Source organism: Dentiradicibacter hellwigii (genome assembly GCF_041770905.1).
GTDB lineage: Bacteria > Pseudomonadota > Gammaproteobacteria > Burkholderiales > Rhodocyclaceae > Propionivibrio > Propionivibrio hellwigii.
Genome location: NZ_JBEUWX010000002.1, coordinates 456,882 through 514,552, shown reverse-complemented (window position 1 = coordinate 514,552; position 57,671 = coordinate 456,882). Strand labels below are relative to the sequence as shown.

Sequence of the window (57,671 nt, the reverse complement as noted above, 5' to 3'; positions counted from 1 at the left end):
TCGGCCGTTATTTATTGCCGCTTGGGCGGCTTCTAAGCAAATTTATGACCCTGTAAATCCAACTAATAAAGTAGTAGAGGTGATCGGAGGCAAGGTCGCGTTAAATATTAATAGTCCGGATCCCACACGACGTTGAAAAAATACATGTGCAGTACGCCTAAGTTATATCCTAAATCAGGCAGGCATGCACATTCCCTATATATCAGGACAAACTGTATCTGGCGCAGATAAGCGCTGGTACTTTTATCGTGTCATAAACCTGATCACTTTTCTTAAGCAACGATGGGGGGATGCTGAGATTGTCAAGTACCCGCCATCTGGTGGTGGTACTCTTGCTGGAAAAAAAGGAATAATTATTTTTGAAGTGGCCGGTTGGCAGGAAGCTGAAGGCCATGCAACGTTATTCAATGGTAGTACCTGTTATGACCATTGCTACTTTAATGAACCTGGGGCAAATTATTATACTGATCAGGCGAATTTCTGGAGTCTGTCATAATGAAAAAAACTGTTCGTGTTTTGCTATCGATTGCAGCGTTGATCACATCAAACAGTTATGCAAAAAATGAAGTGGTTACTTCGCCGCAGGCAGGTTCTCGTACATATGCACAGAATTACAAGGATATGGTACTGGCTGAGTGTATTGCTACAGCCTACAAGAGTGAACCCAAGGTAGCTATGGATGCAGGAAGCAGTGCAAGTGCTCTTCAAGATTGGACATACTATGATTGGGATAAAAATCCATATGCCATAGTTAATCATTTAGTAGAAAAATATTTGGCGCGTGACTACCACAATCCATTGGTTGAATCGGAAATCAAGGGGGTTCGATTCGACTTTCTTAAATGTCTGGATATGTATCACAGCAAAGAATTAGACATGTTGGTTAAGCGCGTAGTCATTCATCCAAAGCGCACTTACCGACAAGACAATCCGAAACCGATAAAGCCAAAATAAATACAAACTTCACTAGAGATAGGCAGGCAATAGCAACATGCCTGAATAGAAGTATGCAGCAGTTTTATGCGGATGCCGATTCATCCACGACGGTTTCGACCACATCAATCAGCTTACCTGCCGCGGTGGTCAGTGACGCCGCAGCGGACTGCGCAGCCTGCGCAACGCTGTCTTTGATTACGGCGAGCGCAATGTAACCGGAAAGCCCCTGGCCGTCTGGCGCGGCCTGCACGACGGTGCCGCAGGCTTCCAGGCTATCGGTCGGGTAAATGGCTTCGCCGGCCGAAAGCGGTGTTTCGCTGTGCAGACGATAAAGGCTGCGCTTGACCTTGCCGAGATAGTGCGCGCGGGCAATGATTTCCTGCCCCGGGTAGCAGCCTTTGTTGAAGCTGACGCCGCCGATTTTGTCGAAGGCGAGCATCTGCGGCACAAAGGCATCCCGCGTCGCGGCGGTAATCCAGGCCACGCCTGTTTGCACGTCGAGACGCTGCCAGGCGGAAATGCCCGCAGGACGGGCGCTTCCGGCCAACGCATCAAACAGCGCGGGTGCGGCGGTGGTTTCGGCAGCAATGATGCAGCGTGGCCATTTCGCATCAGCGGCGTCATGGCTGCCATGAGCGCTGTTCGTGCCGTCGATGTCACCGAGGCGGATAACCGTGGCCGTTGTGCCGGCAATTGTCGTCATGGGCCGGTCGGGCAGGGCGAGGCCGGCGGCGTGCAGCGCGGCTTCTGCCTGCATGCCGGCCAGCCCTAACAGGACGTGGCTGCCGGATAGTGCATTAAGCCGGACTTTCGCGCGCAGGATGTATTTTCGCAACCCGGTCAGTGTGGCCGTGCACAGGTCGGCAGCGAGCAGGGCGCGGAAACCGGCGCCCTGACGGTAAAGAATGAAGCTGGCCAGCATGCGTCCTTGCGGCGAACACCAGGCCGAATGCTGTGCGCCGTCAGTAGGCAGGTGCGCCACATCGTTCGTCGTCAGGTTTTGCAGAAAACTTTGCACGTCCTCGCCCGTGCAGTCGAGCAGGGCAAGGTGGTTGAGTGGAACCAGCAGTGTGCCATGGCGTGCGGCCGTCAGATCTGCCAGTTCTGGTTGGCCAAAATCCGCAATCTGCGCTCCATTTTCGCGCGCGCCGCGTGTCCGCAGAAAGGCGAGCCATTCGGAATTGGGCTGTGTATCGGTTGGGGCGTTATCCGTCATGTTCATGGGAATTTTCGTAAGGCTTTCGGTGTTCATCGGTTTTCCTTCGGTATGGAGTAGTGAGGCGGAAAGAATCCTCCATTTTTTCAATTTCGACTGGAGCGCCCGCCGTCGGTTCCATGCGGCTTCGTCCGGTGCGGCGTGTCTCGCGGAGAACCTTTCGGCTATCATAGCGCCGCTGTCAATGTTTCTAACGCAGCAAAAGCGATTCGCTTTGCCATTTGTGTTTGCCACTTTTTCGCTACTGCTACTTTATCTGGCCTATCGATACCGGTTTTGATTACATGCTGAAATTTCTCAAATTCCTGTTGAAGCTGTGCCTGTCGGGCGTCATGATCGGCGTGCTTGCAGGCAGCGCGCTCTATTGGTACGTGACTTCACCCTTGTCGCTGCCGAGTGAGCGGGTCGAATTCCAGGTATCGCCCGGCAGCAGCCTTTGGCGCGCGGCGCAGGACATCCGTGCCGCCGGCGTCGGCATCGAGCCGCGTGTGTTTGCCGCACTGGGCAAATTTAGAGGCGCCGAAGCAGCCATCAAGGCGGGGAATTATGAAATCGCCCGTGGAATCAATGCCCTGGATCTGCTGGACAAACTGACGCGCGGCGATGTGTTGATGGCTGAAATTACATTCGTCGAAGGCATCACCTTCCGTCAGTTGCGCGAGAAGCTGAACGCGCACCCGGATATTCGTCACGAAACACAAGGTTTGCCGGAGGCCGAAATCATGCGCCGTGTCGGCGCCCCGGAAACATCGGCAGAGGGCGGCTTTTTTCCGGATACCTACCGATTCTCAAAGCAGAGCCGTGATATCGATATCCTGACGCGTGCCTACCATGCCATGCAGCGTCATTTGGCGCGCGAATGGGCTGAACGCGATGCGGGATTACCTTATACCAATGCGGCACAGGCGCTCGTGATGGCCTCGATCATCGAAAAAGAAACCGGGCGCGATGCGGATCGACCAATGATCGCGGCCGTTTTCGTCAACCGTCTGCGCCGGAACATGCTGCTGCAAACCGACCCCAGCGTCATTTATGGCCTGGGCGAAGCGTTTGACGGCAACCTGCGCAAGCGCGACCTGACCGCCGATACGCCATATAACACCTATACCCGTCCCGGTCTGCCGCCGACGCCGATCGCCATGCCGGGGCTGGCATCCCTGCGCGCAGCGCTGCATCCGGAGGACGATCCGGCGCTGTACTTCGTCGCACGCGGCGATGGTTCCAGCCATTTTTCGCAGACGCTCGAAGAGCACAGTCAAGCTGTCAACCGCTATCAGCGTGGACGGCGTGAAGTGCCGTCGGCACCGGCGCAGCAGGGGAGTGACGAAGGGAAGCCATGAGCCAGATGCAGCAAAAACACGGAGAACCGCAAGGCAAATTCATTACCTTTGAAGGAATCGATGGCGCCGGCAAGAGCACCTGCATCGCGCATGCCGCAGAACTGCTGCGGCAGTGCGGCAAGCGCGTTGTCATCAGCCGCGAACCGGGCGGCACATCGTTGGGTGAAAAACTGCGTGAACTGTTGCTGCATGAGACGATGCACCCAGAAACCGAGGCATTGCTGATGTTTGCCGCGCGCCGGGAGCATCTGGCGCAGGTTATCGAACCGGCGCTGGCACGCGGTGATTGGGTCGTTTGCGACCGTTTTAGCGATGCCAGCTATGCCTACCAGGGGGGCGGCCGTGGTCTCGATGCGGCAAAGCTCTTTGAACTGGAGCGATGGACGCATCCGCATCGACAACCCGATCTGACCTTTTTGTTTGATGTGTCTCCCGACGTTGCCGGGCAGCGGATTGCAGCGCAAGGCAGGGCGCTTGACCGTTTCGAGCAGGAAAAACGTGATTTCCATGCGCGCGTGCGTGCAGCGTACCTTGAACGTGCTGCCGCCCAGGCAGGGCGCATTTTTGTCATTGACAGTGGCCGTGCTAGGGAAGAATCTGAGAAAATACTTGATGAAAAGCTTTTATCATTATGTTTATAAATAGTTTTTATAAATTTTTGATTGCTGATTATTATCGTGATTTTTCAATTCTCAATCTTCCAATAATTTCTGATCCATTTTCTTTTAACTTAAAGTATTTAATTAAAAATAGTTTTTAAGCTATTGATTGATAATTATTATGGATATAACCGACCTGCATGCTGAAGTGTGGGGCACACTCGATGCCTGGCGAGAGCGTCTGCCGCATGCCTTATTGTTGGCCGGTCAGCGCGGTATCGGCAAGTTTGAGCTGGCGCGTCGTTTTGCCGAATCGCTGTTATGTGAACAGCCAACGCCGACGCATGATGCCTGTGGTCAATGCCCGGCTTGTGGCTGGCTGGCGCAGGGCAATCATCCCGATTTTCGCTTGCTGCAACCGGAAATCTTTGCCAGCGAAGCAGCGGATGCCGACAATATCTCCAGCGTGGCGGCCGACACTGCGTCCAACACTTCAAACGGTGTTAGAAAAAAGTCGCCCGGACAGCAGATCACAATCGATCAGGTACGCGCACTTGATGATTTTCTGCATATCGGTACGCATCGCCACGGTCGCCGCATTGTACTCATTCACCCTGCTGAGGCCATGAACCGGGCGACAGCCAATGCCTTGCTCAAATCGCTGGAAGAACCCGCATCGGGCACGCTGTTCATTCTGGTGAGCGACGAATCCGAACGGCTGCTGCCGACGATTCGCAGCCGCTGCCAGGTGTTGTCGGTGCCGCTGCCCGCTACCGATCGGGCGCTTGCCTGGCTGCGGCAGTCGGGCGTACAGGATGGCGAGCGCTGGCTGGCGCTGGCCGGCGGCTCTCCCTTGTTGGCAGCGCGTCTGGAATCCCGTGAAGAACGGGTGCTGCTCGACGCGCTGCTAGCCGAAATCACGCACGCATCGGCGTTTGACCCGCTTGCGGCAGCAGCAACGCTCGACAAGGTTGTTAAGGCGGATAAACGCCCCTTGCCGCTGAAGCGTTTGATCGACTGGATGCAGAAATGGCTGCTTGATCTCGCGCTGGTCGGCCTTGCGCAGACACCGCGCTATTTCGTCGCGCAAGCGGCAATGCTCGAACGCCTGGCGCGGACAACGGATGCCTTCCGGCTGTTGGCATTCCAGCGGAAAGCGCTACAATACCGCATGCAATGTGAGCAACCCGTGAATAGTCGCCTGTTTCTTGAGGCGTTTTTCCTAAATTACGCGGCGACGTTCACCCCTTCCTGAAAACATCCGAGATTATTCATGGCGACCAGTTCTGCAAATCTTTCGAGTCCGCGTTCCAAGGTTCTTTCGCTGAACATCAATTCAAAGTCCGCGCTGTATGCGGCGTATATGCCGATTCTGAAGAACGGGGGAATTTTCATTCCGACGACGCGCCAATACAATATTGGCGACGAGATCAATATGTTCCTCACGCTGATGCACTCCCCGGATCGCCTGCCAATTGCAGGCACCGTTGTCTGGGTCACGCCGCCTGATGCGCAAAACAGCAAGACGCAGGGGATTGGCGTGCATTTCAGGAACGACGAAAGCGGCTTGGAGGCCAAGCGAAAAATTGAAGGACTGCTGGGCGGCGTGATGCAATCGACGCGCCCGACGCATACCCTGTAGCGTCGTCGCGTATAGCCCCCGACAGATTTGAATTCTATACACGTATCGTCTGCGACCGCATGCTGATCGACTCGCACTGCCACCTCCATTTGCCCGATCTGGCTGGCAAACACGCAGAAATTTTTGCAGAAATGGCGAAAAATGGGGTTGGCGGAGCCATTTGCGTTGGCGTGACGATCGAAGATTTCCCCAGCATCCTGGCGTTGATCGAACGCCACCCGAACCTGCTGGCGACGGTGGGCGTACATCCTGAAAATACGGACGTTCAGGAAGCGTCCTTGCCCGCGCTGTGCGAACTGGCGCAACATCCGGATGTCGTCGCCATCGGCGAAACCGGCCTGGATTATTACTGGCACAAGGATCGCCCGGAATGGCAGCGCGAACGTTTCCGGACGCATATCCGCGCCGCGCGTGAGCTGGGTAAACCGCTGGTGATCCATAACCGCGAAGCGACGGAAGATATTCTGCATCTGCTGGTTGAGGAGCGGGCAGATGAAGCGGGGGGCGTCATGCACTGTTTTACCGAGAGCTGGGAAATGGCGCAAAAATTTCTCGATCTGGGCTTCTACCTTTCCCTCTCTGGAATCGTCACCTTCAAGAATGCGGCGCAGGTCAAAGAAGTCGCCCGCAAAGCGCCGCTCGATCGCCTGCTGGTGGAAACGGATTCGCCGTATCTGGCTCCCGTACCTTATCGTGGAAAGATCAACCAGCCCGGTTACGTCAGATACGTGGCCGAGGAAATCGCCCGTTTGCGCGACATCGCTTTTGACGAAGTAGCACGCACCACGACCCATAATTGCTTCCGGCTGTTTCCTGCGGCCAGAAAGAAAATCACGCTATGAAACAATTCCGCTACGCCGCCGCATCATCCCTCGCGCGATCCTGTCTAGCGCGCTTCTTGTTTCTATCGTGCCTGACTGCGCTGCCGCTATCGGCGCAGGCAGGCGCTTACGAAGACATGGAAACGGCGATGATTCGCCGTAATACGTCCGATGTCATCGACCTGCTTAAACGCGGCATGGATGTCAATACGGTCGATCGCCAGGGCGATACGCTGCTTATTCAGGCCGTGCGCGAAGATATGCCCGAATTATTCGATGCGTTACTGAAACGGCGCCCGCGCCTGGATTTCCGCAATCGTAGCGGCGAGACAGCGATCAGTATCGCGGCCTATCTCGGCAAGCTGGAATATGTACGGCAGCTCGCCGAGGCAGGCGCAAGAATTGACTTTCCGGGGTGGCCGCCGCTTGCTTACGCGGCATTTAACAATCACCCGCAAGTTGTTGAATATCTAATAGAAAAGGGTGCAAACGTTAATGCCAGAACGGAAACGGGCGCAACGCCGCTTTTCCTCGCTGCGCGTTATGGGCACACGGATATTGTCAAGCTGTTGCTGAAGCATCACGCTGACCCATCGATTGCCGATCAGCGCCAGGAAACGGCAATCGATGCGGCGCAAAAGGCCGAAAATAACGGGGCAACCATTGAGCTTCTCCGGGCAGCGGGCGCCCGCTCGGGCAAGGACAAGGACAAGGACGCGGGCAAGGATAACGAGCCCGAGGCGCAGCCGCAGCCGCAACCTCAACCCGCCGCTTCGCCAACCTGATCGCAGGCGCCGCCAACGAAAAGGGCAGGTAGGGCGGGTGCTCGGAAGCCCGCGCGAATAGGGCATTTCCAGCCCACCCTCCCGGAAACCCGCGTGGATAAAGGATCTCCGGGCAGGTGCCCACCAAATGCCCTATTTACAAGGGTTTCCGAGCACCTCCTTGGAGAAGCCCTGTCTATAAGGGGCTCCGGGCGCCTCTCCGGCGATGCGCTATCCAGGCCGTCAAGCTGTTCTGCGCGATGCAAACATATCCGGGAATTTCCAATTTTCTGGATGTGCGTGCGGACGGTGGCGGATGCCGCGTCCGGATCGCCCGATTCGATCGCATCGACAATTCGCTCGTGCGTTCAATCAGCAGGGGAATCGGTGTCGATCATCGAGGTTCAGGTAGCGGGTGCGATCCCTCTGCGCCTTGATGTTTTCGATAGTCCGCCAGGCGTAGGCACGCCCCGCGGACAGGGCCAGCGCACGGTGGAACTGTTCGTCGAACGCCAGAAATTCGGCATTATGGCCACGCTGGAACTGGCGCTGCTGTCGTAGGATTTTTCGCAACATGCGTATCGCTGCGGGAGCGGCCGATGCCGCCAGATCGGCAACGATGGCTACTTTAATGGCTTCCCGAACTTAATGGCTTCCCGAACAAAGCCGGCGTCAAGCACGTCCTCGACGGAAATCTTGACAACGAAGATGCCGCGCTGCGGTTAAATGACCACTAAGCGTTCTTCTGCCAGTTGAATGATGGCCTCGCGCACGGTTGTCGGCTCATTGACAATTATCGTGCGACCTTCGCTGTGGACAAGGTATGGTCAGGCAGGAGCTCGCTGCCGATCACGGCATTGCGCAGACGACGATAACGCCGGACACGGATCGAGAACGGACCATTTTGTGTGCTTTGTAGATTTTTCCATGCGCCGGTGGGAGAGAGCGTGAGTGCCATGGCTGGGAACGGTGCGTCAATATCACGGATAATGTTAAAGCCCATCAAAAAGGCTGGATATTTTGAATAGCCGTGGTAGGCTGGCAGACGTTAAGCGGATGTGGTTCCAGTGAGTTGTTATCCGGTTTGACCCGGCTTATTCGGTGTATCGATATTGGTCATTGACGAGACCATTTCGTTTTTTAGCCGGTTCATTTTTTTCATTGACACGCGCGAAAGGAAATCCAGTGAAAATTGCCAAAGCTGAAGTCATCGTTTGTTGCCCGGGGCGCAACTTCGTTACGCTGAAATTGACAACCGATGATGGCGTGACCGGATTGGGCGATGCGACGCTCAACGGACGTGAGCTTTCCGTTGCTTCCTACCTCAAGGATCATATCTGCCCACTGCTGGTCGGCCGTGATGCGCATCAGATCGAGGATACCTGGCAGTATCTCTATCGGGGGGCTTACTGGCGGCGCGGGCCAGTGACGATGTCGGCAATCGGCGCGGTCGACATGGCGCTGTGGGATATCAAGGGCAAGGTTGCCAATCTTCCTGTTTATCAACTGCTGGGCGGCGCTTCGCGCGAGCATGTGATTGCCTACAGCCATGCCACTGGACGGGATATTCCGGAAACGCTGGATGCTTTTGCAAAATATAAAGAAAAGGGCTTCAAGGCGATCCGCGTCCAATGTGGTATTCCGGGCATGAAGTCAGTCTATGGCGTTTCCAAGGGCGGCGCGTATGAGCCGGCGACCAAGGGCTGGCCGGAAGAACAGTCCTGGTCTTCGGAAAAATATCTGAATTACGTTCCCCAGCTTTTTGCTGCCGTGCGTGAAAAATTCGGCTTCGATATTCATCTGCTGCATGACGTACATCACCGTCTGACGCCGATCGAGGCGGCGCGTCTGGGTAAGGAAATCGAGGATTACCATCTGTTCTGGATGGAAGACCCGACGCCGGCAGAAAATCAGGAGGGCTTCCGCCTGATCCGCCAGCATACGACGACGCCGATCGCCGTCGGTGAAGTGCTCAATACCATCTGGGATTGCAAGCAATTGATTGAAGAGCAGTTAATTGACTATATCCGCATGACCATCACGCACGGCGGCGGGCTGACGCATATGCGCCGCGTGGCCGATTTTGCTGCGATGTACCAGGTGCGTACCGGCTGCCACGGGCCATCCGATCTGTCGCCGGTCTGCATGGGGGCGGCATTGCATTTCGACCTTTGGGCGCCAAATTTCGGCATGCAGGAATACATGGGCTATCACGAACAGACGATGGAAGTCTTTAAATGCGCCTGGTCATTCAATGATGGCTTCATGCACCCAAGCGACACGCCGGGTCTGGGTGTTGAGATCGATGAAAAACTGGCTGCCAAATACCCCTATGAGCCAGCCTATCTTCCGGTTGCACGGCTGGAAGATGGCACCCTATGGAACTGGTAGGCGTTACCCGGCATCCATCGGCACTCTCAACACCGGAGCATTCCCATGCGAATCCCTTTTGAAACGATGTGCGAAACCGTCACGCAGGCTTTTATCAGAGCGGGCATGTGTTCTGAAGATGCAAGCGTGTGTGCCCGGGTTCATACCGAGTCAAGCTGCGACGGTGTGTATTCGCATGGCCTTAATCGTGTTGCCCGCTTTGTCGATTACCTGCAACGGGGCTGGGTCGACGCTGCAGCCAAGCCCATTGAAGTTAAAAAACTCGGCGTCATCGAGATCTACGACGGGCAGCGCGGTCCGGGTATCCTCAACGCGCTTTTTGCGACCGACCGCGCGATGACAATTGCCGCTGGGCACGGTATCGGAGTCGTCACATTGCGCAATACCACGCACTGGATGCGCGGTGGGTCCTATGGCTGGAAAGCTGCGGATGAGGGGTATGTCGCTATCTGCTGGACGAATACGGAATCCTGCATGCCGGCCTGGGGCGGTAAAAATACACGGCTCGGCAACAATCCCTTCGTGATGGCCGTGCCGCGGCAGAAAGGCCATATCGTTCTCGATATGGCCATGTCGCAGTACTCTTATGGCAAGTTACAGGTGACACGTCTCAAAGGCGAACAATTGCCGTACCCCGGCGGCTTCGATGCTGATGGTCGGCTAACTTCTGAACCGGGCGCCATCGAGCAAACCATGCGCATTCTACCGACTGGTTACTGGAAAGGTTCGGCGTTCGCCATTGTGCTCGATACGCTGGCGGCTGTGCTCTCAGAAGGGCTGGCGACGAACGAGATCGACAAGATCCAGCGCGGCAGTTGCACCGGCTGTTCTCAGGTATTCATCATCATCGATCCGCGCCAGCTTGGCGGCGCCGAGTTTTCCAACCGGGTCGCCAATGGCGTTGCAGAATACGTCAACGGTTCGATTCCTGCGGAAGACGTCGGATCAGTACGCTATCCCGGCGAATCGACGCTGCAGAAACGTCTCGAACAACGGGAGAAGGGCATTCTCGTCGACGAAGGCGTTTGGGCCGAGGTACAAAAACTGGCTGGAATCGCGGCGTAACCCTCCAGGCGGCAAGCTGTATCTACAGCGATCAAGCGGCCGTAGCAGATTACGCAATTAAAAAATACGGGAGCCGACAGCTCCCGTATTTTTATATGCCCGGACATTCCTGGAAAACAGGCAAAAATATTGCCGGCAGCCCGTTGCCATGGGTATTGCCATGAGCATCTTGCAGCCATGAAGCAATGTTGTTAGAGTGCCGACAAGCTTTCAAGGCGGCTGCTTTTGTAGTTGTGGCGTATGCCTGAGCCTTCGGCTCTGTCGCCCATCATGAGGCAATAGGTAAAACACTCCGTGTGGCGACGGTGCCATTTGGTACGACGTATAACCTAAAAGGAGGATGAGAATGCCAAGCAACCAGATGACAAAGCGCACATTGATGACTGCCGTCGTTTTGGGCCTGATGACCACCCTGTCTGTCGGCACGCCTGTTTATGCCGCAGATACGGCCAAGAAAAAAATTGCACTCTCGAATAATTACGCAGGGAATTCCTGGCGTCAGGCAATGCTCAAAAGCTGGGAAAAGAATGCCAAGGATGCCGTAGCCAAAGGTATCGTCGCCGCCGCACCAAGCTTTACTACCGCCGAAAACCAGGCTACTGAACAGGCCGCACAGGTGCAGAATTTGATCCTTCAGGGATACGACGCCATCGTGATTAATTCGGCATCGCCGACCGCGTTGAATGGCGCTGTCAAGCAGGCGTGTGATGCGGGTATCGTCGTCGTTTCCTTCGATGGCATTGTGACCGAGCCATGTGCTTATCGGATTGCGGTCGATTTCAAGAAAATGGGATCCATGCAGATCGACTACTTTGCCAGCCGTGGCCTGAAAGGAAATCTGCTGGAAGTACGCGGACTAGCGGGCGTTTTTGTCGACGATGCCATCCATCAGGGCGTTGTCAGCGCGCTCAAGCAGCATCCGGAATTCAAGCTGGTCGGTAGCGTGCACGGCAACTGGACGCAGACCGTTGCCCAGAAAGAAGTCGCTGGCATTTTATCGACACTGCCAAAGATTGATGTTGTAGCAACGCAGGGCGGTGACGGCTTTGGCGTCGCCCAGGCATTTAAGGCGGCAGGGCGACCCATGCCGGTCATTTTCCTCGGCAACCGCCATGATGAACTGACGTGGTGGGCAGAGCAGCACAAGGCCAACGGTTATCAGACCATGTCGGTAGCCATTTCTCCTGGGGCTTCGACCTTTGCCTTCTGGGTTGCGCAGCAGGTGCTTGCGGGTGCCAAGGTGCCGAAAGAAATCGAGCTGCCGAGAACCATCGTAACGCAGGAAACGCTCGAAGCCTCGCTTAAGGCAACCGAGCCGGGCGGCGTCGTGAATGTCGAATATACACAGCAGGAAGTTATCGATCTCATCGGAAAAGCCGGTAAATAAGCGGCCTAAACGACGCGAGTCCAGGCGATGACAGGGCTGCTGGAAGTCCCGAATTCAGCGCCGTTGCTTTCGATCCGCCAGGCCAGCAAGTCTTTTGGTGCGGTTCAGGCCTTGCGCGACGTCAGTCTGACGGTACGCGCGGGTGAGTGCCTGGGGCTTGCCGGACACAATGGCGCCGGCAAGTCGACGCTGATGAACGTTCTTTGTGGCACGCTTACGCCAGATAGCGGCGAGCTGAGCTTCGGCACGCAAAAAATCAATCCACATGATTGGAGCGTGATTGAAGCTCGGCGGCATGGCGTGCGTCGTGTTTTCCAGGAACTTTCGCTGTGTGACAACCTGACTCTGGCGGAAAATTTGCAGATTGCACTGCCACGGCGCGGGCGAAACTGGCGCAGGCGCGCGGGGGAAGCGATTTTGCTGAAGCTCGATGAAATATTTCCTGGACATACATTCCATCCAGGCCGGGTAGTTGGCGAATTGCCGATTGGTCAGCGGCAGGCTATCGAAATTGCCCGGGCATTTACTCCGTCCGAAGCAGAAGGTGATTCTCCGGTAACTTTAATGATTCTGGACGAACCCACTTCATCGCTTGATCAGCGGGCAGCAGAACAACTTCTGGAGTACGTTCGCCGCTTTGTCGCTTCGGGCGGCGCGTGCATATTCATCACCCACAAGCTCAATGAAATTTTTGCCGTTGCCAACCGCGTGGTGGTCATGCGTGATGGGGCGATTGTCGACGACCGCGCCGCCAGCACAAGCAGCCGTGCCGCATTGGTAGCGGCGATGGGGCAGGAGGAAGCGCACCCGGTTGAGGGGGATTCGAGTCATGACAACGTACGCCGTGAAAATAAATCGGCCGCCGAAATTCATGGCGACACGATAACGCCGCCTGCCGTCGTTGAAGTGTCTTCCTGGCACGGTGGGGCAGGCCTGGTCGTACACCGTGGCGAAGTGCTCGGATTAGCCGGACTGGCCGGGCATGGGCAGACTGAACTGCTGGTCGCCCTAAAGCGCGCGGCCGATAAACCACAAAGCGCTCGCGGCACGATCCGGATCGATGGCAACGCCGCACTGGTTGCCGGCGATCGCCAGGCTGACGGAATTTTTCCGCGTTGGTCAATCAAGCGCAATATGAGTATTTCCTGGCTCAAGCTTTTGGGGCGTATCGGCTTTATCAACCCCGACGCGGAACATCAGCATGCCGAACGCTGGCGGGAAATACTCGAACTCAAAACGCCGCGTGTGGAGATGGATATTCTTTCCCTTTCCGGCGGCAATCAGCAAAAAGTACTCTTTGCCCGTGCCTTTGGCTCGAAAGCGCAGATCGTCCTCATGGACGATCCTATGCGCGGCGTCGATATCGGCACCAAGCACGATGTCTATCGTTTCATCGCTTCCGAAGCCGCAGCCGGGCGCAGTTTCCTGTGGTACACAACGGAATTTAGCGAGCTTTTTCAGTGTGACCGGGTGCTCGTGTTTAATAGCGGCCGTATCGTCGGCGAGCTTGCCCAACATGAACTGAGCGAAGCCAAGGTCATTGCCATGTCTTTCAATGAATCCTTGGGTGAGGCGAGGGGATGATTTCCGCCCGCATCGCTGCGCGCTTGCGCACATTGCTGCCGGCAGTTGCACTGGCCGGATTGCTGATTGCCGTCATCTCACAGCAACCGCGGGCAGCCAGCTATTTTGGTCTTAATTTGCTGCTCAATCTGGCCATCCCGATCATTTTTGCTACCCTGGCACAAGTCGTGATTTTGGCGGTCAGTGACATTGATCTTTCAATCGGCGCCTTTGTTTCCTTGACAGCAACCATAGGCGCAACATTGTTGCCGAACAGCCCGGGCATCGCTGTCACGGCCTATGTACTGTGTATTGCCGCCTACGCTGCGGTTGGAGCATTGGTCGAGTGGCGCGGTTTGCCAGCCATCGTTGTCACCCTGGGCATGTCGTTTGTCTGGCTTGGATGCGCCATACTATTACTACCAACGCCCGGCGGCACAGCGCCTGGCTGGTTGGGCAGTGCTTTACGTCTGCAACCGCCGTTTGTGCCTTTGCCAATCTGGGTTGCATTAGCGGCTTCTGTATTCGGCCATCTACTGATTTCACGTAGTGCTTTCGGCACGCGCATGCGCGGCCTCGGCGGTCAGCCGGCGGCTCTGGCGCGTGCCGGCGAATCGCTGGTCAGATTGCGCGCGCAGGTCTATGCCTGTGCGGGGTTGTTTGGCGTCATCGCCGGTTTGATGCTGGTCGGGCAAACCACCTCGGCTGACGCGAATATTGCTTCTCGCTATACGCTGGTTTCCATCGCGGCGGCAATTCTCGGCGGTTGTGAATTCATTGGCGGGCGCGTTGCGCCCGCAGGCGCTGTCATCGGTGCATTGACGATGACATTGGCTGCCTCATTCCTGACGTTCGTCAATGTCTCACCGGACTGGCAGGTAGGCATGCAGGGCGCAATTCTGATTGCCGTGCTGGCGCTGCGTGCCGCCATTGATCGCCTGGAGGACAAGCGATGATGTCGCGTTATCCCTGGTTGGGCGCTTGGGTTGCCGCGGTGGCGGCTTTCGCATTGACGCTGATCGGCGGGCAGGCCACGTCAGGCAGCGGGTTGCTTGGCGCCGCACTGAGTTTTTCGGCCTTGACCGTACTGGCGGCGCTGGGCCAGATGCTAGTAATTTCAGCGGGTCCAGGCAATGCGGATTTATCCATTCCTTCATCGATTGCATTGTCCAGCGCCGTTGCAATGCTGGTGATGGACGGGCAAAATTCCCTGATTTTTCCGGGATTGCTTGCTGCCTGTCTAGCCGGAGCAGCTGTTGGATTGGCGAATGCCTGCCTGATTCATATTCTACGCATTCCACCGATTATCGCTACGCTGGCGGCTTCACTCATTGTCATGTCCTGCGCCATCAGCATCGGGCGTGGCCTCAAGATCAAACCGCCGCCGCTATTTGCCGAAATGACTACGATGCGTATTTCGGGTATTCCTTTATTGGCCATTTTGGCGGTGTCAGTCAGCATTGCCGTATGGTTTGCCGTTGAACGAACGGCCTATGGACGGGCACTCTGCGCCATCGGCCAAAATCCGCGCGCCGCCGAACTGGCGGGAATCCACGTCAAACGTACGCATTTATTGACATATGTTTTATGTGCAGCGATGGCGGGGCTGACCGGCGCGCTGATCGCCGGTTTTGCCGGCGGAAACTCCCTCAACCAGGGCGAAGAGTATTTGATGGGTACGATTGCGGTTGTTGTCATCGGTGGCACCTCTGTCATTGGCGGACGCCCCTGTGTTCCTGGTATTTGGGGGGCCGCGCTATTCATGTTTCTGGTAGTGGCAATGCTTAATGCCGCCGGTGCCGGCTCGGGAGTACGTCTAGTACTGACAGGCTTGATCATTATTACCGTCATTGCGTTAAGCAGTACACGGCCTGGAGACCATTGAAACTAACGGCTCAGTGGAGTAGGGCAGATAAACAGCTTGGCTATTTTTCCGGAGAAAATCATGAATACCGATAAACAGGAAAAGTTGGGATTCGAGGCGATAGAACCTGAATTCAATGCATGTTTCTTTCCCCACGAGCAAGTTGAGCGGCTATGGAGCGGCGGACGCTGGTGCGAAGGTCCGGCATGGTTTCCTGCACACCGCTTGCTGGTATGGTCGGATATCCCGAATAATCGAATGCTAAGTTTCGATGAACGCAACAACGTTACGGGCATCTACCGAGCGCCATCCAACCACGCCAACGGCAATACGGTCGATTCGCAGGGGCGTTTGATTAGTTGCGAACACCTTGGACGGCGTGTCATTCGTCAGGAACATGATGGTCACCTGACTGTAATTGCTGATCGCTGGCAAGGAAAACGTCTGAATTCACCCAATGATGTCGTTGTCGCCACAGATGGCGCTATATGGTTTACCGATCCTGACTACGGAATTCTCTCGGATTATGAGGGCGACAAGGCCGATAGTGAAATCGGCTGCTGTCAGGTCTATCGGGTCGACCCAATTTCCGGTCAGGTTGATTGCGTTGCTGACGATTTTGTCAAGCCCAATGGGCTAGCCTTCTCGCGCGACGGCAAAAAGCTCTATATTGCCGATACCGGTGCAAGCCATGATCCCGACGGGCCTAAACATATCCGCATTTTTGACGTTATTGATGGCGGAAAGCGGCTAGGGAAGTCGCGTATTTTTGCTGAATGTACTGTTGGATTATTCGACGGTTTCCGCGTCGATCGTAATGATCGCTTGTGGATCAGTGCTGGAGATGGCATACATGTCTATAACCACAATGGCGCTTTGATCGGAAAATTACGGTTACCCGAAACGGTGGCGAATCTACAGTTTGGAGGAATTAAAGGGAATATTCTCTATATCTGCGCCACGCGCTCCCTATATTGCTGCCGCCTGGCGATATGCGGATAAATATCCCTCTGGTTTAAAGCCGATACTTCTTGGAAGTTACGGATCTTTTGACGAGTACGTAATGTGACAAAAAAGCTGTTTCTACTGAGCTGCATTTTTGTGGTAAGTGCAGCTTCCGCGCAAAGTGCCTTTTACTACTGCAATAAAGATGGAAGGAAGCTCGTATCTGACCGACCTTGTGAGGAACAAGGGGCAGAACTGACAAAAAAAGTTAGTCCGGAAGAGTTATATCCAATCAGTTCGGGAGGTGGCCTATCTGAAAATGACCGCAAGCGCGTCAAGCAAATAAATGATCGACTCCGTAATGAAGAGTCTCAGCATCAGAAACGTATGCAAAAATCTGTAGAAAATCATGTCCGTCAGGAGCATGATAAAGAACGTATATGCGGAAAATTGAACAAACAAAAGGAAAAAATAATTTCTCAGCAACGAATCCGCAGTACGCCCCAACTCAACAATAGGCATAAGGCAATCGATAATAAGTTATATGAGTATGGATGCTGAGCTCACGCTTTTAGGTGTAATGGACAAAATAGGTGTTAAAAATCGCTGTATTCCTTACGCTGCAAGGCTTTATAAGAGGTCAAAACCTTTGAACACAAAAAATGCTTTTTTTTGCGGCTCCAAACAGGTCAGGAAAGATGGCACCCAAAGTGGCAAACAACGCTACAGATGCGTGTCCTGTCACAAGCGTTTCAGCGGCGGGAAAAAGCTAAACCCCAACACCCTTTGGCAGCGCTACAGCGAAGGCAAGCAAAGTGCCGCACAGCTTGCCGCGCAGTACGGATACAGCCTCAAAACCATCCGTCGTCACCTCGCCAAAGCCCCTACACAGGCCGATTGCGTGCTGCCACAGGCACCCGTGAACCTCATCATGGACACCACCTATTTCGGCCGAAAATGGGGCGTCATGGTTCTCTACGACGCTCGCAGCAAGCGCGCCTTGGGTCGTGGCAGTCGAGCGGGAAACCAACGCGCTCTACACACAGGAAGTCGCTGCGTTGCAAGAAAAAGGGGTTTTGATACAAAGCATTATCTGCGATGGCAAAAGCGGCTTGCTAGGCTCCTTCCCGGATATACCCGTGCAAATGTGCCAGTTTCACCAAATCAAAATCGTCGTGCGCCACCTGACCAGAAAGCCTAAAAGCCCGGCAGCACAGGCGCTGCGTGCCCTGTCACTGACCCTGACGGAGAACACTCAGGCGGCGTTCGAGGAGGCCCTCAAGGGCTGGTACGAGCAGTACGCCGCCTTCCTGAACGAACGCAGCGTGAACGAGAAAACAGGCCGCTCTCACTACACGCATAAGCGTCTGCGCGCCGCGTACAACAGCCTGAAACGGCATCTGCCATGGTTGTTTACCTATGAGCGTTTTCCCAGGCTAGGCATCCCGAATACGACCAATTTGCTGGAAGGGAAATTCAGCGATATGAAGCGGCTTTTGCGGTGTCATCGGGGTTTGAAAAAGGAGAATAAGTTGCGCTTTATAAAACATTATTTCGCAAAGGATCCGTCCTAAAAACACCTATTTTGTCTATTAGAGCGTTATGTCTCGAAAAAAACACCTATTTTGTCCATTACGCCGGTTTTTATGCTACGGTCAAGCTACGGTCAAAAATAATTTTACATAATACAAATTATGCGAAATCGCATATATTTCCATTTATAAATTTTCGGTAAAATAACAATGTAATAAACACCCGGAAAAAACGCATTGGTGTTTTTTTAATTAAGGGTATTTCAGTTTTCTCTTTTCACAAAAATTTTACTCATGAATCGTTCTACCACTTTTGCTGGCGTTGTGCTGGCAGTCATTTTGGCGTATCCGGCCACTTCCTGGTTTCTGGGCAAACAGGTTGAAGATACCTGTAACGCGCAGTTGCACGAACAATTATCCGCAGTGCCATACATCAAACTTGTACGGAATGAATATAACCGCCGTATCTTTGATGCAACGCAAACAGTGACGCTCGAACTTCCTGCGGCACTGTTCACGATGCAGCTGCCGGCCGGCTCTGGTCAAACGACCACCGACCCAAACAACGCACCAAAAGACTCTGAACCTGCGGGTGAGTCACAGGAAAACACAGGAGCAGGATCTGAAAAATTCATCCAGCTTACGATTAACACGGATATCAAACACGGCCCTTTCCCCGGTTTTAAGGCATTGGGCGCTGCATCAGCGGAAAGCCGTATCAGTTTTGATCCGCAAACGCAGAAAATGGTCGATGCCGCTTTTACTGGCAAATCACCGTTGATGGCGAGCACGTTTTTTGGCTTTACCGGCGGGGGTTACAGCGTCGCACACATTGCTGCCTTCCATTACAGCGCGCCGAAGGAAAATGGCCATGGCGAGTACGTGTTTTCTGGGGATGAAATAGCGTGGCGGGTCGATTTCTCGCGCGGCCTCAAGCATTACTCAATGACGGGCAAAGCGCCGAAAATTGAGCTGATCGACGATGCCAAACTGGTTATCAATGGAATGACGTTCTCTAGTGACCAAAAGCGTGTATTCGACGACGATCCGCTGCTTTACTCGGGCAAACAGCGCTTTACGATGGAGCACATTGAGGCCGGTATGCCGGAGGAAAAGGCCCTGCCGATACAGATAAAAAATTTTGTTGCCGAGGGCGAAATTTCTGCACCAGGCAATTCCGCGCCGAACCAGTTTCTCGACATGATTGCCAAGATGGGTATCGAAGAATTTAAATTTGGGGAACAGAATTATGGGCCGGCGCACTACGACTTTTCTGCCCGTCACCTCAATCCGCGTAAGCTCTCTGCCCTTTACCGCAATACGCTGGAAGTCTACAAGTATCTGCCGCCGAATGGTGATACACCCTCTTTTAATGCGCTTAATGTTTTCCAGCCCATACTGGCCTCACTGCAAGACTTAACGCTTGATAACGCTGAATTTGCTGTCGACCGACTGAGTTTTAATACGCCGTACGGAGAAACCCGACTCAGCGCCAAAATCAAGTTAAACGACGCCGTCAAAGAGGATTGGTATAACCCCTTAATGTTGATTGGCAAGCTGGATCTGATGGCCGACCTGAATGTTCCGGAGCTTTTGTTGAACGAATTGCTGGCAAGCAAGTTGCCGAGTGGCGACAAAAGTAGTGCGCATCAGGAGGACAAAGCTCAGCGTGCCCTCGCCCGCCAGCAAGCTATCCAGAAACAAGTGGCGCGTTTTATCGAACAAGGCTATATCAAACGTGCAGACGGCATGCTCAAGAGCAGAATCGAATTTCATTCCGGCAAGTTGCTGTGCAATGACAAGCTGTTCAATCCGTTTCAGGGCCTAGCGAGATAAATTCAGCGAAATTCGGGTACAGGGTAAAGCCAAGCTCATGATGGAGCGATGTGCGCCAGCCCTCTGCTGATTCGCCTGATTGCCGTTCAGGTGCTCATCCACGCCAGCATGACGGGGATGCGTATGGCGGCTCCCCTGCTGGTGTTGCGTCAGGGACATAGCGCTATCGCTGCCGGTGCGTTGATTTCACTTTTTGCCCTGGCGCCTGTTTTTCTTTCTGTTCCTGCGGGGCGTTTCGCCGATCGCAATACGCTTCAACGTCCTGTTGCGATCAGCATTATTTGCGCCGTAACCAGTGCAGCCCTCGCGGCGGCTTTCCCAATTTTTCCTGTTCTCTGTTTCTCTGCCCTGATGATCGGTGGCGCAGCGAGCAGCGCATTGATTGCTTTGCAGCGCCACACCGGACGCATGGCGACAAACCAGACGGAACTTCGGCAGGTTTTTAGCTGGCTTGCATTGAGCACGGCCATTTCCAGTGTTATCGGACCTTTTTTGTCTGGTCTGGTCATCGACCACGCCAATTTCCGTGTCGCTTTTGCCCTGATGGCCACCCTACCGATCACTTCCTGGTTTCTCGTACGCCACGTGCCTGTATCTAAAGCGCCCAAAGCCAAGACGGAAACGGCGAAAAAGCAACATTTTTGGGATCTGCTTAGGGAAGCGCCGCTACGCCGCTTACTGGCGCTCAACTGGCTGATTGCCTCAAGCTGGGATGTACACACCTTTGTTGTGCCGCTGCTGGGGCATGAACGCGATTTTAGCGCTTCGGTTATTGGTACGATTCTCGGCGTATTTGCTGTCGCCGCTGCCATTATCCGCCTAGTTCTGCCGCTCATTGCCGCACGTTTGCAGGAATGGGCGGTCATTTTTTCAGCAATGCTGATGACTGCCACGTTATATAGCATCTACCCGCTGCTTGAATCGCCCTTGGCGATGGGGATCTGCTCGCTACTGCTCGGCGCAACGCTGGGTTCGGTTCAGCCGATGATCATGAGTTCCCTGCACCAGATCACCCCCGAACACCGGCAGGGAGAGGCGCTCGGACTGCGGATGATGTCAGTCACTGCCGCCGGTGCGCTGATGCCCATAGTTTTTGGCGGAGCCGGTCAAGCCATTGGTCTGCTGGGTGTATTTTGGGGCGTCGGTATCATGGTGGCCGCCGGGTCGCGCCTGGCCTGGCGCATGCAAAAACGCGGCTAAGCGCAGCGCACTGCTGCTTAATTGCATAGATGCCTTGCATTCATCGGAAGGTTGGCCGCAGCCGGCGTATTCGGGTGACGTGTAACCGATATAATGCGATTTTTGTCATTTTTGCCCAAGGCAGAATTTATGGAAGCCGAAAATATTAATCTCATTACCGGTCGCCTCGACGATCTTGGCCAGCGTGCCAGTCAATTGCGGAGGTATCTTTGACTACGATCGCAAAGCCGATCAGCTCAATGCGGTCAATCGGGAATTAGAAGATCCCTCAGTCTGGAATAACGCCGAGCGTGCGCAAGATCTGGCCAAGGAAAAAAAATCTCTGGAAGCCGTCGTACTGACGCTCGATGCGGTATCCGCCGCACTCAAGGACGCAAGCGAACTCTTTGAAATCGCGCACGAGGAAAATGACGATGAAACATTGAATGCCGTATCCAGCGATCTTGACGAAATCGAGAAAAATGTCGGCGGGCTGGAGTTTCGCCGTATGTTCAATAATCCGGCCGACCCGCTCAACTGCTTTCTGGACATCCAGGCCGGCGCGGGCGGCACCGAGGCGCAGGACTGGGCATCGATGCTATTGCGCATGTATGTGAAATACGGTGAGCGAAAAGGCTATACGGTCGATGTGCTGGATGAATCCGAAGGTGACGTTGCCGGCATCAAAACGGCGACGATCAAACTCTCCGGCGACTACTGCTTTGGCATGCTGCGTTCGGAAACCGGTATCCACCGTTTGGTGCGCAAATCACCGTTTGACTCGAATGCCCGCCGGCATACGAGCTTTGCTTCGGTGTTCGTTTACCCGGAAGTCGACGACTCGTTTGAAATCGAGGTCAATCCTGCCGATCTGCGCATCGACACTTACCGCGCGTCCGGCGCGGGCGGCCAGCACATCAACAAAACCGATTCGGCGGTACGGATCACTCACCTGCCCTCCGGCATCGTCGTCCAATGCCAGAACGACCGTTCGCAGCACCGTAACCGCGCCGAAGCAATGGCAATGCTCAAATCGCGCCTCTACGAGGCTGAGTTGCGCAAGCGCCAGGCCGAGCAGCAAAAGCTGGAAGACGCCAAGACCGACATCGGCTGGGGACACCAGATCCGCTCTTACGTTCTCGACCAGTCGCGCATCAAGGATCTGCGCACTAACGTCGAAATTGGCGACACACAGCGCGTACTCGATGGTGATCTTGATACTTTCATCGAAGCCAGCCTCAAGCAGGGCGTTTAACGTTGCGACGGAGTCCGGCCATGCGCCGCTCCCCTGCTCCGCCCCCAAGCATATTCCCTTAAACCCCGCGAATATCCGCACTCTACCTTAGCGAAAGACGAATTTATATGTCCGAGAAAGCCGAAAACAGCGTTGAAAACTGCGCCAGTACACCTGTTCAGGATGAAAACCACATCATCGCGGAACGCCGTGCCAAGCTTACCGAATGGCGTACCAGCGGTAAAGCCTATCCTAACGATTTTGCGCGCGAGGATATTTCGAGCAAGCTCATCGAACAGTATGGCGACAAGAGCAACGAAGCGCTGGAAGCACAGCCGGTTGAAGTCAAAATAGCCGGCCGTATCATGCTCAAGCGCGTCATGGGCAAAGCTTCGTTTGTCACCATCGCCGACATGGGCGGCCGCATCCAGCTCTATATCGCGCGCGACAAAGTGGGCGAAGCGGTGTACGCCGAGTTCAAGCGTTGGGACATCGGCGACATTATCGGTGCGGTGGGTGTGCTATTCCGCACCCGGACGGGCGAGCTGACTGTGCAATGCACGCAAATCCGTCTGCTATCAAAATCGCTGCGGCCATTGCCGGAAAAATTCCACGGACTGACCGATCAGGAACAAAAATACCGTATGCGCCATCTCGATCTGATCATGAACGAGTCGTCGCGTTTCACCTTCATGGCGCGCAGCCGCATCATTCAGTCGATCCGCAATTACATGACGAATCACGGATTTCTCGAAGTGGAAACCCCCATGATGCATCCGATTCCGGGGGGAGCGTCGGCGCGTCCGTTCGTCACCCATCATAATACGCTCGACATGGCGCTGTATCTACGCATTGCTCCTGAGCTATACCTCAAGAAACTGGTCGTTGGCGGTTTCGAGAAGGTCTTCGAGCTGAACCGCAATTTCCGTAATGAAGGAATGAGTCCGCGCCATAATCCCGAATTCACCATGATGGAGTTTTACGAAGCCTATTCGGAATACCATCGGCTCATGGACTTTACCGAAGGGCTGCTGCGTTATGCCGCGCGCGATGCACTGGGCGCGGAAGTATTCGAATACCAAGGCCGCACGCTCGATCTTTCACGCCCGTTTGACCGCCTGACGATGGTTGAGGCGATTCTCAAGTACCGCCCGCAATATACGCGTGAACAGCTTACCGACGCCGGCTGGCTGCGCGACAAGCTCACCGGCATGAAAGTCGAACTGAAGGCGGATATGGGACTGGGCGCCTTGCAATTACTGATGTTCGAGGAAACCGTCGAGGCCGACTTGTGGAATCCGACCTTCATCGTTGATTATCCGGCCGAAGTCAGCCCGCTGGCACGCAAGAGCGACAGCAATCCGGAAATTACCGAGCGCTTCGAACTGTTCATCGTCGGCCGAGAGATCGCCAACGGCTTTTCTGAACTCAACGATCCGGAGGATCAGGCAGAGCGTTTCCTTGCACAGGCCAAGGCCAAAGAAGCCGGTGACGAAGAAGCCATGTACTACGACGCCGATTACATTCGTGCATTGGAATATGGCTTGCCGCCGACTGGCGGCTGCGGCATTGGCATCGACCGCCTGGTGATGCTGCTGACCGATTCGGCAAACATCCGTGATGTGATTCTCTTCCCGCAGATGCGTCCGGAATAAGAAGGTGCCATGCAAACCTTCAGCGTCAGACAAATTCTCGATGGCAAGGCGCCTGCCAACCAACCTGTTGTCGCCAAAGGCTGGGTGCGCACTCGGCGCGCTTCCAAAGCGGGCATTTCTTTCATCGCGCTTTCGGACGGCTCCTGTTTTCGCCCGATACAGATCGTTGCGCCGGAAAGCCTGGAAAATTATGCGGATGAAGAAAGTCGTTGCTATGCATTTCGTACGCAAAGAATACAAAAATAAACCACTCCGCCGTTCACACCGCCGTGTCATGCAGCAGTACTTTCATACCAATATAAGGAAGCCGTCCATGCAAAAAACTCTTATCGTCTTAGCACTTATCGCCATGCAGGCGAATGCGGCGCCGCTGTTCCACGATAACATCGCTGCCGGCAAACGGCCGCTAACCTATATCGGTAAAAACACTAAAGCGGCAACTACACTAGCGCTAACCCAAAAAACCGATGGCGGTGATACTGTGGCACGTGTCGCAGCAGGAAGCCCTGTCACCGTGCTGCTAGTGGACAACAAAGGTCACGCCCTTGTTAAAAATATCTTTGGCCTAACTGGCTGGGCACAAGCAGACACGAGTGGCGCACCCGTCGATAAGCTAGACGGCCTGCAAAAAGCAGAAATGGCTAAAAATACTTTCTTTTTTTACTTCGACCCAGCTAACAGCAAATTTTTGAACGAAACGCTGCCGATAAAAGGCGACAGGCCAGAAATCTATCGCGCGTTGCGCGGTAAATTTGCGGGTGACGATAAAGAATACCTGTTGCAATGCGATGAAGGTATGAGCGCCGACCCAAACTGCACCATCCTTCCTGCGGGCGACAACATACCGGACGGGCCCTATTACGGGGACAATACCTTAAACGGTGAAACCTACTATATTCCCGGTAATGGTTATATTTACACTGACACCCGCGCCAACCTCTTCTATCAAACACGCAGTAAATATGTATTGCAAGACGGTAAATTGAGCAAAATCAAACAACCCTATCAATACATCGGAGTAAACAGCAAAGCACAAAACAGTTTCAAACTGGATGGATTAGACGGCAAGAAACACGCAGTAAAAAAAGGTGAAAAAGTGCACATCATCCTTGATGATCCATACGCTATTCCCTGCAAGGAAGATAGCCTTTGCAACATAAAACTACTGCTGAAGAACTCACATGGCAATATTGGTTGGGTTGTGCCTGACCTAGTCAATAGTGAATACGAAAACCCAGGACCAAAGATCGAATACATCCGTTTTTACGGAGACTGATCCCGCCTTTTCGCACGAAATGCCAGTACGACGGCTGTCGAGTTTTTATTGTGTACGAGGCAGTTGTGCCCCCCATCAAGCATGATAGTTCTGACGATATCTTTCATGCTGCAACCGTCCAGAAGCTGGTATGTGCTGACTCAGACAACTGTTTCAACGCCCTTCCTAAACTCTCTAGATGCATCTACCCGTTAGGAGCAGTCGAGGTAAATGCCTGGCAACGTGCCCTTAGGGCTTTCGGACCTTTTGTTATTTAGGGCTTCTCCGAGGAGGGTGCCCTGAAGCCCTTGTAAATAAGGCATCTCCGGGCACACTACCCGGAGACCCTTTATCCATGCGGGTTTCAGCGGTGCCTACCCGGAAACGCCCTGTTTACGCGGGCTCCAGCAGTGGCTAGTTGGTGGGCGGCAAGGAATATGGAGCACTGGCTGAGCGCTGCTTTAGGCTTGATGGGCAGCAGGCTTCCAAAACCCACTGCCCGGAAGCCCGCGTATTTAGGGCTTCTCCGAGGGGGATGTTCTGAAACCCTTGTAAATAAGGCATCTCCGGGCACCCTACCCGGAGATCCTTTATCCGCGTGGATTTCAGCGGTGCCTACCCGGAAACGCCCTGTTTATGCGGGCTCCAGCGGTAGCTGCTTGGCGGGCGGCAGGAATATGGGGGCACTGGCCAAGCGCCGCTTTAGGCTTGATGCGCAGCAGGCTTCCAAAACCCACTACCCGGAAGCCCACGTATTTAGGGCTTCTCCAAGGAGGATGCCCTGAAGCCCTTGTAAATAATGCATCTCCGGGCACCCTACCCGGAGACCCTTTATCCATGCGGGTTTCAGCGGTGCCTACCCGGAAACGCCCTGTTTATGCGGGCTCCAGCGGTGGCTGGTTGGTAGGCGGCAGGAATATGGGGGCACTGACCGTGCGCCGCGTTAGGCTTGATGGACAGCAGGCTGCGGCGCGGTGTTGGGAGTTGTCCCTGCCTTCAGCGTGTCATCCACTGGAGCGGCAGCATAACGATGCCAGGAAAGAAAACAAGCAGGAACATGACGGCAAACTGGGCGATCATGAAAGGAATGACGCCTGAAATAGCGCTGCTCATCGACACGCGCGCCACGCCACAAACGACGTTGAGCACAGTCCCCACCGGCGGGGTCACCAGTCCGATAGCGTTGTTGATCATGAACAATACGCCAAAATAGACCGGATCGATTCCAGCCTGCCTGAGCACGGGCATGAGCACCGGCGTCATGATCAGGATTGTCGGCGTCATGTCCAGTGCGGTGCCGACGAGCATGACCAGCACCATCAGGATGAAGGTCAGCAGCATCTTGTTACCCATGAACGGCTCGACCATCTGGGCGAGTTGCCCCGGAATATCCGCCGCCGTGATCAGCCAGGCCGATACGCCGGCCGCGGAGACGAGGAACATGATGACCGCCGTCGTTTCCGAGGCTTTGAGGAACAACCCGAATAATTGGGAGAGCTTGATCTCGCGGTAGATGAACAGGCCGACAACCAATGAATAAAATGCCGCGATGACCGCAGCCTCGGTCGGCGTGAATACGCCGATTTTCAGGCCGCCCACGACAACAACGGGGAGCACCAATGCCCAGGCGGCCCTGCGCGTTTCCTGCAAGCGCAGGCGCATGCTCATTTTGGGTTCGATCCGCATCGGGTCATTTTTCGTGCACCAGTACCAGGCGAGCATGATCGAAGCACCCATCAGGACGCCGGGAACGATACCCGCGATGAACAGCTTGGTAATCGATACGTTGCCCGTAACGCCGTACAGGATGAAGCCGATCGAGGGCGGAATGATCGGCGCGATCAGGCCGCCGCAGGAAATCAGGCCGCAAGAGCGGCTGATGTTATAGCCGGCATTGCGCATCAGCGGCACCAGCACCGCTGCCAGCGCCGCCGTATCGGCGACAGCCGAACCGGAAAGCGCTGCCATGGCGACCGCAGCCATGACGGCGACGTAGCCTAACCCACCGCGGATATGGCCAACCCAGGCCATGGCCATAGCAATGATGCGTCGCGTCATGCCGCCTGCGTTCATGAACTCGCCGGCCAGCATAAAGAAAGGAACAGCCAGTAGCGGGAAGCTGTTAGCGCCGTCCCACATGTTCTGGATGACGATCTGCGGATCGGTCATCCCCATGTAATACATCATGCACAGGCCGCAGCCGACCAGCGCGAAGGCAATCGGCATGCCGAGCGCCATGAGTCCAAGCAGCGAGACGATGAAGATGAAGACGATCATGGCTGTCCCTCTTCACGATGCATCTGCTCTTTAATTTCCCTCTGCGCTTCATGCGCATCCTCCATGCCCTCTTCCTGCACATCGACCAGCTCACTTTCGTCGACTTGCCCAAGGAAAAGGCGAACGAGGTTGGAAAGGCAGATTATGGTGATGGCGGTGCCGGTCAGGTAACTCACGCCGTACACCCAGAGCATGCTCATCTGCATGACGGCCGAGGCATTGGAAGCGATGATTTCATGCTGCAACCAGGTGCCATATAACATGTAGAGGCTGCAAACGGTCATGATGACCTGGCTGATGCCCCAGCAGATCTTGCGCCCCAGCACAGGCAAGGCCGCCACCAGCATATCTACGCCGAGATGGGTATGTTTGTGCATGCCGATGATTGCGCCAATGAAGGTCATCCAGATAAAGGCAAAGCGCGGCAGCTCTTCGGCAAAATCGATACCAGTGTTGAAAATCATCCGCAACATAACGTTGATGAAAACCAGCACAAACATCACGATCATGGTGATGACCATAATAATTTCCAGCAGACGGTAAAAACCGGCTTTAACTCGCTCCAGATTTTCCATCCTTCCGACTCCTTACCTCTCTTGGTGCATCACACGGCCGGCCTTGGCAAGATACCGTACGTAAAATCAATGAAAAATACGGTCGTATCGTTCAACCGCAAAGACATGTGCCACATGTGCCATTTGCGCCTTGCATAACGACACGCCCTACCGCCCTTTTCCCCTGCCGCTGTTTTCTTGTCCTACTTGTTCCAAACCGTATCACTTTCTCATTGATTTTACGGCGGTCGGTGCACTCGGCAACGTTACTGCCCCGCATGAGCGGGCGGCGCCGAAAATTTCGAGAGGAGTTCCTCACGCTATTTCGGCCGCCGCTTTTACGACATCAATTCACTGCTTATTTTGCGACAGCGGCGATTTCCGCCTGAAATTCCTTCAGGAATTCTTCGCCGATTTGCGGCGTGAACTTGGTAATGACCGGCTTGACTTTTTCCTGAATCTTGGCCAGCTCTGCCGCAGAAACTTCATCCACCTGGACACCCACCTTGCGGAATTTTTCGATCACATCCTTGTCGCCCTGATCGAGCAATTGACGCTGGAGGATCTTGGCCTCTTCGGCTGCCTTCTGCACCCCTTCCTTGTCAGCAGCGCTCAGTTTGTCCCAGAACTTCTTGGAAGCGATCAGCGCAACCGGCGTGTAGACGTGATTGGTTAAGGAAATATATTTCTGCACTTCCTGCATCTTGTTGGTATACATATGCACGAGCGGGTTTTCCTGACCGTCAATCGCCTTGATTTCCAGCGCTGTAAAGACTTCGGCAAAGGCCATTGGAACCGCGTTAGCGCCCAGTGTCTTCCAGGTTTCCATCGCGACAGGATTCGCCATGACACGCAGCTTCAGACCGGCAATGTCCTCAAGTTTGGTAACAGGATGCTTACTGTTGGAAAGGTTGCGAAAGCCCATTCCCGTCCACATCAGACCATGCACGCCGATCGGTTCGAGCTTGGTGAAAATCTTCTTGGATGCCGCACCATCAAGCACGGTATACACCTGCTTGGTATTGGCAAACAGGAACGGTAAATCCCACACCTGCACTTCCTTGACCTTGGCCGAGAAAGGCGCCAGCGTACCGATATAGAATTCCTGTGTGCCCGCCTGAACCGCCTGCAGCATCTTTTCGTCACTGCCCAGAACGGAGCTATGAAAAACTTTCAATTTCACGTTGTTATTGGTGTATTTTGCCGCCAGTTCGGCAAACTTGTTCATCGCAACGGCTTGTGGATGCTCCTCCGGCATGGCGTGTCCGACTTTTCCGGTCACAGCAGCCAGCGCGCTGCTGCTCGCAAAAACGCCCAATACGGCGGTTAGTGCAAATTTTCTGAAAAACGTTTTATTCATGCTTCCTCCTCGAAGTATAAGAACAGCTTGCGCCGCTCTGCCAAAAAATCTGTTCCGCACGAAACCAGAGAACTGCAACGATACCCGATATTCAGCGTAAACAGAAAATCGGAAATCCACAGCGGCTGCATGACCGGCATGCGGCCGCCGCAGAGTGCAAAATCAGGGCGTCACGATGACTTTTTTCAAGCCGGGTTCGCCCTTGTACAAGCGCTCGAACCATATCGCCGCATCAGCCAGCGGGACAACCGCGGAAATCATTTCATCCACCCTGACACGGCCATTGGCGATCATATCGAGGCAGGCCGGATATTCACCGGCGGAAGCGCATGAACCGTAGAGCGTAATCTGCCGCGTGACCACCGCCTGCAAAGGCAGTTCGACCTTGGGCGACAGGTTGCCGACCAGGGCGACTTTGCCTCCCTTGCGCACCGCCTTGATCGCCAAATCAATGGTTGGCGTAATGCCGACGGCCTCGACTGCGGCATCCGCACCGCGCCCGTGCGTCAGTGCATGAATCTGATCGACGACATCGGGCGCATCCGCCTTGATCGCATGATCAGCGCCAAATTCGAGCGCCGTATCGAGCCGCGATGCATCCAGATCGACGGCGATAATTTTTCCGTAGCCCTTGATGCGCAGCGCCTGCACAACGAATAAGCCGATCATGCCGCAGCCGACGACGATCGCGCTATCGTTGAGCTCATTCGTCATCAGGTTGACCGCGTGGAAAGCAACCGAAACCGGCTCGGTCATGGCTGCGCGTTCAAAGCTGAGCGAATCCGGCAAGCGGTAGAGAATCGACTGCGGCACTGCGACGAACTCGGCAAAAGCGCCATGTTGGCGATATTCGCTGCAAGAGACGCCGAGCACCTTGCGATAGTCGCTCAGGTTGAACAGTCCCTTCTGCGAATAAAAGTCCGGCCGCATCACGATGGTCGAATCGAACGTGACCCGGTCGCCCACGCGCCATTCGCTGACGCTGCCACCAACCTGCTCGATTACACCCGAAGCCTCATGCCCCATGATAATCGGCGGAATCCGGCGGCCCGTGCTGCCATCCATCCCATGGACATCACTGCCACAAATGCCGCACGCCTTAACGCGGATCAGTACATCTTCCGCACCGATCTCAGGTTCAGGCACGTCCTCGTAAGAAAACTGCTTGTACGCCTTCAACACCAATGCTTTCACAACTGTTTTCCTTCCCTCTGATATTTTGCGCTGTTCATATTCTTTTCGTATCTATTTCGCCCTCGCCCGCCTCAGTGCAGCGGCATCGATGCGTAGGTTTCATAATCCAGATCGGAAGCATCCGGCGCCAACGGAAATTTGATCGGTTTGCCGCTCTTCTGCGAACGATAAATCGCCGTGAAAATTTCTACCGTTTTGCGGCCGTCTTCCCCCGTAACCAAGGGCTCGCGCCCTTCCGCCACCGCGCCCAGAAAATCGGCAATTTGCTGGCGGAAGTAATACTCCATCGAATCCTCGTGGCTGTTGAACAGATCGCTGTCCTCCTTTTGCCACTGTGCAAGCATTGCCGCCTCACCGGGCACCGTCCACAAATCATTGATGGGCGGTTCGGTTACGGAGGACATGCCAGCGATGAACATCGCACCGCCGTCGGTCTGCACACCTACTGAAGCGCCGTTATCGCCATGGACATGCACTTTGCCGTAAATGCCCGGTTTCTGCGCGTTGCTGACGACAATATTGCCGAGTGCGCCACTGCGGAAACGGATAACAGCCACCGCCGTATCTTCTACCTCAATATACGGATGGTTGATGTTTGACCAGACGCCGAACAACTCATCAATCGGCCCCATGAACCATTGCAGCAGATCGAGTTGATGCGGCGCCTGGTTGACCAGTACGCCGCCGCCCTCCGAACGCCACTTGCCGCGCCAGGCATCGCTTTCATAATACTTGCGGTCGCGCCAGCCGAGCATCAACACTGTACCCAGTGCCGGACGCCCAATTTTGCCGCTGTCGATGGCACGCCGCATTCGCTGCGACGGCGCGTAAAAGCGTCTCTGGCAGACTGTCCCGACTTTGACGCCCGCCTGTTTTGCCGCATTCAGAATATCGTCGCAGTCTTTCAGCGTAGCTGCCAACGGTTTTTCGACCAGCACATGCGCACCCGCTTCGATCGCGGCGACGGCGGCATCACGGTGCGCCGGATGCGGCGTACATACGATTGCTGCTTCGACACCCACCGTGGCGACCATTTTTCCGATATCGCAAAAGCCCTCGACGCCGTATTTCTCGCCGTACTGCTTTGCCTTTTCCGCGCTACGGCTATAGATGGCGACGAATTCCGCTTCGGGTAAATGTTTGAGTGCCGCAGCATGCAGGTCGCTGACCTTGCCACAACCGATGATGGCTGTTCTGATTTTCCGCATCGTAATACTCCGCAACAACCAAGGCAAAAAACTAAAAACCGCTAAAAATCTCAGCGCTGCACACGCGCCGACCCGCCTTTGGCAAAGGCGCGCACTTCGTCGAGCGAGGCCATCGAAATATCTCCGGGGAAAGTCGTCAGCAATGCACCGTGCGCCCAACCGAGCCGCAGCGCATCTTCAGGGGATTCACCCGTCAGCAGGCCGTAAAAGAAACCGGAAGCAAAACCGTCACCGCCGCCGATCCGGTCATAGACATCAAGTTCGGCCGTTGGCGCAGTATAGGTCTTGCCATCGACCCAGGCGACGGCGCTCCAGCGATGGCGGTTGGTCGAGAGAACCTCGCGCAAAGTCGTTGCCACCACCTTAATCTGCGGATGCTTGGCGAGTACCTTGTCGATCATGCTGAAGAAGGCTGCCGGATCAAGGCTCGATTTGGCCGCGACCTCCGGCCCCGGAATACCCAGGCTTTTCTGCAAATCTTCTTCATTGCCGACCAGCACGTCGACATGCCGGAGAATTTTATCGAGCACTGCGACGGCGTGCCGTTCGCCACCGGCGATATTCCACAATTTGGCACGGTAATTCAGATCGAAGGACACTACCGCGCCCGCCTGTTTGGCGGCCTGCATGCCTTCGACAATAACTTCCGGAGTCGTTTCCGACAATGCGGAAAAAATACCGCCGCTATGGAACCAACGCACGCCCCCGGAAAAAATCTCTTTCCAATCAAAATCGCCAGCCTTGAGCATGCCACCCGCCTCGTTGGCGCGGTTATAGAACACGATCGGCGGACGCACGCCTTGCCCGCGGTCACTATAGACCGTCGCCATATTCGGGCCGTTGACGCCATTGTGCTTAAAACGCTTGTAAAACGGTTTGACACCCAGCGTGCGCACGGCGTTATCAATCAGCTCGCCGACGGGATAATCGACCATCGCCGTCACGATGCCGGTCTTAAGACCAAAGCAGGTTGACAGATTGGCGGCACAGTTAAATTCGCCACCGCTGACATGAATCTCGCAATGGCTGGCGCGCCGGAAGGGCACAATACCCGTGTCGAGCCGGTGAATCAGGGCGCCAAGTGAAACGAAGTCAAGAGAACCCTGACTGGAAATGGTTAAACCGTTGCTCATATATTCCTCGTGTTTGTCTTCAGTGTCAGCGGGCCGGAACCAGCACTCCGCGAATAAGGGAATATTGCTATGATTGCCTCGCGCCATCCCCAGCGCGGCGCGCACAAGTCTGCACTTGAGCGCAGTATGCTGTCAATAGCGCGCCATCACTGGAGAGGCAATATTCGGCGCTTTCATGGAGGCGCATCACAAACCGCTCTGGAGGATACGCAGGAAACCGCGCTACCTTCGGTTTGTCAGATAAAAACATGGAGAAAAACATCATGGCCGCACCGCTCGATACTTCATTATTCAATTTATCCGGCCGCACCGCCCTGATTACCGGCTCGGTGCGCGGCATCGGTCAGGCGCTGGCCGACGGGCTGGCTGCCGCCGGCGCGCGCATCGTCGTCAACGGACGTCGGGAAGCGGCCGTCGCGGCGGCGGTCGACCGGCTCTCGGCGCAGGGATGCGCGGCGCTTGGCTCGGTCTTCGACGTGAGCGACGAAGCCTCGGTGATTCAGGCATTTGAAGCACTCGACGCACAGGGCATCGAAGTCGACATCCTGATCAACAATGCAGGCGTCCAGTTCCGCAAACCGATGGTTGAACTCGCCGTCGAAGACTGGCGGCGCGTCGTCGACACCAATCTGACCGGCGCCTTCATCGTCGCGCGACAAGCCGCACGACGCATGATCGCGCGCGGGCGCGGCGGCAAAATCATCAACATTGGCTCTCTGACCAGTGAAGCCGCACGCGCCACGGTCGCCCCTTACACCGCGGCCAAAGGCGGCATCAAACTGCTCACCCGCGCCATGGCCGCCGAATGGGCGCAATTCGACATTCAAGCCAATGCCATTGGCCCCGGTTATATCCTGACCGAAATGAATACGGCGCTGATCGAAAATCCGGAATTCGATGCCTGGGTCAAAAGCAGTAATCCGGCGGGCCGCTGGGGCAGACCGGACGAACTGGCCGGCACCGCCGTTTATCTGGCTTCCGCTGCTTCAAACTACGTCAATGGCCAGATTATTTACGTCGATGGCGGCTGGCTTTCGGTATTATGAGGCGCAGGTAATCTTTTAAAGATTTCAGGTTATTGATTTCCGATTAACGTTTCTTCCACCCTATTTACCACTTTCCCTATGGCCACCTCCATCGAAGTCAGTGAAAAAGCAGGCGTGTGTTACCTGCATTTCAGCGCCGAATGGATTCAAGGCGCGATGCGCGTCCGCAAACCGGATGCACTTGAGCTTGCCTACACCCGCGACATGATGGCCTGTCTGTTACTGCGTGAACCACCGTGGCCGCGCGAAGTGCTGATCGTTGGCCTGGGCGCCGGCTCGCTGGCTAAATTTATCTATCGCCAGTTGCCGGAGACGCGCATTACGGTTGTCGAGATCGATCCGCAGATAGAAATCATTGCCAAACTACATTTCAAATTGCCCGACGATCCTCAGCGTCTGCGCATCGTCATCGGTGATGGCGCGGATTACATGCGGCAGCGCGGTCCCGCGTTCGACGCTATTTTCGTTGATGGCTTCGATAAACACGGCCGCGCGGGCATCCTGGATACCCTGCCCTTCTACCAAAGCTGCCGTGCACGACTGACGGCACAGGGATTAATGTCGGTCAATTTGCTGGGGCGCAGCCGGGGGTTTGCTGCCAGTACGCAGCGCATTGCGGAAGCTTTTGACGGACACGCCCTTGTTTTCCCATCCTGTGACAGCGGCAACACCATCGCCTTCGGTACAGGCGCAGAAGGTGTCGATGTCCATTTGACTGAAATGGCAGAACGCGCCCGGCAGCTAAAAACCGACGCGGGCATCGATCTATTCCCTCTCCTGCCGCGCCTGCAAGCCGCCGGTAAACTGTTTCAGGATCGGCTGATCATCGGATAATCCAAGGATCGGCCGTATCCGTTGTGGTTTCCGAGTTTCAGCGCATCAGACGCATCGATAAGCGGGGTCAGTTCGCCCGTTCCGCTATAAATTTGGAGCAGCTAATTTGGCGATTTCTGCTTCTGTAAAAAGCCGAGCTATCGTCCTGGTTACTACCGCATTTAGATCCGCAATCACTAATTGCGCTAAGGCGGGCATTAAAGTTTACCGACGATATAGTCACAATCTGACCCACAATCAGGCGCTATTCGGGAACCGAGCCGGAATTAATATCCAGCAGCGTTTTACCGTTCCGTCCGCCGGCGCCTTTTTCTGCCAGTTTTTCGTCCCGTACCTGCTCGAGGGTATCCAGGTATTCGGGCGTCACGTCGCCGGTCACGTACTCACCATTGAAGCAGGAGGCGTCAAAGTTAATGAGTGCCGGATTCAGTTCACGCACAGAAGCCTTGAGTGCTTCCAGATCCTGATAGACCAGCGCATCCGCACCAATTGTGCGGCAAATTTCTTCCCTGCTGCGCCCGGTGGCGATCAGTTCGCTGCGCGTCGGCATATCGATGCCGTAAACGTTGGGAAACCGCACAGGGGGGGCTGCCGAGGCAAAATAGACTTTGAGCGCACCAGCCAGACGTGCCATTTCAACGATTTCGCCGCTGGTCGTCCCGCGCACGATGGAATCATCGACAAGCAGCACGCGTTTGTTCTTGAATTCCTGGGCGACGGTATTGAGTTTTTGGCGCACCGATTTTTTACGTACTGATTGGCCGGGCATGATGAAAGTACGGCCGATGTAGCGGTTTTTGACAAAGCCTTCCCGATAGGGCAGCCCAAGTTTTTGCGCCAGTTGCATCGCTGATGGCCGGCTTGAATCGGGAATGGGAATAACGACATCGATTTCTTCGACCGGGATTTCGGCGGCAACGCGTTCAGCCAGATGCTCGCCCATATGCAGGCGCGTTTCGTATACCGAGACACCGTCGATCACAGAATCGGGACGCGCCAGATAAACATATTCAAAAATGCAGGGCGAAAGTACGGGGTTGTCTGCACATTGGCGCGTATAGAGCCGGTGCGCCATGTCGATGAAAATCGCTTCGCCCGGCGCTACGTCACGCATAACACGGAAACCCAGTGTGTCGAGCGCAACCGACTCCGAAGCCACGAGATACTCCTTGCCTTCCGGTGCATCATTTTCACCAATAACCAGTGGGCGAATGCCGAAAGGATCGCGGAAAGCCAGCAAACCGTAACCGGCGATCATAACAACGACGGCATATGCTCCCCTGCAACGGCGATGAACACCGGCTACCGCACTAAAGATGGTTTCCGGATCAAGTTGGTAGCCAGTAGCGGCTGCCTGCAGTTCGTGCGCCAGTACGTTCAGTAGCACTTCCGAATCGGAATTGGTATTGATGTGACGCAAATCCTGAAGGAACATTTCCTTCTGCAATTGTTGCGTATTGGTCAGGTTGCCGTTATGCGCCAGCACCAGGCCGAAAGGCGAATTCACGTAAAAAGGCTGGGATTCGGCTGAATCCAGCGCCGAACCGGCTGTCGGATAGCGGCAATGAGCGATGCCCATCCGGCCCGGTAGGGCACGCATATTGCGCGTGCGAAACACATCACGCACCAGTCCGGGCGCCTTATGCATATAAAAGGCGCCGCCATCGGCCGTGGTAATACCCGCCGCATCCTGTCCGCGATGTTGCAAAACCATCAGGCCATCATAAAGAAGCTGATTGACCGGCGTCGTTGCCATGACGCCAAGAATGCCGCACATATAAAACCCCTACCTAAAACGAATCCGTCCGGCGACATCCGGTGGCAACCAGGGCCGTCCAGTGAGTACCACTGTTTCCAGTGGCGGCGCAAACTGCGCCTCGCGCCACCATTGCTCTTGCGGCAGCGGTGTCATGCCGCCTGCCGCCACCAGAATCAGAAGAATCAGAACGCCGCGCGCCAGGCCGAAAAACAGGCCGAGCAGTCGGTCGGTAATGGTCATTCCCAGTGCCTTGAGCAGGCTGCGCAACAGCAGGCGCAACAGCGCCATCAGGGCAAGCACGGCAATAAAGATTAGCGTCCAGGCAACAAGCAGACGCACCGTCGGATCAGTAATACGCGCCAGGAACATGGTTGCCGCTTCTTCACCCCATTCACGCGCCGCGATGAAAGCCAACACCCAGGCGGTCAGCGCGATAATCTCTCCGATCATGCCGCGCCACAGCCCAAGCAGCAACGAGATGACGAGGACGGCAATAACAAAATAATCGAAATAAGTCATGGTTTTCCGGTGATTACCCCATTGACGCCGATCTGTTTCATTTTTTGCGCAGCTTTTTCGGCAGCATCACGGCTGGTGAAGGGGCCGGCGCGTACCCGTGTTTTCTTGCCGGATTCGATCGGTTCAGTAAAAACCCGGATGCCCTGTCCCCCAAGTTTTTCCTGCAACTGCTTGACGTTGTCCGTATTAGAGAAGGTACCGATCAGAATGACGTAACGTTCGCTGCTTTTGGCGGGTTTTTCAGCCTCGGCGCTGGTTTTCCCCTTTGCTTCTTTCGCTTTCCCTGCGGTATCTACATCTTTGCCGGCAAGCGCGGCGGCGGCACGACGGGCTTCTTCGGCGCGCGTGCGTTTTGCCGTGTGTTCCGCATCGGTGTTCTGTGCTTTGGCGCCATTTTTTTCAGCAGTGCTTTCAGCAGGCTTCTCGGCCGTTTTTTCCGGCGTCTTTTCCGGTTTTTTCTCAGCTGTTTTTGCAGATTTATCTGGTGTTTTATCTGATGCTTTATCCGGTGTTTTATTCAGCTTTTCCCGTTTTTCTGGCTTATCAATCTTTTGCTCGACAATTTTTTCCGTTTTTGGCGTTTTTTGAGTAGTCGCGTGATTTGCCGCCTTCTCCGTAACCTTTGCGGCTGCGTTATTCACGTTATCCGCCGTGTGTTCCGAAGGTATTTCCGCCGGCTGCACGATGTCCTTACCAGCGCTTTCTTCTGTCGGTCCTTCGCCCGATTTCTTCGGTGGCTGCCCCTTGATCTGGCGCTCGATCCGTGGCGTAAAAGTCGTCTGGTCCTGCCCGGGAATACGAATCTGGATGTCCTGCACCTGCTGTTTTGGTTCTTTGTCCATCACCATCGGTAACACGACAGCGGCGAAACCCGCGAAAGCTGCTGCGCCAAGCAAACGGCGGCGTGCCCTTCTTTTTAAAAGCAGATCATCATCTGAGGATTGGGTGTTTGGCATTATCAGTGCAAAAAGTTGAGGGAATTACTAAGCGTGAAGCAGGCATTCCGCACGGCCGGCAGAACTGTCCAAGGCGCGTATCGCTGCCGCCACCGTATAGAACGACCCACAGACAATAATTCTATCATTTTCCCCTGCCAGGCCGGCCGCACGGTCAAATGCCGCCGCCGGCGCAGGAAACAGTTCAATCTGCCCCCCCAGCCCGATGACGGCGTCGCGTATCGTACTGGCAGGTGCGCCGCGCGGCGTTTCCGGCAGGCTTGTCAGCAGCCAGACGTCGATCTTTCCGTCCAACGCCGCAAGTGCGCCAGCAATATCCTTGTCCGCCAGCATACCAACAACGGCCAACGTTTTTCCCGCGACAGGCATCTCGTCAAGATTGCGCGCCAATTCGCCGATAGCCTGGGGATTGTGCGCCACGTCGAGAATAATCGCTGGCTTCTCCTGCACACGCTCAAAACGCCCGCGTACACGCGCATTGCAAATCCCTTGCGCAAGGGCTGCAAGCGTCGTCGGCAGACGTTTCTGCAAGCAGTGCACCGCCGCCAGCGCCGCCGCCGCGTTGCGCAACTGAAAATCACCGCGCAGGACAGGAAAAGGCAGAGGCTCGAATACACCTTCACTGGAGACGAAAGACCAGTCTGCATTGCCGCGGCGGAAGGAAAAATCCCGGCCAATCAGCCGTAAGTCGGCGCCCAGCGTGGCTGCATGATTGCGCAGGGATTGCGGGGGTTCGGCGTCGGCGCAGATTGCCGGCCGCCCAGCGCGGAAAATTCCCGCCTTCTCGAAACCAATCGCCTCACGCGTTGCGCCCAGCCAATCGGTATGATCCAGCGCAATACCGGTCACGATAGCGCAATCCGGCGTGTAGATATTGACGGCATCGAGACGCCCACCCAGCCCTACTTCAAGAATCGCCGCTTCGACCCGCCGGGCAGAAAAAATCTCCCACGCAGCCAGCGTGCCAAATTCAAAATAGGTCAGCATTACGTTGCTGGCCCGTTGCCGCGCCGCCTCAACACGCACAAACGCGGCGCATAAATCCGCATCCGCTACAGGTACGCCATCAATGCGCACGCGCTCGTTGTATGCCAGCAGATGCGGCGAGGTGTAACAGCCTGTCCGGTAGCCCGAGGCACGATAAATCGATTCCAGATACGCACAGGTCGAACCCTTGCCATTTGTGCCCCCCACGATAATCAGCGGGCAATGCTGCACCTGCGCCAATGCCACCTTGACGCGCATAATGCGCGTCAATCCCAGCTCGATGCCGGCTTGCCCTTTCGGATGCAGGCTTTCAAGATATGCCAGCCAATCCGGCAAAGAATCGGGTTTTATGGATGGAAGCATGGATAATTGACTTTTCTATTTTTATCTTTATCTTTTCAAAAGATGGCCAAAACTAGTAAATATGAAATACGGGACAAATGAAATAATTAACCAGACCCATTGAGTACTATAAATCACCCAAGCCCAACATCCCCAAGCCCAACATATACATAATATTTTTATCAAGTTATACATAAAATATTACCTTTAAGGAATTTTAATAGGACTTAGTCCCCATCTAACATATACCAAGTATGGAACAATCCGAACTGTTCCTCTTGGCGTTGGCAAATAAATAGGAATTTTTGCGGCGCTTTGAATAAAAAGATTCACAGGCCTTCCTGTTTTTGCCATATAGACTCCTGGACCAAAAAGTCCTATCCGGGTTGCATTGACGCTCGATGCTGTGGCAATACCTCGTGCTCCCTGTATTGTTGTAAAGTGAACTAAATGTTTGGGTAGACCGAAAAAACCGAAACCACTTGTTCCTAGTGTTATTGCTGTACTCGGTGCTGTATTAGGTGTCCAAAGTGCTGCAAATACTCCGGGAATATGCGCTAACGGGGCCAATGGATGCTCTGAAGAAGTTGCGATATCTGCCCAATACTGGGCCGCACTGTCTCCAGCAAGTATTGATAGCCGAAACAGGTTTGTAAGCCTACTAAACAAATATTCAATTGAATTTTTATTATATATATTAATTACCGAATTACAGCCAGAATTAGTACAACTTATAGATTCAATGCTCAATTAATTAACTCCTGTTATCTGTAAATTTTTATATAAATAAACAAAAATATTATACAAGCTCATTATTTTTATTAGGGTTATCTACACCCCGCCGCAATTCACTCACCAGAGTACTGATGCGGGCAATGACGGTATCCGGCGTTGAGCGTTCAATTTCTTCGATGATGCGGCTGCCTACAATGACGGCATCGGCTACCTGAGCTATTGCGCCTGCCGTTTGCGCATCACGGATGCCAAAACCGACCCCCACCGGCACTCCGGTAACAGCGCGGATTTCCGGAATGCGCGCCGCGACGGCGTGTACGTCGAGCGCGGTCGAGCCGGTAACCCCCGTGAGTGAAACATAATAGATGTAGCCGCGCGCCAGGTGGGCAACCTGCGCGATGCGCTCTGGTGTCGATGTTGGTGCAAGCAAAAAGATCGGATCAATCGCATTGGCCTGCATCGTCTGGACAAATTCGCTTGCCTCTTCCGGCGGATAATCGACAACGATGACGCCATCGACATCCGCCGCACGCGCCGCTAGAGCGAATGCTTCGACGCCTATCGTTTCGAACGGATTGGCATAGCCCATCAGGACCACCGGGGTTTCCCGGTTGCGCTGGCGGAATTGGGCGACCATGTCAAGCACGCCGCGTAAGCTGACACCCTTGGCCAGCGCACGCTCGGAGGCGCGCTGAATGGTTGGGCCGTCGGCCATCGGGTCGGAAAACGGCACGCCCAGTTCGATGATGTCGGCGCCGGATTCGACCAGCGTATGCATCAGCGGTACGGTCAGCGCCGGATCGGGATCTCCGGCAGTAATGAAAGGAATCAACGCCTTGCGGCCTTGTGCCTGCAGGCGATCGAACGTTGCAGATAGTTTGGACATAGCGCGCCTCCTTACAACACAATGCCGGATTTTTCGGCCACAGTATGCATGTCCTTATCACCGCGGCCAGAAAGATTGACAAGCAGAATCGCATCCTTGCCTAGCGTTGGCGCGAGCTTGATGGCTTGCGCAACGGCATGGCTTGATTCAAGCGCCGGGATAATGCCTTCCAGCCGGCAAAGTGCATGAAAAGCCGCCAGCGCCTCATCATCCGTGACTGCCACATATTCTGCGCGCCCGCTGTCCTTGAGCCATGCATGTTCCGGCCCGACGCCGGGATAATCGAGTCCCGCAGAAATTGAATGCGTTTCAATAATCTGGCCGTTCTCATCCTGCATCAGACAAGTTCGGTTGCCGTGCAGCACGCCGACCCTGGCGTTTGCGGTCAGCGGTGCGGCATGTCGTCCGGTAGCGATGCCCTCGCCCGCCGCTTCGACGCCGATTAGGCGCACGCTGCGCCGTTCGATGTAGTCATGAAAAATGCCCATTGCGTTGGATCCACCGCCAACGCAGGCAATAACGGCATCAGGCTGACGGCCGCATTGTTCCTGCATCTGGGCCACGGCTTCACGGCCGATAACCGATTGAAAATTACGCACCAGCATTGGGTAAGGATGCGGCCCGGCCACGGTACCGATCACATAGAAAGTCGTCGATACATTTTTCGCCCAGTCGCGCATCGCTTCGTTCATCGCGTCTTTGAGTGTTTTTGAGCCGGATTCCACCGGTACGACACTCGCACCCAGCAGCTTCATGCGATACACGTTGGCTGCTTGCCGCCGAATATCTTCTGCCCCCATATAGATGACACATTCCATGCCATAGCGGGCCGCGACCGTCGCCGTTGCGACGCCGTGCTGTCCGGCGCCCGTTTCGGCAATGACGCGCCGTTTTCCCATGCGCCGCGCCAGTAGCGCCTGACCGACGCAGTTATTCACTTTGTGTGCGCCGGTATGGTTAAGGTCCTCCCGTTTGAGATAAATCTGGGCACCACCGAGCTCGTCGGACAGACGTTTTGCGTGGTAGATCGGACTGGGACGGCCGACATAATGCTTGAGATCATGCTCGAATTCGGCAATAAATACCGGATCGCGTTGCGCCGCAAAATAGGCGGTTTTTAATTCTTCCAGCGCCGGAATCAGTGTCTCGGCAACAAAAATGCCACCGTAGCGGCCAAAATGGCCGCTGGCATCCGGTAAATCGTAAGATGAGTTCATGAGTTCTCCTGAAGACAGGGACGTAATACACGTCGCACAAAAGGCGCAAACCCGTAGAAAAGGGGAACTAAAATTGAGAATGGGCTGCGCCGTCAATGACAGGCTTGCAATGGCGCGTTCAACACGCGCTTAACGTGCTTTCAGCGCCAAGTATGGTCAGCGTAGGATCGCCGCCACCAGTCACGGGTACGTCCGCCAGGAGTTTTTCGCATCGTTTGGGTCAGGACGAGATAATGATGAAAATATAATCAGGCAACCGGGATGTATCAAACACCAAGAATATTCAAAAGAAACGCCGGAAAGAGGCGCTTTGAATTTCAAGGAGGTGTGTGCATTCTATCACTGCATATCGGCGCGGTGTACAGCTATCACAAAGGCGCGCATTTTTTCCGCATCTTTGATGCCCTTACCCGATTCCACGCCCGAAGAGACATCCACGGCGGCCGGATGCACACGCCGAATGGCATCGCCGACATTGTTTGCATCAAGCCCACCAGAAAGAACGATTGGCTTAGGCAGTTCACGCGGAACCAGCGTCCAATCAAAGGCTTGGCCGCTACCACCATAACCTTCAACGAAGGCATCGAGAAGGATCGCCTGGGCGGAAGGAAATGCTGCCATCTGACCTGGCAAATCGATATCCGGGCAAACACGCACTGCCTTAAGGAATGGGCGACCGAACTGGCGGCAATAGGCGTCATCTTCATCGCCATGAAATTGCAGTAAATGAACCGGAATAGCGGCCAGCACTGCGCGCACCTGCGTCGGCGCAGCGTTAACAAATAGGCCGACGATATCGACGAATGGCGGTACGTGCCGGATAAGTTCTATTGCCCGCGCCAGATCGATATAGCGCGGGCTGGCTGGATAAAACACCAGCCCAATGGCATCAGCGCCCGCGGCCACAGCAGCATCAACATCCTGAGGGCGTGTCAGTCCGCATATTTTGATGCGCGTCATTAACCTCATGCTCCTATCCATGCGGGCATCATTTCTGCCATTGACCCTTTCATTCCAGGAATTCCCCAACATGCGTCATAGCGCACGCCAACAAGATAGAGGCCGTCTGCTGCAAACGTCGGGGCAGCCAAGCGACGATTTTTTGTTGCTAATAATTCGAGCATCCAGTCGATCGACTGTTTGCCCTGACCAATAAAAACCAGACTCCCAACCAGATTACGCACCATGTGCTGTAAAAACGCATTGGCCTCGAAGTCGAAAATGAAGAGTTCACCATATCGTCTGACCTGGGCCGCATATATCGTCCTGATAGGCGTCTTGGCCTGACACTCTGCGGCACGAAAAGCAGAAAAATCGTGTTCGCCAACAATCTGCGTAGCCGCCTGTTGCATCCGTTCGATATCGAGCGGATGATGATACCAACCTATACGTCCATGTTCGATGCCGGGCCGTTGCGGGCGATTAAGCAGCAGGTAACGGTAGTGCCGTGCAGTAGCGGAAAAGCGCGCGTGAAAATCATCGCTGACCGGTTGTGCCCAGTGCACAGCAACCGCAGGCGGCAAAAAAGTATTAGCGCCACGCACCCAAGCGGTCAGCGGCCGTGCAACCGGGGCATCAAAATGCACGACCTGCCCTATTGCATGAACCCCGGCATCGGTACGACCGGCGCACACGACGCCAATCGGCATACCAGCAATCTGCGTTAACGCAGTTTCTAACGAATCCTGCACGGTGCCACCACCAGGCTGCGTCTGCCAGCCCCGAAACTCGGAGCCATTATATTCAATGCCAAGCGCAATCCGCATACCGATTTCAGCTCCGATACGCCGTCAGCCCCGAAAAAGCAAATCGGCAAAACACCAATCCGCAGGCAGTACAACCAGTATGCAGTAGTTTGAGCAAGACAAGGCAAATCCTCCGGGCTTGACTATTTTTATGGGTACAAGACACCCACTCCGCTAATGCCGCAATGCCGCGACAGGCAATATGTACATCACACCCGCGCAGAAATTGTGAACGGAGAGTCTCGACTATTTCTTGTATCGGCAGCATGTGTTTGTCCCTGCCGTAGTTCTTATACTGTCTTTGGATCGCTGTCTTATATGAAAAATTAACTTCACTGGCTATAACAGTGTCTAGGTTCGTCTAGTATTCGACCTATTTATCTTCAGCGCTTCCCAAAGAAAAAAGCCGCAATCCAAACGGATTGCGGCTGTATTTTACCTCTCGCCGGAGGTATTAATTGCCGAGTCGAGCCAAAAGTTCATTGGCTTTCTCGCGCTGCTCGGAATTGCCCTCCTTGGCCACTTCTCGCAGTAATTCACGTGCACCATCCACATCACCCATCTCTTCGTAGGCTTTGGCTAAGTCAAGCTTGGTCGATACATCTTCATTCGTCCCAACGCCTGACTCTGGATTGACGACTGCAGCCGATTGTGTTGCCCCATCACCCATGACTCGTGCAACGGGCTGTGTCGCTTCAAGATTAAGGTCTATCGAACTCATGTCGATCGGCGATGTCTTGGGTGACGCAGCTCGGGAAGCAACGTCAGAATCCGGTCGTGGCATTTGGTTGCCCAAGAAAGTTGATGCCGTTAGATCAACATCAAACTCAAGGTCGTTAGCCAGAGGTGCCGTCGCATCGGCTTTAGGTGCAGGTGTCTGATCCGTTCCTGACTCAGGCAAACTAAAGTCAAGCATAGAAGATGTCGATAATGGTTCCTTCGCTGCAGGCTGGGACTGAACTTGCGATGCAGGTGCAGGCGACGTATCCAGGCTAAAATCCAAAGCTTGCGTCCTCGTCGCAGAGGCTGCTGCTTGCCCGGCCGCATCCGTCTTCCCTGCACCAAGATCGAAGTCCAGACTGCTCATATCAAGCGTCGTTTCGAATAGTGACGATGCCTCGGATTTTGTATTCGCACTACCACTTGCTACCGAAGAGGCAGCTGCTGCCGTAGCCTGTTGTAATGGTGCTCTCCCTGCTGGCGGGGTGCTTGGCGTAGCGGTAACGGGATCTCTTGATGCCATCGACGCGGCGGGATTTGATGTTACCCCGCCAAATAACGGATTCTCCGGTGCAAAGCGCTGACCGATCGTTACCGCCTTCTCCCAGTCCGCCCCCCTGCCGCCGGTAGCGGCATATAATTCCTTCGCCACCGCATCGACCTGTTTTGCATCTTTACGATTGGCATAAATCTCCAGCAACTTCAAATTGATGGCCGTTGGAAAGGGTTCTTTGCGCTTGGCTTCAAGAAGGATTTCCTCTGCCTGCGCATCACGCCCATAAGCCATGTAAACATCGGCTTCCTCTACCGGATCAACCTCTTCGGTGTCGATACTGCCAGGGCTGGCTTGGCTAAAATCAGTTTGCGAAGTATGCGAGGTATCGACACTTTGCCCACCGGTATTACGAAATACAGAATTAGCCGTTAGGTTGCTGCCGCTGACAGATGGCGTCGACAGACTCAAAGGGTCCAACGATGACTGCCCAGCGTTATTCGATTTCCGGTGGCGTAGAAACAACCACCCCCCTAATAGCAATGCCAGAATCCCGCCACCACCGGCCAGAAGCATTGGGTCTTCTAGCAAAGATTCAAAAAAACTCGGTTCCGGTGCCGTTGGTTGAGATGGCGCTACCGGGCGCTTGGGCGCGGGTGGCTCCTCTGCTGCAGGCTGAGCCTCTGCTGATGGGACGGATGTTTGTGCCTGTGTTTCTGGCTGACTAGCCGGAACTGTTGGAGTTGTCGGCGACTGTGCAGCATCAATCGGTGGTTCCGCCGAGCCAGCGGCTAGCAAAGTAGGGGCTGCGGAAGATTCAAGGGCAGGTTTAGGTGGCTCAACAACTGCTGGGCGTGTCGGTTCAGAAGCAGGCGCCGCACTCTTTCCTTGGGTTGTATCGGCTTGTTTCTGCAACTCGGCAAGTGTTTGATCTTTCAGTTCAAGCAATTGCTGCAATTTAGCAACATTCTGCTCCAGCATTGCTACACGTTCATTCGCCTCTTTGAGTGCTTTATCCCGTGCAATGGCATCCTCTCTCCCGGCACTCTGCCCTCGACCAGACTTCCCGGCCCCAGACCCGGATACCTTGACCTGATCCCCGGATTCTCCCGGTTCTGGGAATCTATCTTCGACTTTTGCCGTAATCTTGCCGGCGACGCCCTGACGCGCCTCGCTATCCGCAGCAGGTGATTTTGCCGCAATAGACGCCAGCCTGCTGCGATAGGCATGCCATTCAGCCGTCTGTGTAGCGACGATTCTTCTTGCTTCTCTAGGTGAAATCGATTCAACAGTACCCTTGTCAGGAATCGTCAAAGTTTTTCCTGTCTTCAGACGATTCATGTTGCCACCGCCAAACGCCTGCTGGTTGGCATGCAACAGACCAATCAACATTTGCTCCAATGTCACGCCATCTGGGCGAGTCTCTCCAGCAATCTTGTGGAGGGTATCGCCCTGTTTGACGACATAGGTATCGCCGCCAGCACCGCCAGTATTGGCTGCAGGAGCGCTTGCTGTCCTTGTTTTGACGGACATTGCTGGCGCCGACGCCTGACTGCCGCTGGCAATGCGCGCATATCCTTGCCCTTGCACTGCAGCTATGGCACGCGCACGAGTCTCTTCCGAAATCGAGGAAGATGAAGAAGAAGTCACCGTGGACTGCCTTGGCGAGGATGTTGCAGATACGACTGGCACAGTCGCAACCCGTGTATTTTTAAGTGCAACCTCAGGCGGATCGAGCAAGAACGTATATTCACGCACTAAGCGACCTGTCGGCCAATTCAGTTCAACCAACACATCAACCAATGGTTCGCTAATCGGTGTATCCGAAGCAACCCGGATCACTGGTTTTTTACCGGCTCGTCTGTCGAGCGTAAATGTGATCCCGCGCAACGATGTCGTGTAGTCGAGCCCCGCCTGTTTAAACGCCTCTTGCGAAGCCAGCTGCGCGCGCATGCCGGACAACTCTGCCGCCGTTGCATTGACTTCAATTTCCGCACGCAGAGGCTGTCCTAGCGCTGAAAAGACGACTACTTTTCCCAGTCCTGCAGCAGAAACTTGTCCCGGAATTGCCAAAAACGCCAAGCTGGACGCGACAGCGGCAACCGACACACGCAAGCCTAAGGGCTTAGTAAATCCACAAGAATTATTTTTCACGGCACACCCTGAACTTCTTTTATTGGAAATATTAAATTAACATCATGGAGTTAGGCATGCAAGCTAAACATGCTTCTAAACTTAAGAACGTTGTAAAAAAATCAGGGCATAAGCCCCGATTTTGTCATATCGACAACACAACGGCATTGAATCGGGCAGATTTCAGTCGAGCAAGATACGCAGCATTCGGCGTAAAGGTTCGGACGCCCCCCAGAGCAATTGGTCACCCACCGTAAAAGCCCCAAGGTATTGCGGCCCCATCGCCAGCTTGTGCAGACGGCCGACTGGCACGGTCAGCGTGCCCGTCACGGCGGCAGGCGTCAGTTCGCGTTCGCTCAGTTCGCGTTCGTTGGGGACAACCTTGGCCCATTGATTGCTTTTGGCAATGATGTCAGCAATTTCATCGACCGGCACATCTTTTTTGAGTTTGATCGTCAGCCCCTGTGAATGGCAACGCATTGCGCCAATACGCACGCATAGCCCATCCACCGGAATACTGCCAGGCGAACGGAACGGCGGCAGGCCAAGAATCTTGTTGCATTCGGCACCACCCTTCCACTCTTCCTTCGATTGTCCATGTTCGTAAGCCACGTCGATCCAGGGAATCAGGCTGCCAGCCAATGCCGTATTGCGGAAATTTTTGGTTGGAAAAGCGGGGGAGCGCATCGTTTCAGCCACCTTGCGATCAATATCAAGAATCGCCGAAGCAGGATTGGACAACTCCGTTTTGACTGCCTCATGCAGCGCCCCCATCTGTTCGAGCAGCTCGCGCATGTTTTGCGCGCCCGCGCCGGAGGCTGCCTGATAGGTCATTGCCGACACCCATTCGATAAGGCCTTGGCGGAACAATCCGCCCAAGCCCATCAGCATCAGCGAAACCGTACAATTACCACCAATCCAGTTTTTCCCCCCTTTAGCCAGCGCATCTTTGATGACGTGTAAATTGGCTGGGTCAAGGACAATCACTGCCTCCTTGTCCATACGCAGTGTCGATGCCGCATCGATCCAGTGACCATTCCAGCCCGCTGCCCTGAGCTTTGGAAAGATCTCCTTGGTGTAATCGCCGCCTTGGCAGGTAACGATAATGTCCATTTGTTTGAGCGTTTCAACGGACATTGCATCGTGCAACACACCGCCCTCCTTGCCGCCCAGCGATGGGGCCTTGCTGCCCGCTGAAGAAGTTGAAAAATACACAGGGTCAATATGGGCAAAATCGCCCTCTTCCACCATGCGCTGCATCAGCACCGATCCCACCATGCCGCGCCACCCAACCAGACCGACTTTTTTCATTGTCATTCCTTAACCTAAAAATCGTAGAAATCGTAAAAACAAAAAATCAAAACACAAGCAAATCCGGATTACTTCATCGCGTTTCTTACAGATTTTTCAACACGGCCTCACCCATTTCCCTTGTGCCCAACTTTTGGGTTCCCGGTTCATAGATATCGCTTGTACGATAGCCTTGCGCCAACACCTTTTTGACTGCCGTTTCGACACGTTGTGCAGCCTCCTCCAGAGCGAAGGTATAACGCAACATCATCGCTGCCGACAGAATCGTCGCCAGTGGATTGGCAAGGTCTTTGCCCGCAATATCCGGCGCCGAGCCGTGACTCGGTTCGTACAAGCCTTTATTGTTCGCATCCAGTGAAGCCGAAGGCAACATACCGATGGAACCCGTCAACATCGACGCCTCATCCGAAAGAATGTCACCGAACATATTGCCGGTGACGATCACATCAAACTGCTTCGGCGCACGCACCAGTTGCATGGCGCAATTGTCGACCAGCATGTGCGTCAGCGCCACCTCCGGATACTCGGGCGCCAGTTCATTCATCACGTCACGCCACAATTGCGTCGTCTCCAGCACGTTCATTTTATCGACTGAACACAGTCGCTTGCCGCGCTTGCGCGCCGCTTCGAAAGCCACGCGGCCAATACGACGGATTTCTCCTTCGTCGTAATGCATGGTGTTATAGCCATAGCGCTGCTGTACGCCATCAATCGAGCGCAATTCAATACCGCGCGGCTGACCGAAATAGATATCGCCCGTCAATTCGCGCACGATCAGAATATCTAACCCCGATACGACTTCCGGCTTGAGTGTCGAAGCATTCGATAGCTCGGGATACAACACCGCCGGGCGCAGGTTAGCGAATAGGCCGAGTTGCTTGCGGATGCCGAGCAATCCGCGTTCCGGCCGCTGTTCACGCGGCAACCCGTCCCATTTCGGCCCGCCAACAGCGCCAAGCAACACAGCATCGGCGGCTTGCGCCAGCTTTTGTGTCGCTTCCGGATAAGGATCTCCCGTCGCATCTACCGCACAGCCCCCCAGCAGCGCATGTTCTATTTCAAAGCTCAAGCCAAGCGCTTCGAGCACACGCACGGCCTGCGCCGTAATCTCAACACCAATGCCATCACCCGGTAGAACACAGATTTTCACTCGCGTTTCCTTTTATTTTGCGTCTTTTCTTTGACCATCATGCAAACAGCCATGGCTGACTGGCGCGCCGACGTTCCTCAAACGCGCGGATTTTGTCGGCATGGCGCAAGGTCAGGCCAATATCGTCCCAGCCGTTGAGCAGGCACTCCTTGCGGAACGGATCAATGTCGAAACGGAGCACATGTCCATCCGGGCATGCCACTGTCTGGGACGGTAGATCGACCGTTAGCCGGAAACCGGGCGTAGCTTCCACATCCCGGAACAGTGACTCAATTTCTTCAGCCGGCTGCGTAATCGGCAAAATGCCGTTCTTAAAACAGTTGTTGAAAAAAATGTCGGCAAAACTCTCGGCCAGAATGACGCGAAAACCGTAGTCAAGCAAAGCCCAGGGCGCATGCTCACGCGAACTGCCACAACCGAAATTTTTGCGCGTGAGCAGAATCGTCGCGCCCTGGTAGCGCGGCTGGTTGAGCACAAAACCAGGGTTCCGGGGACGTTGGGAGCAGTCCTCTCCCGGCTGACCGACATCCATATAGCGCCATTCATCAAACAGATTTGGGCCAAACCCTGAGCGTTTGATTGACTTCAAGAACTGCTTGGGGATGATGGCGTCGGTATCGACGTTGACGCGGTCGAGCGGCGCCACCAAGCCTTCCAGGCGATCGAATTTCTCCATGACCGGGTTTTGCGCTTATCGCGCCGCACGTTCGATAGCCTGACCACCGCGTTCGATATCCCGTCCAACGCCCTGCACCGTATTACAGGCGGAAAGCGCCATCAGGGATGCCATGATAGCGAGCACGCTTACGATTTTTTTCATATCAGCCTCCTTGCAATAAATTACGAACATCGACGAAATGACCGGCGATCGCCGCCGCCGCCGCCATTGCCGGACTCACTAGATGCGTACGGCTGCCCGCGCCCTGACGGCCCTCGAAATTTCGGTTCGAGGTCGAGGCACAGCGCTCGCCCGGGAATAGCCGATCAGCGTTCATCGCCAGGCACATCGAGCAGCCCGGCTGGCGCCACTCGAAACCCGCTTCGATAAACACTCGATCCAACCCCTCTCGCTCGGCCTGCTCACGCACCAGCCCGGAACCGGGCACTGCCAGCGCCTGTTTGATGTTGGCGGCAATTTTTCGCCCTTTCAACACCTGCGCTGCCGCACGCAAATCCTCAATGCGCGAATTGGTGCAGGAGCCGATGAAAATCTTGTCTACTGGAATCGCATCAACCGGCATGTTGGGGTTCAGCCCCATGTACTGCAAGGCGCGTTCAATAGCCTCGCGCCGAATCGGGTCGCTTTCCCGCGCCGGATCGGGCACCTTACCGCCCACCGGGACAACCATTTCCGGCGAAGTTCCCCACGTCACCTGCGGCTGGATGTCTTCACCGCACAGTTCGACGATTCGGTCAAAATGCGCGCCTTCATCGCTATGCAAGGTCCGCCAGTAAGCAACGGCAGCGTCCCACAGACCGTCTTTCGGCGCGAAATCGCGCCCCTTCAGGTAGTCGATCGTCACCTCATCGACGCCGACGAAGCCCATGCGCGCGCCGGCCTCGATCGCCATATTGCACAGGGTCATGCGCCCCTCCATCGACAAGCTGCGCACGGCGCTGCCAGCAAACTCAATGGCGTAGCCCGTTCCCCCCGCCGTGCCGATGCCGCCAATCACCGCCAGTGCAATATCCTTGGCCGTCACTCCCGTGCCCAACCGGCCATTGACACGGATCAACAGCGTCTTTGATTTTTTTTGCAGCAAACACTGCGTCGCCAGCACATGCTCGACCTCCGAAGTGCCGATACCCAGCGCCATGCAGGCGAATGCGCCGTGCGTGCTGGTATGCGAATCACCGCACACGACCGTCATCCCCGGCAGGATGGCGCCGTTTTCCGGGCCGATCACATGAATCACGCCTTGCCGCCGGTCCTTGAAAGGGAAATAAGCCAGCGCGCCCGTTTCGCGGATATTCGCATCGAGCGTTTCGACCTGCAAACGCGACACGGGATCTTCGATACCGCATTCCCAACGATCCGTCGGCGTATTGTGATCAGCGGTCGCCACGATCGAAGAAACACGCCATGGGCTGCGTCCGGCCAGCTTAAGCCCCTCGAAGGCCTGCGGACTCGTCACCTCATGCACCAGATGACGGTCAATATAAATCAGCGCCGTGCCGTCTTGCTCTTCATGGACGACATGGCTTTCCCACAATTTTTCGTACAAACTTTTCGGCATCGATCAACTACCCGCAAGCCTACAAAATGACGAAGCCAAGCCACCGCCGGACCTCGCCGCGAGGAGCGATGATTATCGCATGGACACCTATGACTGTCAGCAAATCCGGGGGGAATTGCCGCCCAGCAACGTGCAATACCACAACGGATCTTTCCGGATCGTTTGCCCTGTTGCCCTATGCGCTCGATGCTTTCCGTTTCCGCAAACCCGGCAGGATCCCGTATGCGTATGGTTTTATGCCGGGGGCTCCGAATGCGCCGGCGCTGCGCCGCCGATTTTTGGCGTTTGGCAAACCACATCGGCACATTGTCCGCGATGCCGCAACGCATGATCGATGAGTACGAGCGCGAGCATAGCCTCGGCTACGGGTACGGCGCGGATGCCAACACACGGGTCGTGGCGACCCTGCGTGTCGACCATCACTGGCTGCCCGGCCAGATTGATCGAACGGCGTGACAGGCGGATGCTTGACGTAGGCTTGATGGCCAGATTGACACGAATGTCCTGCCCGGTCGAAATACCGCCCAATACGCCGCCCGCGTGATTGGAGAGGAAACCGGCGGGCGTCATTTCATCGCCGTGTTCCGAACCTTTCTGCGTCACGGCGGCAAATCCCGCGCCGATCTCGACGCCTTTGACGGCATTGATGCCCATCATCGCGTAAGCAATATCGGCATCGAGCCGATCGAACACCGGCGCGCCCCAGCCTGGCGGCACCCCGTGGGCTGTCACGCAGATTTTTGCGCCCGCCGAATCGCCCGATTGGCGCAGCGCATCCATATACGCCTCCAGTTGCGGGACGCACGATGCATTCGGCGCAAAGAACGGGTTATTACCAATTTCCAGCGCATCGACAAAAGGGATCGCGATTTCACCCAGCTGGCTCAGCCATCCCCGGATACACACGCCGTAGCGCGCCTTCAGCCACTTGCGCGCAACAGCCCCCGCGGCTACGCGCACCGCCGTCTCGCGCGCCGAGGCCCGGCCGCCGCCGCGATAGTCACGGAAGCCGTATTTCTGCGTATAGGTGTAGTCGGCATGCCCCGGCCGGAAAGTCTCGGCAAGATTGGCGTAATCCTTGCTGCGCTGATCCTGGTTGCGGATCAGCAGAGCAATCGGCGTGCCGGTCGTCAGCCCGTCAAAGACGCCGGAAAGAATTTCCACTGTATCCGGCTCACGCCGCTGCGTTACATGGCGCGAAGTCCCCGGTCTGCGGCGATCCAGTTCGGTCTGGATATCGGCCCTATCCAGCGCCAGTCCGGGCGGACAACCGTCGATGATGCACCCGATCGCCGGGCCATGCGATTCACCAAAAGAAGTAACGGTAAACAGGGTTCCGAACGTATTGCCAGCCATTGGATTTTCTCGCGCGTGATAAAAAGCAAAGACGGGCGGAGTCTAGCATTCCCCGGCATACCGCAGGCGCTTTTTCCCTGGCCGCTGCCGGCCATACGGCAACAGGCCGGGCAAGTCTGCCCGGCCTGTATCGCACCCCATTGGCGCTGCACCTGAAAATGCGTTCAGGCACCATGAAAAGCCCGGATTTCAGCTCATTTCAGATCGACCGGAACAAAGAGCCGCACGCTTTCACGCTGAACAAGCAGCGCCACGCGCTTGCCCGCCTTGGCAATGATGCCGCGCAGCTGATCAGGCGTCGATACTGCCTCGCCGTTGACCGAGAGGATGACATCGCCGCGGCGGATGCCTGCCCGCGCCGCCGCCCCCTGGGCATTTTCAACCAACAGGCCACCGCGCAGTTCGAGCTGCCGGCGCTCTTCGCCGCTCAGCGCGCGCACCGATACGCCCAGACGGCTAGCCGCTTCGGAAGAATCCTTACTGCCAGCGCCGGCCGATTTCTCATTTTGCTGGCCGCCGACCTTGACCGACATTTCGCGCGATCCGCCCTTACGCCAGACTTGCAGCTTGACCGTATCTCCCGGACGGGCGGCAGCGACCAAAGGCGGCAATTCGTTCGATGAAACGATTTCCTTGCCGTTGATCGACAAAATCACGTCGCCTGCTTCCAACCCAGCCTTGGCCGCCGGACTCCCGTTTTCGACCGAAGCAATGAGAGCGCCGGCCGGTTTGTTCAGGCCGAAGGATTCGGCGAGCGACTGGTTGACGTCCTGAATCGTGACGCCCAGCTTTCCGCGCTGCACTTTACCGTGTTTGACGATCTGTTCCTGGATACTCATCGCCACATCGATCGGAATGGCGAACGATAGCCCCTGATAACCGCCGGACCGGCTGTAAATCTGCGAATTGATGCCGATCACCTCTCCAGCCATATTGAACAGCGGGCCGCCGGAGTTACCCGGATTCACGGCCACGTCGGTCTGGATGAAAGGAACGTAGCTGTCGTCCGGCAGCGAGCGCGACTTGGCCGAGATAATGCCCGCCGTCGCACTGTTCTCGAAGCCAAACGGCGAGCCGATCGCCAGCACCCATTCGCCAACGCGCGTATTTGCCGAACTACCGATCTTGACCGTCGGCAAATTGCGTCCTTCGATACGCAGTACGGCCACATCGGTCGTTTTGTCCGCGCCAAGGACTTTTGCCTTGAATTCGCGCTTGTCGGTCAGCTTGACGACCACTTCGTCGGCGCCGTCGATCACGTGCGCGTTGGTCAGGACAAGGCCGTCTTCCCGAATGATGAAACCCGATCCCTGACCGCGGATGCGCTGCTCGCCACGTTGCTCCGGAATGCGGAAATGGCGGAAAAATTCAAAAAACGGGTCGTCCGGATCAAGGCCGGGGAAGCCCGGAAACCCCGATTGGGTTTTCGTCGTGCCGGAAACGCTGATATTGACCACCGCACCGCCGTGACGCTCGACGATGGCGCTCATATCGGGCAGCGCCGAAGCCGCCGGCGCGGCCGCTTCAACCGGCCAGAGCGGGCGTTCCTGCCATGCCGAAACCGCCATGATCGAGAAAGCGGCGACGGTGGCGACGGCGGTGGCCGTCAGGCTGCGTTTAAAGGTTCTGGAATTCTTCAGCGTCATGATCGACATTCTCCTTGCAAAACAAAACACAAAAGAAATAGGGAAGATGGAATACGGGCAGTTGCAGACCACTGACCATTTCTACGGGAGCCATCCTAACAGCGAAAACTTAACTCAGACTTAAGAAAAATTAAGAAAAATAATTTCGGGTAAAACTTAGACTTAACGCAACTGTAGGCATGCCATCCGCAGCGCGCCAAATTGGTCGCCTCCGAGGGGTTTGTTAAAATTTCGCCCTCGCTTGAGTGCATCCTTTGTTCGTCCAGATTTACGCACAGTATTCGGAAGCGTTCAGTGATTGTTCCTTTCAACATCGCATCCACAATAAAAATCTTCCATGAAAACTTCCGCGTCCACATCCGCATCTACCTCCTGGTCTTCCCGAATCGGGTTCATTCTGTCCGCCGCCGGCTCGGCCATCGGCCTGGGCGCGATCTGGAAATTTCCCTACACGGCCGGCACCAATGGCGGCGCCGTCTTTTTTATGCTCTTCCTGTTATTTACGGTGCTGATCGGCCTGCCCGTGTTGCTGGCTGAGTTTTATATCGGTCGCAAAAGCGGCAAAAACGCCGTAGATGCATTCAGAACGCTGGCGCCCGGCAGCCAGTGGCCGTGGGTCGGGCGCATGGGCGTTGCGGCCTGCTTTGTGCTGCTGTCGTTTTACAGCGTGGTCGGCGGCTGGGTGCTTAATTATGTGGTGCATGCCTTTAGCGGCGCAGTACATCCAGGTGCGGATTTCGGAGCGCTGTTCGGCGCAACCATTGCCAGCCCGGCCAACGCCCTCGCTTACCAGGCGATCTTCATGCTGCTGACGGTGGCCGTTGTTCAAGGCGGCATTGCCGAAGGCATCGAAAAAGCCAACCGCTATCTGATGCCGGCGTTGTTTATCCTTTTTCTCGTGCTGGCCGTACGCTCGCTGACGTTGCCGGGCGCGATGAAAGGCGTCGAATTCCTGCTCAAGCCCGACTGGCGCTACCTGAACCCGCAAACCATGCTGATCGCGCTCGGCCAAGCGTTCTTTGCACTGAGCATCGGCGTCTCGGCGATGATCACTTACGCGGCGTATCTGGGTCGGGACCAGGACGTTTTCCGCGCCGGCAACAGCGTCATGTGGCTCAATTTGCTGATTTCGCTGCTCGCCGGCCTGGTTATTTTTCCTGCGGTTTTTGCCCTTGGTTTTGAGCCGGGTCAGGGGCCGGGGCTGATTTTCGTGGTGCTGCCCGCCGTCTTCATGCAAATTCCTTTTGGCCGGCTGCTGTTCGGCGTTTTCATGGTGCTGGTTTCGTTTGCGACCCTGACCTCCGCGTTCGCCATGCTAGAAACGGTGATCGCCTCTTCGATCCGCGACAACCAGGGCAAACGTCGCAGTCACACCTGGCTGATCGGCACGGCAATCTTTATCGTTGGCATTCCTTCCGCGCTGTCATTCGGCGCGTGGAAAGAGCTGACTTTCTTCGGCAAGACCGTCTTTGATTTGTGGGACTACCTGATCACGGCGTGGATCATGCCCGTCGGCGCCCTGTGCATCGCCCTCTTTACCGGCTGGTGCCAACAAAAGACCGACGTACTCCAGCACATGCGCGAAGGCAGCAGCGCCGCATCCGCCCTGCCTGCCTTGTGGCTGGCCGCATTGCGCTACCTTGCGCCGTTGGCGATCCTGCTCGTCTTCGCCAATACCCTGGGCTGGATCTAAATTCCGGACGCCGCAGAAAGGCTGCCCGCAAGCCCGTGTATTTAGGGCATTTCAGAGGGGATACCCGCAAACCCGCGTAAACAGGGCATCTCCGAGCGCCCTGCCCACCAGCCCTTTATCCATAAGGGTTACAGAAGTGCCTACCTGGAAACGCCCTATCCACGCGGGGTTCGGAGCACCCGAAAAGCCCCTCCCCTTTGGGAGATAAATTTGGGGATAGGGTAAAAAAGACAAAAAGAGCGCAGGAGCAATACCAAATTCCATCTGAAACAACAGAAACCGAAGCCTTTGACGTGTTGCTCTCTCTGCCCCTTCGGGGCATCTCCCCCACAGGGAGAGAATCAAAAACCCATCGACCACTGCGCGACGGCTCCGTGACGCCTTCCCTAAAAGGTGGTTGCCCGCCAGCCCGTGTATTTAGAGCTTCTCCGAAAGGTATGCCCTGAACCCCGCGTAAACAGGGTATCTCCAGATCCACTGCTCGGAGTGCTTTATCCATGCGGGTTTTGGAAGTGCATGCCAGCAAACGCCCTATTTATAAGGGCTCCAGGGGCGCCTGCCTGCAAACGGCCAATCCACGCGGGGTTCAGAAGTGTGCTCCGAAAGCCTCATAGCGGCTCGACTTTGCAAAAAGACAAGGCGGCGAGCCGCTGACAGTACGAGTAGTACGGCAAGGCGAAGCCAACGCCGTATTTTGGCAAAGGAAGCCGCTATTTCAGAAATGCGCGGGGCGGCTTGGCGGAAGCAAGAGCTTGATTGTCTGAGCGCAGCGAGTTATCAAGCCCGCCGCCAAGCCGCCCGCGGCAAGGAGTTTTCTGCGCCTCGGGGTCGCCTTTCTTTGCTGACTTTCTTTGGCGAGGCAAAGAAAGTCAGCGGGGCGCGCTGCCGCTCAGCGCAACGGCATCAAGAGGAGTTCCGTGGGTGAAAGTCAGCGCGCAGGTCTTGGCAATTCCTAT

The 57,671-nt window shown here is 55.2% G+C and carries 52 protein-coding genes and 2 pseudogenes; 27 read left to right on the top strand and 27 right to left on the bottom strand.

Annotated elements, in window-relative coordinates:
- Positions 1-148: 148 nt before the first annotated feature.
- Together ABCS64_RS04665 and ABCS64_RS04660 are read left to right on the top strand one after the other, a co-directional pair.
- Positions 149-496: pseudogene (locus tag ABCS64_RS04665) on the top strand (type VI secretion system amidase effector protein Tae4); the annotation flags it as partial.
- Positions 496-954 (top strand): type VI secretion system amidase immunity protein Tai4, encoded by a 459-nt coding sequence (locus ABCS64_RS04660; protein WP_418890738.1) that lies wholly within the window; start codon positions 496-498, stop codon positions 952-954. The pseudogene ABCS64_RS04665 and the gene ABCS64_RS04660, both read left to right, overlap by 1 nt.
- Before the next feature lie 64 nt (positions 955-1,018).
- Here ABCS64_RS04660 and ygfZ read toward each other — a convergent pair whose 3' ends face one another.
- Positions 1,019-2,188 (bottom strand): CAF17-like 4Fe-4S cluster assembly/insertion protein YgfZ, encoded by a 1,170-nt coding sequence (gene ygfZ, locus ABCS64_RS04655; RefSeq protein WP_418890737.1) that lies wholly within the window; start codon positions 2,186-2,188, stop codon positions 1,019-1,021.
- A gap of 248 nt (positions 2,189-2,436) precedes the next feature.
- Between ygfZ and mltG the strand changes: the two genes are divergently transcribed.
- The 6 genes from mltG (at position 2,437) to ABCS64_RS04625 (ending at position 7,339) form a co-directional block, all read left to right on the top strand.
- Positions 2,437-3,492: an endolytic transglycosylase MltG gene (gene mltG, locus ABCS64_RS04650; RefSeq protein ID WP_418890736.1), complete on the top strand. Its 1,056-nt coding sequence runs from the start codon at positions 2,437-2,439 to the stop codon at positions 3,490-3,492.
- Positions 3,489-4,133 carry a dTMP kinase gene (tmk, locus tag ABCS64_RS04645; RefSeq protein ID WP_418890735.1) on the top strand — a complete coding sequence of 215 codons (645 nt, stop codon included), beginning with the start codon at positions 3,489-3,491 and terminating at the stop codon, positions 4,131-4,133. Before mltG ends, tmk begins: the two co-directional genes overlap by 4 nt.
- A gap of 139 nt (positions 4,134-4,272) precedes the next feature.
- Positions 4,273-5,346 carry a DNA polymerase III subunit delta' gene (gene holB, locus ABCS64_RS04640; RefSeq protein ID WP_418890734.1) on the top strand — a complete coding sequence of 358 codons (1,074 nt, stop codon included), beginning with the start codon at positions 4,273-4,275 and terminating at the stop codon, positions 5,344-5,346.
- Between the two features lie 18 nt (positions 5,347-5,364).
- Positions 5,365-5,733, top strand: a complete 369-nt coding sequence (locus ABCS64_RS04635; RefSeq protein ID WP_418890733.1) for a PilZ domain-containing protein — start codon at positions 5,365-5,367, stop codon at positions 5,731-5,733.
- 59 nt (positions 5,734-5,792) lie between these two features.
- Complete coding sequence (locus tag ABCS64_RS04630; RefSeq protein ID WP_418890732.1) at positions 5,793-6,575, top strand: TatD family hydrolase; 783 nt, start codon at positions 5,793-5,795, stop codon at positions 6,573-6,575.
- On the top strand, positions 6,572-7,339 hold the full coding sequence (locus ABCS64_RS04625; RefSeq protein ID WP_418890731.1) for an ankyrin repeat domain-containing protein: 768 nt from the start codon (positions 6,572-6,574) through the stop codon (positions 7,337-7,339). The genes ABCS64_RS04630 and ABCS64_RS04625 overlap by 4 nt, the downstream gene beginning before the upstream one ends.
- On the opposite strand, the gene ABCS64_RS04620 is transcribed toward ABCS64_RS04625, so the two are convergent.
- From ABCS64_RS04620 to ABCS64_RS04610, 3 genes are all read right to left on the bottom strand, one after another.
- Complete coding sequence (locus ABCS64_RS04620) at positions 7,315-7,662, bottom strand: hypothetical protein (RefSeq protein WP_418891883.1); 348 nt, start codon at positions 7,660-7,662, stop codon at positions 7,315-7,317. The genes ABCS64_RS04625 and ABCS64_RS04620 overlap by 25 nt on opposite strands.
- A 28-nt stretch (positions 7,663-7,690) precedes the next feature.
- Positions 7,691-7,927 carry an FCD domain-containing protein gene (locus ABCS64_RS04615; RefSeq protein ID WP_418891882.1) on the bottom strand — a complete coding sequence of 79 codons (237 nt, stop codon included), beginning with the start codon at positions 7,925-7,927 and terminating at the stop codon, positions 7,691-7,693.
- A 184-nt stretch (positions 7,928-8,111) separates the two neighbouring features.
- Positions 8,112-8,321 carry a hypothetical protein gene (locus ABCS64_RS04610; RefSeq protein WP_418890730.1) on the bottom strand — a complete coding sequence of 70 codons (210 nt, stop codon included), beginning with the start codon at positions 8,319-8,321 and terminating at the stop codon, positions 8,112-8,114.
- 182 nt (positions 8,322-8,503) lie between these two features.
- Between ABCS64_RS04610 and manD the strand changes: the two genes are divergently transcribed.
- From manD to ABCS64_RS04530, 16 genes and pseudogenes are all read left to right on the top strand, one after another.
- The gene (gene manD / locus ABCS64_RS04605; protein WP_418890729.1) at positions 8,504-9,709 is read left to right on the top strand and encodes a D-mannonate dehydratase ManD; all 1,206 of its coding nucleotides are present in this window, start codon (positions 8,504-8,506) and stop codon (positions 9,707-9,709) included.
- Between the two features lie 45 nt (positions 9,710-9,754).
- A complete protein-coding gene (yiaK, locus tag ABCS64_RS04600) occupies positions 9,755-10,774 on the top strand; it encodes a 3-dehydro-L-gulonate 2-dehydrogenase (protein WP_418890728.1) in 1,020 nt (339 codons plus the stop codon).
- A gap of 346 nt (positions 10,775-11,120) precedes the next feature.
- Positions 11,121-12,161, top strand: coding sequence for an ABC transporter substrate-binding protein (locus ABCS64_RS04595; protein ID WP_418890727.1), 1,041 nt, complete (start codon positions 11,121-11,123; stop codon positions 12,159-12,161).
- Positions 12,162-12,188: 27 nt separating this feature from the next.
- Entirely contained in the window at positions 12,189-13,745 is a 1,557-nt protein-coding gene (locus ABCS64_RS04590; protein WP_418890726.1) for a sugar ABC transporter ATP-binding protein, read from the top strand.
- Positions 13,742-14,680, top strand: a complete 939-nt coding sequence (locus ABCS64_RS04585) for an ABC transporter permease (RefSeq protein ID WP_418890725.1) — start codon at positions 13,742-13,744, stop codon at positions 14,678-14,680. The genes ABCS64_RS04590 and ABCS64_RS04585 overlap by 4 nt, the downstream gene beginning before the upstream one ends.
- Positions 14,677-15,609 carry an ABC transporter permease gene (locus ABCS64_RS04580; protein ID WP_418890724.1) on the top strand — a complete coding sequence of 311 codons (933 nt, stop codon included), beginning with the start codon at positions 14,677-14,679 and terminating at the stop codon, positions 15,607-15,609. Before ABCS64_RS04585 ends, ABCS64_RS04580 begins: the two co-directional genes overlap by 4 nt.
- Before the next feature lie 60 nt (positions 15,610-15,669).
- A complete protein-coding gene (locus tag ABCS64_RS04575; protein WP_418890723.1) occupies positions 15,670-16,590 on the top strand; it encodes an SMP-30/gluconolactonase/LRE family protein in 921 nt (306 codons plus the stop codon).
- Positions 16,591-16,653: 63 nt separating this feature from the next.
- Entirely contained in the window at positions 16,654-17,094 is a 441-nt protein-coding gene (locus ABCS64_RS04570) for a hypothetical protein (RefSeq protein ID WP_418890722.1), read from the top strand.
- Positions 17,078-17,251, top strand: a pseudogene (locus ABCS64_RS04565) (hypothetical protein); the annotation flags it as partial. The gene ABCS64_RS04570 and the pseudogene ABCS64_RS04565, both read left to right, overlap by 17 nt.
- Before the next feature lie 289 nt (positions 17,252-17,540).
- Positions 17,541-18,107 carry an IS256 family transposase, variant Zn-binding type gene (locus ABCS64_RS04560; RefSeq protein ID WP_418889991.1) on the top strand — a complete coding sequence of 189 codons (567 nt, stop codon included), beginning with the start codon at positions 17,541-17,543 and terminating at the stop codon, positions 18,105-18,107.
- Between the two features lie 252 nt (positions 18,108-18,359).
- The gene (locus ABCS64_RS04555) at positions 18,360-19,901 is read left to right on the top strand and encodes a YdgA family protein (protein WP_418890721.1); all 1,542 of its coding nucleotides are present in this window, start codon (positions 18,360-18,362) and stop codon (positions 19,899-19,901) included.
- 48 nt (positions 19,902-19,949) lie between these two features.
- Positions 19,950-21,101 (top strand): MFS transporter, encoded by a 1,152-nt coding sequence (locus tag ABCS64_RS04550; protein WP_418890720.1) that lies wholly within the window; start codon positions 19,950-19,952, stop codon positions 21,099-21,101.
- A gap of 129 nt (positions 21,102-21,230) precedes the next feature.
- Positions 21,231-22,335 (top strand): peptide chain release factor 2 gene (gene prfB / locus ABCS64_RS04545; RefSeq protein WP_418890719.1). Its coding sequence is split into 2 segments (ribosomal slippage): positions 21,231-21,311 and positions 21,313-22,335, totalling 1,104 coding nucleotides; the frame shifts between segments, so codons are not numbered across the junction.
- 107 nt (positions 22,336-22,442) lie between these two features.
- A complete protein-coding gene (gene lysS / locus ABCS64_RS04540) occupies positions 22,443-23,969 on the top strand; it encodes a lysine--tRNA ligase (protein ID WP_418890718.1) in 1,527 nt (508 codons plus the stop codon).
- 9 nt (positions 23,970-23,978) lie between these two features.
- Positions 23,979-24,215 carry a hypothetical protein gene (locus ABCS64_RS04535; protein ID WP_418890717.1) on the top strand — a complete coding sequence of 79 codons (237 nt, stop codon included), beginning with the start codon at positions 23,979-23,981 and terminating at the stop codon, positions 24,213-24,215.
- A gap of 67 nt (positions 24,216-24,282) precedes the next feature.
- Positions 24,283-25,245 carry a hypothetical protein gene (locus ABCS64_RS04530; RefSeq protein WP_418890716.1) on the top strand — a complete coding sequence of 321 codons (963 nt, stop codon included), beginning with the start codon at positions 24,283-24,285 and terminating at the stop codon, positions 25,243-25,245.
- A 975-nt stretch (positions 25,246-26,220) separates the two neighbouring features.
- Here ABCS64_RS04530 and ABCS64_RS04525 read toward each other — a convergent pair.
- The 6 genes from ABCS64_RS04525 to ABCS64_RS04500 all read right to left on the bottom strand — a co-directional run bounded on the left by ABCS64_RS04525 (position 26,221) and on the right by ABCS64_RS04500 (position 32,950).
- Positions 26,221-27,501 (bottom strand): TRAP transporter large permease, encoded by a 1,281-nt coding sequence (locus ABCS64_RS04525; RefSeq protein ID WP_418890715.1) that lies wholly within the window; start codon positions 27,499-27,501, stop codon positions 26,221-26,223.
- The gene (locus tag ABCS64_RS04520; protein ID WP_418890714.1) at positions 27,498-28,076 is read right to left on the bottom strand and encodes a TRAP transporter small permease; all 579 of its coding nucleotides are present in this window, start codon (positions 28,074-28,076) and stop codon (positions 27,498-27,500) included. Before ABCS64_RS04520 ends, ABCS64_RS04525 begins: the two co-directional genes overlap by 4 nt.
- Positions 28,077-28,413: 337 nt before the next feature.
- Positions 28,414-29,535 (bottom strand): TRAP transporter substrate-binding protein, encoded by a 1,122-nt coding sequence (locus ABCS64_RS04515; RefSeq protein ID WP_418890713.1) that lies wholly within the window; start codon positions 29,533-29,535, stop codon positions 28,414-28,416.
- A 42-nt stretch (positions 29,536-29,577) separates the two neighbouring features.
- Positions 29,578-30,609: a galactitol-1-phosphate 5-dehydrogenase gene (locus ABCS64_RS04510; protein WP_418890712.1), complete on the bottom strand. Its 1,032-nt coding sequence runs from the start codon at positions 30,607-30,609 to the stop codon at positions 29,578-29,580.
- A 71-nt stretch (positions 30,610-30,680) separates the two neighbouring features.
- Complete coding sequence (locus ABCS64_RS04505) at positions 30,681-31,817, bottom strand: Gfo/Idh/MocA family protein (RefSeq protein WP_418890711.1); 1,137 nt, start codon at positions 31,815-31,817, stop codon at positions 30,681-30,683.
- 50 nt (positions 31,818-31,867) lie between these two features.
- Positions 31,868-32,950 carry a PfkB family carbohydrate kinase gene (locus ABCS64_RS04500; protein ID WP_418890710.1) on the bottom strand — a complete coding sequence of 361 codons (1,083 nt, stop codon included), beginning with the start codon at positions 32,948-32,950 and terminating at the stop codon, positions 31,868-31,870.
- A gap of 248 nt (positions 32,951-33,198) precedes the next feature.
- Between ABCS64_RS04500 and ABCS64_RS04495 the strand changes: the two genes are divergently transcribed.
- On the top strand, positions 33,199-33,996 hold the full coding sequence (locus ABCS64_RS04495) for an SDR family oxidoreductase (protein WP_418890709.1): 798 nt from the start codon (positions 33,199-33,201) through the stop codon (positions 33,994-33,996).
- 78 nt (positions 33,997-34,074) lie between these two features.
- On the top strand, positions 34,075-34,830 hold the full coding sequence (locus ABCS64_RS04490) for a fused MFS/spermidine synthase (RefSeq protein WP_418890708.1): 756 nt from the start codon (positions 34,075-34,077) through the stop codon (positions 34,828-34,830).
- A 244-nt stretch (positions 34,831-35,074) separates the two neighbouring features.
- Here ABCS64_RS04490 and purF read toward each other — a convergent pair whose 3' ends face one another.
- The 17 genes from purF to ABCS64_RS04405 all read right to left on the bottom strand — a co-directional run bounded on the left by purF (position 35,075) and on the right by ABCS64_RS04405 (position 55,022).
- On the bottom strand, positions 35,075-36,607 hold the full coding sequence (gene purF, locus ABCS64_RS04485; protein ID WP_418890707.1) for an amidophosphoribosyltransferase: 1,533 nt from the start codon (positions 36,605-36,607) through the stop codon (positions 35,075-35,077).
- A 9-nt stretch (positions 36,608-36,616) separates the two neighbouring features.
- Complete coding sequence (locus ABCS64_RS04480; RefSeq protein ID WP_418890706.1) at positions 36,617-37,108, bottom strand: CvpA family protein; 492 nt, start codon at positions 37,106-37,108, stop codon at positions 36,617-36,619.
- Positions 37,105-38,064: an SPOR domain-containing protein gene (locus tag ABCS64_RS04475; RefSeq protein ID WP_418890705.1), complete on the bottom strand. Its 960-nt coding sequence runs from the start codon at positions 38,062-38,064 to the stop codon at positions 37,105-37,107. The genes ABCS64_RS04480 and ABCS64_RS04475 overlap by 4 nt, the downstream gene beginning before the upstream one ends.
- Positions 38,065-38,091: 27 nt before the next feature.
- Positions 38,092-39,414 carry a bifunctional tetrahydrofolate synthase/dihydrofolate synthase gene (gene folC / locus ABCS64_RS04470; RefSeq protein ID WP_418890704.1) on the bottom strand — a complete coding sequence of 441 codons (1,323 nt, stop codon included), beginning with the start codon at positions 39,412-39,414 and terminating at the stop codon, positions 38,092-38,094.
- Between the two features lie 186 nt (positions 39,415-39,600).
- Entirely contained in the window at positions 39,601-40,143 is a 543-nt protein-coding gene (locus tag ABCS64_RS04465) for a hypothetical protein (protein WP_418890703.1), read from the bottom strand.
- Positions 40,144-40,192: 49 nt separating this feature from the next.
- Entirely contained in the window at positions 40,193-41,014 is an 822-nt protein-coding gene (gene trpA, locus ABCS64_RS04460; protein ID WP_418890702.1) for a tryptophan synthase subunit alpha, read from the bottom strand.
- Positions 41,015-41,025: 11 nt separating this feature from the next.
- Positions 41,026-42,231 (bottom strand): tryptophan synthase subunit beta, encoded by a 1,206-nt coding sequence (gene trpB, locus ABCS64_RS04455; protein ID WP_418890701.1) that lies wholly within the window; start codon positions 42,229-42,231, stop codon positions 41,026-41,028.
- Between the two features lie 339 nt (positions 42,232-42,570).
- Positions 42,571-43,200 carry a phosphoribosylanthranilate isomerase gene (locus ABCS64_RS04450; RefSeq protein WP_418890700.1) on the bottom strand — a complete coding sequence of 210 codons (630 nt, stop codon included), beginning with the start codon at positions 43,198-43,200 and terminating at the stop codon, positions 42,571-42,573.
- Positions 43,197-43,997, bottom strand: coding sequence for a tRNA pseudouridine(38-40) synthase TruA (truA, locus tag ABCS64_RS04445; RefSeq protein ID WP_418890699.1), 801 nt, complete (start codon positions 43,995-43,997; stop codon positions 43,197-43,199). The genes ABCS64_RS04450 and truA overlap by 4 nt, the downstream gene beginning before the upstream one ends.
- Before the next feature lie 433 nt (positions 43,998-44,430).
- Entirely contained in the window at positions 44,431-47,343 is a 2,913-nt protein-coding gene (locus ABCS64_RS04440) for a motility hub landmark protein FimV (RefSeq protein ID WP_418890698.1), read from the bottom strand.
- Between the two features lie 162 nt (positions 47,344-47,505).
- The gene (gene asd / locus ABCS64_RS04435) at positions 47,506-48,633 is read right to left on the bottom strand and encodes an aspartate-semialdehyde dehydrogenase (RefSeq protein ID WP_418890697.1); all 1,128 of its coding nucleotides are present in this window, start codon (positions 48,631-48,633) and stop codon (positions 47,506-47,508) included.
- 85 nt (positions 48,634-48,718) lie between these two features.
- A complete protein-coding gene (gene leuB / locus ABCS64_RS04430) occupies positions 48,719-49,783 on the bottom strand; it encodes a 3-isopropylmalate dehydrogenase (protein WP_418890696.1) in 1,065 nt (354 codons plus the stop codon).
- A 37-nt stretch (positions 49,784-49,820) separates the two neighbouring features.
- The gene (gene leuD / locus ABCS64_RS04425) at positions 49,821-50,459 is read right to left on the bottom strand and encodes a 3-isopropylmalate dehydratase small subunit (protein WP_418890695.1); all 639 of its coding nucleotides are present in this window, start codon (positions 50,457-50,459) and stop codon (positions 49,821-49,823) included.
- A 15-nt stretch (positions 50,460-50,474) separates the two neighbouring features.
- The gene (locus ABCS64_RS04420; RefSeq protein ID WP_418890694.1) at positions 50,475-50,603 is read right to left on the bottom strand and encodes an entericidin A/B family lipoprotein; all 129 of its coding nucleotides are present in this window, start codon (positions 50,601-50,603) and stop codon (positions 50,475-50,477) included.
- 1 nt (position 50,604) lies between these two features.
- Positions 50,605-52,020 carry a 3-isopropylmalate dehydratase large subunit gene (gene leuC / locus ABCS64_RS04415; RefSeq protein WP_418890693.1) on the bottom strand — a complete coding sequence of 472 codons (1,416 nt, stop codon included), beginning with the start codon at positions 52,018-52,020 and terminating at the stop codon, positions 50,605-50,607.
- A gap of 234 nt (positions 52,021-52,254) precedes the next feature.
- Entirely contained in the window at positions 52,255-53,376 is a 1,122-nt protein-coding gene (gene aroC, locus ABCS64_RS04410) for a chorismate synthase (RefSeq protein WP_418890692.1), read from the bottom strand.
- Between the two features lie 194 nt (positions 53,377-53,570).
- Entirely contained in the window at positions 53,571-55,022 is a 1,452-nt protein-coding gene (locus tag ABCS64_RS04405) for a DegQ family serine endoprotease (protein ID WP_418890691.1), read from the bottom strand.
- Positions 55,023-55,359: 337 nt separating this feature from the next.
- Between ABCS64_RS04405 and ABCS64_RS04400 the strand changes: the two genes are divergently transcribed.
- The gene (locus ABCS64_RS04400) at positions 55,360-56,715 is read left to right on the top strand and encodes a sodium-dependent transporter (RefSeq protein ID WP_418890690.1); all 1,356 of its coding nucleotides are present in this window, start codon (positions 55,360-55,362) and stop codon (positions 56,713-56,715) included.
- Positions 56,716-57,671 lie beyond the last annotated feature (956 nt).

Coding starts and splice junctions, on each gene's coding strand:
- lysS (WP_418890718.1), top strand. CDS start 22,443: ATGTCCGAGAAAGCCGAAAACAGCGTTGAAAACTGCGCCAGTACACCT.
- ABCS64_RS04575 (WP_418890723.1), top strand. CDS start 15,670: ATGAATACCGATAAACAGGAAAAGTTGGGATTCGAGGCGATAGAACCT.
- ABCS64_RS04400 (WP_418890690.1), top strand. CDS start 55,360: ATGAAAACTTCCGCGTCCACATCCGCATCTACCTCCTGGTCTTCCCGA.
- ABCS64_RS04480 (WP_418890706.1), bottom strand. CDS start 37,108: ATGACTTATTTCGATTATTTTGTTATTGCCGTCCTCGTCATCTCGTTG.
- ABCS64_RS04475 (WP_418890705.1), bottom strand. CDS start 38,064: ATGCCAAACACCCAATCCTCAGATGATGATCTGCTTTTAAAAAGAAGG.
- trpA (WP_418890702.1), bottom strand. CDS start 41,014: ATGTCCAAACTATCTGCAACGTTCGATCGCCTGCAGGCACAAGGCCGC.
- leuC (WP_418890693.1), bottom strand. CDS start 52,020: ATGCCGAAAAGTTTGTACGAAAAATTGTGGGAAAGCCATGTCGTCCAT.
- ABCS64_RS04555 (WP_418890721.1), top strand. CDS start 18,360: ATGAATCGTTCTACCACTTTTGCTGGCGTTGTGCTGGCAGTCATTTTG.
- aroC (WP_418890692.1), bottom strand. CDS start 53,376: ATGGCTGGCAATACGTTCGGAACCCTGTTTACCGTTACTTCTTTTGGT.
- ABCS64_RS04495 (WP_418890709.1), top strand. CDS start 33,199: ATGGAGAAAAACATCATGGCCGCACCGCTCGATACTTCATTATTCAAT.
- holB (WP_418890734.1), top strand. CDS start 4,273: ATGGATATAACCGACCTGCATGCTGAAGTGTGGGGCACACTCGATGCC.
- folC (WP_418890704.1), bottom strand. CDS start 39,414: ATGCTTCCATCCATAAAACCCGATTCTTTGCCGGATTGGCTGGCATAT.
- ABCS64_RS04420 (WP_418890694.1), bottom strand. CDS start 50,603: ATGAAAAAAATCGTAAGCGTGCTCGCTATCATGGCATCCCTGATGGCG.
- asd (WP_418890697.1), bottom strand. CDS start 48,633: ATGAAAAAAGTCGGTCTGGTTGGGTGGCGCGGCATGGTGGGATCGGTG.
- ABCS64_RS04490 (WP_418890708.1), top strand. CDS start 34,075: ATGGCCACCTCCATCGAAGTCAGTGAAAAAGCAGGCGTGTGTTACCTG.
- purF (WP_418890707.1), bottom strand. CDS start 36,607: ATGTGCGGCATTCTTGGCGTCATGGCAACGACGCCGGTCAATCAGCTT.
- ABCS64_RS04405 (WP_418890691.1), bottom strand. CDS start 55,022: ATGACGCTGAAGAATTCCAGAACCTTTAAACGCAGCCTGACGGCCACC.
- ABCS64_RS04595 (WP_418890727.1), top strand. CDS start 11,121: ATGCCAAGCAACCAGATGACAAAGCGCACATTGATGACTGCCGTCGTT.
- ABCS64_RS04625 (WP_418890731.1), top strand. CDS start 6,572: ATGAAACAATTCCGCTACGCCGCCGCATCATCCCTCGCGCGATCCTGT.
- ABCS64_RS04450 (WP_418890700.1), bottom strand. CDS start 43,200: ATGAGGTTAATGACGCGCATCAAAATATGCGGACTGACACGCCCTCAG.
- ABCS64_RS04590 (WP_418890726.1), top strand. CDS start 12,189: ATGACAGGGCTGCTGGAAGTCCCGAATTCAGCGCCGTTGCTTTCGATC.
- ABCS64_RS04585 (WP_418890725.1), top strand. CDS start 13,742: ATGATTTCCGCCCGCATCGCTGCGCGCTTGCGCACATTGCTGCCGGCA.
- ABCS64_RS04660 (WP_418890738.1), top strand. CDS start 496: ATGAAAAAAACTGTTCGTGTTTTGCTATCGATTGCAGCGTTGATCACA.
- ABCS64_RS04580 (WP_418890724.1), top strand. CDS start 14,677: ATGATGTCGCGTTATCCCTGGTTGGGCGCTTGGGTTGCCGCGGTGGCG.
- ABCS64_RS04530 (WP_418890716.1), top strand. CDS start 24,283: ATGCAAAAAACTCTTATCGTCTTAGCACTTATCGCCATGCAGGCGAAT.
- ABCS64_RS04635 (WP_418890733.1), top strand. CDS start 5,365: ATGGCGACCAGTTCTGCAAATCTTTCGAGTCCGCGTTCCAAGGTTCTT.
- ABCS64_RS04535 (WP_418890717.1), top strand. CDS start 23,979: ATGCAAACCTTCAGCGTCAGACAAATTCTCGATGGCAAGGCGCCTGCC.
- ABCS64_RS04610 (WP_418890730.1), bottom strand. CDS start 8,321: ATGGGCTTTAACATTATCCGTGATATTGACGCACCGTTCCCAGCCATG.
- mltG (WP_418890736.1), top strand. CDS start 2,437: ATGCTGAAATTTCTCAAATTCCTGTTGAAGCTGTGCCTGTCGGGCGTC.
- ABCS64_RS04630 (WP_418890732.1), top strand. CDS start 5,793: ATGCTGATCGACTCGCACTGCCACCTCCATTTGCCCGATCTGGCTGGC.
- leuD (WP_418890695.1), bottom strand. CDS start 50,459: ATGGAGAAATTCGATCGCCTGGAAGGCTTGGTGGCGCCGCTCGACCGC.
- ABCS64_RS04520 (WP_418890714.1), bottom strand. CDS start 28,076: ATGGAAAATCTGGAGCGAGTTAAAGCCGGTTTTTACCGTCTGCTGGAA.
- ABCS64_RS04505 (WP_418890711.1), bottom strand. CDS start 31,817: ATGCGGAAAATCAGAACAGCCATCATCGGTTGTGGCAAGGTCAGCGAC.
- tmk (WP_418890735.1), top strand. CDS start 3,489: ATGAGCCAGATGCAGCAAAAACACGGAGAACCGCAAGGCAAATTCATT.
- ABCS64_RS04550 (WP_418890720.1), top strand. CDS start 19,950: ATGTGCGCCAGCCCTCTGCTGATTCGCCTGATTGCCGTTCAGGTGCTC.
- ygfZ (WP_418890737.1), bottom strand. CDS start 2,188: ATGAACACCGAAAGCCTTACGAAAATTCCCATGAACATGACGGATAAC.
- yiaK (WP_418890728.1), top strand. CDS start 9,755: ATGCGAATCCCTTTTGAAACGATGTGCGAAACCGTCACGCAGGCTTTT.
- ABCS64_RS04500 (WP_418890710.1), bottom strand. CDS start 32,950: ATGAGCAACGGTTTAACCATTTCCAGTCAGGGTTCTCTTGACTTCGTT.
- trpB (WP_418890701.1), bottom strand. CDS start 42,231: ATGAACTCATCTTACGATTTACCGGATGCCAGCGGCCATTTTGGCCGC.
- truA (WP_418890699.1), bottom strand. CDS start 43,997: ATGCGGATTGCGCTTGGCATTGAATATAATGGCTCCGAGTTTCGGGGC.
- ABCS64_RS04525 (WP_418890715.1), bottom strand. CDS start 27,501: ATGATCGTCTTCATCTTCATCGTCTCGCTGCTTGGACTCATGGCGCTC.